We start from the raw sequence: 57671 nt of genomic DNA on the forward strand, positions 1-57671 counted from the left end.
GCCCTGAAGGCCGGCGAGGCCTTCTTCGAGGTCGCCAAGGATCCCGACCGCCCCTTCCTGGTGGTGGCGCGCGCCGGGGAGACGCGGGCCGTTGGAACCGCCTTCGCCGTCCGCGCCGATGGCGACGCGGTGCAGGTCACGGTCAGCGAGGGAATCGTCGAGGTGACGGCCGCGTCCGGCGAGCCGATGCGCCTGCTCGCCGGGCAGGGGGTGAGCTATGGCGGGGACGGCCGCGACCCGGCGTCCCGGCCCCACGCGGTGAACGAGGCGGCGGCGACGGCGTGGCGGCGCGGCAAGCTGATCTTCAACCAGCGCCCGCTGGTCGAGGTGGCGGCGGAGATGAGCCGCTACCGCTCCGGCCGCGTCATGGTCGCCAACCCGGATCTGGAGCGGCTGCCGGTGACCGGCGTCTTCGAACTGGACGACCAGGACGGCACGCTGCGCGCCATCGAGCAGGCCCTGCCGGTCAAGGTGCTGCACCTGCCGCTGCTGACCCTGCTGCGGTAGCGGCCCCGCGCTAGCCGCATTCCGGGGCCGCGTTCCGGGGCCGTCTTCCGTTCCCTCGAAAATTTCTCGAGTTTTTTGCGACGGGCGCTGTCGCCCGGCCATTCGTCATCCGTCCTTTGGTGGGGCGCGAATGATTTGCATTTGCTGATTGGGGGCGCCCCGCTTCGGAACGAGCGTCACCAAGGGGATTTCATATGGCCGTTCAGGCGGTTCGCATCGTCGGGCGAGGGTTTCGCCGGTTTCTGCTTCTGTCCACCGCCTGCGCCGCCGTGGCCGTCCTGCCGACGGCCCAAGCCGCCGCCACCGGCGCCGTCTCTGTCGCCCAGGCCGGTCCGGAGACGGCGGTGCGCTTCGCCGTGCCGCCGCAGTCGCTCGACAGCGCGCTGACCGCCTTCGCCGACCAGGCCGGCTTCCGCCTGCTCTTCTCGGCCCCGGCGGTGCAGGGCCTGCGCAGCCCCGGCCTGAACGTCACCGCCACCCCGGTCGACGCCCTCAACCAGCTGCTGTCGGGCAGCGGCTTCACCTGGCGCTTCACCGGCCCGAAGACCGTCACGCTGGAGAAGGTCGCCGCCACCGGCGCCGTCGTTCTCGATCCGGTGACGGTGCAGGGCGCCGGGCGCGAGAACGCCTATGGTCCGGTTCCGGGCTACGTCGCCAAGCGCGCGTCGGGCGCCACCAAGTCCGACACGCCGCTGGTCGAGACGCCGCAGAGCATCAGCGTCGTCGGCGCCGAGGAGCTGGAGGCGCGCGGCGCCCAGACGCTGGAGGACGCCATCAAATACACGCCGGGCGTCGTGCTGTCCTACGGCTCGGTCGGCGATTCGCGCAGCTCCTGGTACAAGGTGCGCGGCTTCCCGGTGACCACCACCTATTACCGCGACGGCCTGAAGGTCGGCGGCCAGAGCTGGCAGCGGATCGATCCCTCCCTGATCGAGCGCGTCGAGATCCTGCGCGGCCCGGCCTCGGTCATGTACGGGCAGAGCGTTCCCGGCGGCCTCATCAACATGGTGACCAAGCGTCCCCAGGACGTCCAGTCGGCCGAGGTCGCGGTGGAGTACGGATCCAACGACTGGAAGCGGGTGGAGGGCGACATCACCGGCCCGCTGAACCAGGACAGGGAACTGCTCTACCGGATCACCGCCGCCGTCCAGGACAGCAACGGCCTGAACGGCATCGACCACGACCGGGCCGACCGCAAGATGATCGCCCCCGCGCTGACCTGGAACCCGCAGCCGGGAACCAGCGTCACGCTCGCCGCCCTCTACCAGACCGACGACAGCCGGGGATGGACGCCGCGCCGGCGCTGGAGCACGGTGGCCGGCGGGACGACCAACCCCAAGACCTATCTCGGCGAGCCGGATCACGACCGCTACCAGCAGGAACAGACCCAGGTGACGCTGCTGGCCGAGCACGCGGTCAACGACAGCCTGAGGTTCATCGTCGGCGGCCGCTACGCCAAATACGACCTGGATTACCGGCAGGTCTGGCCCGGCAGCTTCCAGGCGAACGGCCTGACGCTGAACCGCGCCCAGTATGTCTACGGCCAGGACGCCGAGATCTGGTCGTTCGACGCCCGCGCCGAAGGGAAATTCTCCGTCCTGTCCACCGAGCACACGCTGGTCGGCGGCGTCGATTATTCGTACCAGGACATGAAGGACGGTTTCGGGTCGCGGGCGGTGGAGACCACCATCAACCCGTTCAACCCGGTCTACGGGCGCTACGGGTCCGAGCCGGCGATGGCGATCGACACCCTGAAATCCCGCATGCTGGGCCTTTACCTCCAGGACCAGATCGCGGTCACCGACAACCTGATCGTCATGCTGGGCGGGCGCCGGGACTTCCCCGGCCTGTCGAGCGGCCTCGCCTACCAGAACGCCTACACCGGCCGCTTCGGCGTCGCCTACAAGACCGACATCGGCGTCGTCCCCTACGCCAGCTACGCCGAATCCTTCGAGCCGCAGTCGGGCACCGGCTGGGGCGGCACCCGCTTCGTGCCGACCACCGGCCGCCAGTACGAGGTCGGCGTGAAGTACGAGCCGCCGGGCAGCAACCTGCTGGCGACCGTCGCCCTGTTCGACCTGCGCAAGCAGAACACCCTGACGCCGGATCCCGACATCACCCACCTGTGCAACGGCTCCCGATGCAGCGTGCAGACCGGCGAGGTCAAGTCGCAGGGCGTCGAGCTGGGCCTGACCATGGAGCTGGCCGAGGGGCTGAAGGGCGTCGCCGCCTACACCTACAACCCCATCAAGGTGAGCAGGAGCAACACCCCGAGCGAGATCGGCCGCCAGCAGTCCGACCAGCCGGTCCACACCGCCTCGCTGTGGCTGGATTACGGCGTCCAGGACGGCCCGCTCGCCGGCTTCGGGCTGGGCGGCGGTCTGCGCTTCGTCGGCAAGACCACCAACACCAGCAGCAACGTCACCACCGCCGCCTATGTGATGGACGAGATGATGGTCCGTTACAGCACCGAGGCGTGGCGCCTGTCGGTCAACGTGCGGAACCTGTTCGACCGCGAGGTCGAATATTCCTGCACCCGCAGCGCGACCCAGGAGATGTGCTATCTGAACGAACCGCTGACGGTCACCGCCCGCGTGTCGCGCAAGTTCTGAAAGCCGTCCGGTCCTTTCCAGGCCATCCCGGCCCATCATGCCCGAGGCCCGTCTCCCCACGTCGGGGGGACGGGCTTCCGGCCGTGTTTCCGGGCCGTGACGGTCCGGTCGCGACGTTTCAGGATTCGCTTCGGCGTTCGGGGGCGCCGGCCATTCCGGCGCGCCGCCGGGCGCGTTGCCGGGTCATCGCCCGGCGCTGGCCGGCCGCGGTCGCCTGCTGGTCGGCCTCCCGATCTTCCTCCGCCTTAGCGAACAGGCGGGCCTGCCGGGCGACGGTCTGGTGCTCGAAGAGGCGGATCACCGGGACGGGCTGGCCGAAACTCCGCGACAGCCGGCCGGCCAGCCGCGTCGCCAGCAGGGAATTGCCGCCCAGCGCGAAGAAGCTGCGGTCGGTCTCGACGACCGGGACGCCCAGCAGCTCCGACCACAGGGCGGCGATCCGCTCCTCCGGTTCCGACAAAGGACGCCGGGGGCCGGCCGCCGTCGCGGGCGGCGCGGCGCGGGCCCGTGCCTCCAGCGCCGCGCGGTCGATCTTGCCGTTCGCGGTCAGCGGCAGCGCGTCCAGCGCGTCGAGCGTCGTGGGCACCAGGGCCGGCGGCAGCACCTCCCGCAGCCGGTCGAGCGCCTCCCGTTCGGAGAAGCCGCCGCTGTCCGGCACCGCGACGAAGCCGGCCAGCCGGTCGCCCCGGCCGCCGGTCACGGGGTGGGACCCGCGCAGGGCGACGACCGCCGCCTGCCTGACGCCGGGCAGCCGGGCGAGCCCGGCCTCGATCTCCCCCAGCTCGACGCGCAGGCCGTTGATCTTCACCTGGGTGTCGCGCCGGCCGAGGAACTCGACATGGCCGTCGGGGTGCCAGCGCCCCCAGTCGCCGGTGCGGTAGAGGCGTTCCCCCGTCGCCGGATGGACGAGGAAACGGTCGGCCGTCCGCGCCGCGTCCCGCCAATAGCCGCGCGCCAGCCCGGCGCCGCCGATGTGGATCTCGCCGGCCACCCAGTCGGGGCAGGGCTCCAGCGCGGCGTCCAGGACATGGACGGTCTGGTTGGCGAGCGGCCGGCCGTAGGGAACGCTGCGCCAGTCCGGCGCGACGGCCTCGACCGGGTGGGCGATCGACCAGATGGCGGCCTCGGTTGCGCCGCCGAGCGCGACGAGGCGCTCCACCCCCGGCAGCGCGCGGAGGCGGCGGCACAGCGGCAGGGGCAGCCAGTCGCCGCTCAGCAGGATCGTCCTCAGCGCGTTCAGCTCCCCGGCCGCTCCGGCGTCGTCGAGATGGTCGTGGAACAGTTGCAGCAGCGCCGGCACGCTGTTCCACAGCGTCACGCCATGCTCGCGCACCAGCCGCCGCCACGCCGCCGGTTCCGGGGCGGGCGAGGAGGGCGGCACGACCAGGGTGCCGCCGGCCGCCAGCGTGCCGAAGATGTCGTAGACCGACAGGTCGAAGCCGAGCGACGAGACCATCAGGCAGACGTCGCCCGGCCCGATGCCGTGGCGGGCGTTGACGTCGAGGATGGTGTTGAGCGCCGCGCGATGCTCGATCATCACGCCCTTGGGCGTGCCGGTCGAACCGGAGGTGAAGATCACGTAGGCGAGATCGCCGGGACCGGCCGGGTCGCGGAAGGGGGCCGGAGGGCCGCCCGACAGCAGCTCCCCGCCGACGGGAAGAAGGGTCGGGCCGCTCCCGGCTGGCTCCTTCCCGTCCGATCCCTTCCCGTCCGCCGGGGGGACCAGAGCCAGCCGGGCGCCACCCTGTTCCAGCAGCGTGGCGATGCGGCCGGCGGGAAGCGCCGGGTCGATGGGGAGATAGGCGGCCCCCGCCTTCAGGATCGCCAGCACGGCGGCGACCTGTTCCCAGCCCCTGGGCAGCAGGACGGCGACCAGCTCGTCGGCGGCCACGCCCCGTTCGGCGATCCGGCCGGCGATCCGGCCGGCAAGGCGGTCGCTGGCGGCGTCGAGCTGCGCGTAGGTCAGGGCGCGCGCGCCGTCGCGCAGGGCGACGGCTTCCGGCCGCCGGCGCGCCTGATCGAGGAACGGGTCGTGCAGCCGCCGGAAGCCGCCGGGCGGCGTCCAGGCGGTGGCGTTGATCGCGGCGCGCCGTCGGACTTGCGCGGCGGGGAGGCGGTCATGCCGGCCGGTCCAGGCGGCGTCGCCGTCCGCCAGGGCGCGCAGGGTGGCGAGGTGGGTGTCGGCGATCAGCGCCACCAGCCCGTCCGGGAAGGCGTCCGCGACATGGTCCCAGTTCAGCACCAGATCCCCGCCGCATTCGAGCGCCTGATGATCGATCAGGGTCTGCGGGGTCTGCACCGCCGCCCGGACGATCCGGCCGAAGCGGGCCACGGCGTCGAGGTAGCTGCGGCCGGTCCCCAGCGCGCTGGTGAAGACGAAGGGCATCAGCGCCCTGTTGGGGGCGTTGCGGGCGGCGGCGACCTTCGCCAGCGCCTCCACCCCGCTGACGAGGCTGTGGTCGAGGTCGCGCCACAATTGCCGTTGCACCGCATGGGCCAACGCCTCGAAGGGCGCGCCGGGTGCCGCGTCGACCTCCAGCAGGACCAGCGACGTGAAGTCGCCGATGACCCGCTCCAGATCCAGCGTGGGGGAGGCGCGGTCGAACAGGGTGGTCGTCAGGGTGAAGCGGCGCTCGCTGCTCCAGCGCGCCAGGGTCGCGGCGTAGGCGGCCATCAGCAGCGCCGATCCGGTCAGGCCGCGGGCGTGGGCGCGCTCCCGCAGCCGTTGCCAGTCGCCGGCCGGCAGGACGGTCTGCACCCGCGCGAAGCGGGGAGGCGTCAGCGTTTCGACCGCGCGGGCGAGCGGAAGTTGCGGCCCGAGCGGCAGGGTGGCGGCCCGTTCCTCCCAATAGTGCCGTGCCCGTGCCGCCTGGGGGGAGGCGGCGAGCCGTTCGCGTTCCCGCACATAGGCCCGGAAGCCGGTGCCCTGCGGCGGCCCGTCCGTGGCCGTGCCGTCATACTGGCGCCACCACTGGTCGACCCAGATTTCCAGCGATTTCAGGTCGAAGAGCAGGATGTCGAAGCCGATGTGCAGGAGCCAGCCGGTGTCCGTCAGGCGGGTCAGGCGGATGTCGAACAGCGGCCAGCGGTCGGCCGGCAGGATCGCCTGCTCCATCCCCTCGCGCAGCGCGGCGATCCGCTCCGCGCGGGCCCCGTCCGGCAGGGCGCGCAGGTCGGCGCAGGGGATGGCGAGGCGGGGGACCGTCGCCAGCACGCGCTGTGTCCCGTCGGCGCCGATCACCGCGCGCAGCATCGGGTTGGCGCGGATGGTGGCGTTCAGCGCCTCCTCCAGCCGGCCGGGATCGAGCTCGGCCGCCTCGACCTCGATGTAGCCGTGGGCGGCGACGCCCCCCAGCTCGAAATGCGGGTCGCGGCCCAGCCAGTAGGCGCGCTGGATGTCGGTCAGCGGGAAGGGGGCGTGGGGGTCGCCGCCCGCGTCGGCGTCTTCCGCGCCGTCACCTCCCGCGCCGTCGCCGGGCGGGGCCGGAGCGGCGGCGGCCCGCCGGATCAGGGCGAACCAGCCGTCGACGCTGGGCGACGCCGCCAGGTCGCTGAAGGACACGTCGATCCCCTGCTGGGCGAGCAGGGCCGGGAGCTTGATGAGCGACAGCGAGTTCAGCCCCAGCTCGATCAGGTTCTCGCCGGTGCCGAACTCGTCGGGTCCGGCGCCCAGCTCGCGCGCGGCGAAGGCGCGCAGGGCCTCCACCGTCCAGGCGTCGGGGGAGGCGGGGAGAGCGGTCTGGTCGGGCATGGCGCTCACGCTCGGCTGGAGGGGGCGGGGGGCGCGTCGGGCAACGCGTCGGGCCGCGCGTCGGGTTGCGCGCCGGCCCGCGCGCGGGTCCAATGCGCGACCTGCTGCTGGATGAACCACTGGATGATCTGGCTGAACAGCGGCACGACGAAATCGGGGTTCAGCCCGTGCCGCTCGGCCCAGCGCCGCCGTTCCGGCAGCATGGCGGCGACGCGCTCGGGCGCCGGGATGCTCGCGGCGTCCGGCTTGAAGCGCGCGGCGGCCAGCACGTAGCCGAGCCGCAGGCCGAGCAGCCCGACGATGGTCTCGTCGATGCGGTCGATGGCCCGGCGCACGTCGCCCAGGTCGCGGCAGGCGTCGGGGCCGGCGGTGCCGAGGCCGAGCGTTTCGGGGGTGGGGATCGGCGCCGTGGGGAGCGGCTGGTCGGGCATCGGCTCAGCCCTCCGTTCCGGTGGCGGGGGAGGCCCGATGGGCCTGTTTCAGCATCTCGCGCAGGACCTTGCGGCTGACCTTGCCGACCCCGGTTTCCGGGAAGCGGTCGAGGAAGCGGAACTGGTCGGGAATCTTGAAGGCCGCCAGACCCTTCAGGCGCAGGTGGCGGGTCAGCGCCAGCGGCTTCAGCCCGGCGTCGCGGGGGATGACGAAGGCGCAGACGCGCTCGCCCAGCTCCGCGTCGGGCAGCCCGACCACGGCGGCGTCGTGGACCCCCTCATGGGCGAGCAGCAGATTCTCCACCTCCTCGGGCGACAGCTTCTCGCCGCCCCGGTTGATCTGGTCCTTGTCGCGCCCCGACAGGATCAGCGACCCGTCGCCCGTCACCCGCACGATGTCGCCGGTCCGGTAGAAGCCGTCCGGCGTGAAGGCGGCGGCGTCGTGCTCCGGGATGCGGTAATAGCCGCGGATCGTGTAGGGGCCACGGGTCAGGAGCTGTCCGGGCTCGCCGGGGGGCACGTCGTTTCCCGCCTCGTCGACGACGCGGATCTCGTCGGCCGGCGACATCGGGCGCCCCTGGGTGAGGGCGACGGTCTCGTCGTCGTCGTCGAGGCCGGTGCAGCAGATCAGCCCCTCCGCCATGCCGAACACCTGCTGGAGCCGGCAGCCGAGCGTGGGCCGGACGCGGCGGGCGGCCTCGCGGCCCAGCTTGGCGCCGCCGACCTGGAGCGTGCGCAGGCTCGACCGGTCGCGCCGCGACGCCGGGGCCTCCTGCATCCACAGCAGGGCCAGCGGCGGGACCAGCGAGGTGAGGGTCACGCGGTGCCGCTCGATCAGGGCGAAACCGGTCTCCGGTCCCGGATCGGGCGCCAGCACCGCCGTGCCGCCCGACAGCAGCGTTCCCATCACGCCGGGGCAGGCGAAGGGGAAGTTGTGGGCGATGGGCAGGGCGCAGAGATAGACGGTGCCGGCGTCCATCCCGCTGGCCCGCGCGGCGGTGGCGATGTTGTAGAGATACTCGTCGTGGCGCCGGGGGATCAGCTTGGGCACGCCGGTGGTGCCGCCGGAGATCTGGAAGACCGCGACGTCGCCGGGACGGGCGGCGTCCTCCGGGAACGGTCCGGCGGCGGCGCGGAGGCTGTCGAGCGGCGTGAACTCCTCCGCCGCGCCGTCGATCACGACATGCGTCAGACCGGGGGCCTCCGCTCGCAGCTCGCGCGCCAGGGCGCGGTGGTCGAAGCCGTTCAGCCGGTCGGTGGTGACGAACAGCCTGGCCCCCGCGAAGGCGCAGAAGCGGCCGATCTCCAGCCGCCGGTGCGAGGGCAGGGCGAGGACCGGGACGGTTCCCAGCCGGGTCAGCGCCAGCACGGTCTCGACGAAGGCGACGCTGTTGGGAAGCTGGACCACCGCGCGGTCGCCCCGGCCGAGGCCGAGCGCCGCGAAGCCGCCGGCCAGAACCTCCACCCGGCGGGCGAGGTCGGCGTAGGAGACGCGCGTGTCGCCCTCGATCAGCGCCGTCCTCGCGCCGTGCCGGGCGGCGGCGCCGGCCAGCATGCCGGCGAAGGTTTCGTCGCCCCAGTATCCGGCGGCGCGGTAGCGGGCGCGGTACGCCTCCGGCCAGCCGGGGCAGTCGGCGTTCAGCGCGGCGTGCTCGTCGATGTGCATGATGGTCCTGTGCGGGATGGAAACGGGGGTGGGGGCGTCAGAAGCCGAGCGCGGCCAGCATGGTCTTGAGCTTGGCCGCGGTCTCCTCCAGCTCCGCCTCGGGGTCGGAGCCGTGGACGATGCCGGCCCCGGCGAACAGCCGGGCGCGGCGGCCCCGGATCTCGGCGCAGCGCAGGGAGACGGCCCATTCGCCGTCGCCCCCGGCGTCGCACCAGCCGACCATGCCGGCGTAGAGGCCGCGGCCGACCCCCTCCAGCTCCGCGATGGCGGCGACGGCCGCGTCGGTCGGCGTGCCGCCGACGGCCGGGGTCGGGTGCAGGGCGAGCGCCAGCTCCAGCGCGCCGGCGTGGGGGGCGCGCAGCTCGCCGACGATGGGGGTGGAGAGGTGGATGACCGGGCCGGCGGCGACCACGCCGGGCGTGGCCGGAACCTCGATGGTCCGGCAGAAGGGGCGCAGCGTCTCGGCGACGGCGCGGGCGGCGAAGGCGTGCTCGTGCCGGTCCTTCTCCGAGGCGAGCAGCCGTTCGACGCGGCGCGCGTTCTCCGCCGGGTCGGGGCTGGCGGCGATGGTGCCGGCCAGCGGGGTGGCGTGGACCCGGCCGCCCACCCTGCGCACCAGCAGCTCCGGGCTGGCGCCGAGGAAGACGCCGGCGTCCCGCCCCGTCTCGGGCGGCAGCGGGACGGAATAGAGGAAGCTGGCCGGGTGGCGGCGGATCAGGGCGGCCAGGACGCGGCCGGGGTCGATGGGCTCGTCGGCCTCCAGATCCAGGCTGCGGGCGAGCACCAGCTTGGCGAGCCGCCCCTCCGCGATGCGGGCCAGCCCGCCCGCCACCGCCCGCCGGTAGCCGTCCGGGTCGGGCAGCGGATGGGCGCGCGGCGGCCGGGGTGGCGTGGCCGGGGTGGTGGCCGTGCCGGGCAGCCGCCGCAGCGCCGCCTGCCAGCCGGCCGGGGACAGCCGGTCCAGGTCGCGCGGAACGATCAGCCGGCTGGGCCCCGACACGTCGAAGGGGATGGCGCCCATGACGACCGGGGCGCGGCCGTCGCGCCGGGCGGCCTCGAACAGACGGGCGAGGCGGCGGGCCGGATCGCCGGCGCCCTTGTCCGGATCGCCATCCGAATCGCCGCCCGGATCGGCCGCGTGGGCGATCCCGTGCCCGACCATGCGGTTCGAGGGGGACAGGAAGACCACGGCGTCGGCGAGTCCGCCGGGCTCGACGAGCGGGGCGGCCGGGTCGCGGTCCGGCGGCGGTGCCACGGGCAGGGGGTGCGTCATCGCGCGGTGTCCGATGATGGGGAGGGGGGAGGCGGGCCGGGAAGGGGGGTGGGCGGCGGCAGCGTCCGGATGTGGGCCTCCAGCGCGGCCAACGAGGTGTGGACGAACAGGTCGGTGACGTGCAGGTCGATGCCCAGCTCGTTGCGGATGCGGGCGTGCGCCTCGACCAGCGTCAGCGAGGTGGCGCCCAGCTCGAAGAAGCCGGCGTCCGGCGGCAGCGTCCGCCCGCCGACGGCCTGGACCAGGATGTCGCGCAGCGCGGCGCGCGGCCCGCCCGGCAGGGATGTGGGCAGGGATGTGGGCGGTTCCGCCGCGCCGGTCCCCGCCCCGGCGGGATCGGGCGGGAGGTCAGCCAGCGCGCGCGGGTCGATCTTGCCGTTGGCCGACAGCGGCAGCGCCGCGTGGACGAGGATGCGGCGCGGCACCATGTAGGCCGGAAGCAGGGCGCGGCAGTGCGCCCGCAGCTCCGCCTCGGTCGGGGCGGCGCCGTCCGTGCGGGCGACGTGGGCGACCAGTCGCGCGGCGCCGCCGCGTGCGTCCGTTCCGCCCTGGACCAGGGCGGCGGCGCGCTCGACGGCCGGGTGGCGTTCGAGCGCGTGGGTGATCTCCCCCAACTCGATCCGGTGGCCGCCGAGCTTCACCTGCCCGTCCTCGCGTCCAAGGAACTCCAGCGTGCCGTCCGGCCAGAAGCGGCCGAGGTCGCCGGTGCGGTAGAGCCGCCCGCCGCCGTCCGGCGCCTCGACGAAGGCGGCGGCGGTCCGCTCCGGATCGCCCCAATAGCCGGACGCCAGCCCGAGCCCGCCGATGTGGAGCTGGCCGGGCACGAGGTCGGGGCGGTCGGCGCCGTGGCGGTCCAGAACCCGGTAGCGCTGGTGGCGCAGCGGCAAGCCGTAGGGGACGGAGATCCAATGGCCGGGCACCGCGTCCACCGCCTGCCAGTTCGACCAGATGGCGGCCTCGGTCGCGCCGCCGAGCGCCACCAGCCGGGCCGCCGGCGCCAACGCGCGCAGCCGGGCGCACAGGCCGAGCGGCACCCAGTCGCCGCTGACCAGGGCCAGCCGCAGGGTGACGGGCGGCGCGGCGTCCGATGGGGCGGGCGATGCGGCCCCGGCGCCGCCGCCGCCGCCGAGCCAAGCCAGCAGCATGTCGAGCAGCGTCGGCACCGAATTCCACACCGTCACGCCGTGGGCGGTCATCAGCCGGTGCCAATGCTCCGGGTTGCGCTCCTGCCCCGGATCGGGGATCACCAGCGCCGCCCCGGCGGCGAGCGGCGCGAACAGGTCGTAGACCGACAGGTCGAAGTTCAGCGCCGACAGGGCGAGGACGCGGTCGCCCGGCCCCATGCCGAAGCGGGCGGCCATGTCGTCCAGCGTGTTGCGCACCGCCCCGTGGGTCAGGGTGACGCCCTTGGGGATGCCGGTCGATCCCGAGGTGAAGATGACGTAGGCGACATCGCCGGGCGCGGTCGGCGCGCGTTGCGCCGCCAGTTCGGCCAGGGATGTGTCGGGCAGTGGGTCGGAGAGGGAGACGGGCAGCGCGGGGATGCCGTCCCCGGCGGGCCGGGCGCCGTCCGCCGCGACGATCCGCGCGGCGGGCCGCGCCTGCTCCAGCATCGCCGCGACGCGCGCCGCCGGCAGGTCGGGGGCGACCGGCACATAGGCGGCCCCGGCGTGCAGCGCGGCCAGCACGGCGACCGCCTGCAACGGCCCCTTGCCGAGCTGGACGGCGACCCGGTCGCCCGGCCGCACCCCGGCGTCGCGCAGCCGCCGCGCCAGCCCGGCGGCGTGGCGCGCCAACTCGCCGTGGGTCAGCCGCCCGCCGCTCCACAGCAGGGCGTCGGCACCGGCGGTGCGGGGAAGGTTATCCCAGAAGGCGTCGGCGAGCCCGCCGGGCGGCGGGGCGGCGGCGGGATCCGGCCGGTGGAGGGCGTCGCGCACCGCCATCTGCGCCGGCGGCGGACGGCGGTCCGGCGCCCGGTCCCACAGGGTTTCGTCGTCGGCCAGCGCCTCCAGTGCCTGCGTGTAGGCGGCGAAGGCGGCACCCACGGCGTCGAGGTCGAGCGCCGCCCCGGCGGCGTCCCAGTTGAAGCCGAGCCCGCCCCTTTCCTCGTAGAGCTGATGGTCGAGCGCCACCTGCGGGGTCTGGCTGACGCCGTGGACCTGGGTCCAGCCCAGCCCGCCGACCGCGTCGGCGTCGTCGCCGATCAGCAGGCTGGTGAAGACCACCGGCATCAGCGAGCCGCTGAAGTCCCCGCGCAGCCGCGCCAGCTCGCGCAGCAGATCGACGCCGGCGACGGCGCCGTGCTCCAGCCGCTCCAGCAGGGCGGTCTGGGTGCGCGCGGCCTGCTCGGCCAGCGGCCGGTCCATGCCGTCGAAGCCGAGCAGCGTGGTGTTGGTGAACTCGCCGAGCACCCGCGTGATGTCCGGGTGCAGCGGCGGGCGGTTGAACAGGGTGACGTTCAGCGCGACGTCCTCGTTGCGGCTCCAGCGCGACAGGACATTGGCGAAGACCGTCGCCAGCGCGCTGGTCGGCGTCACCCCCCGCGCGCGGCAGACGCGCTTCCAGGACTGCCAGCGCGCCTTGGGCAGATGGCCGTGGAAGCGGGTGAAGCGGCCCCGCCCGGCGTCGCCGCCCGTCCCCGGCCGGGGGGCCGGCAGGCGGGGCGCCGGGGGCAGCTTGGGAAGCGCGGCGTTCCAATAGGTCCAGGCCCGCGCCCGGCCGGCCTCCGCGCCGGCCCCCTGGGTGGCCATCACCACGTCGCGGAAGGTCAGGGCGGGCGGCGGCGGTTCGGGCCGGCCGTCGAGCAGGGCGAACCATTCGCGGAAGAAGAGCTGGCTGCTCCAGGCGTCGAGCGCGATCAGGTCGACACAGGAATGCAGCCGCACCCGGTCGCCGTCGCGCGTCCAGTGCAGGTCGAACAGCGGCCAGCGCTGCGGGTCGCGGATCCGTTCGCCGATCTCCCGCCGCAGGGCGGCGATCCGCGCGTCGCGCTCCGCCTCGGGCAGGCCGGTCAGGTCGGTGACGGGGATGCGGTAGGTCGGAACCGTCTCCAGCACCACCTGCCGTCCGCCGGGACGCAGCACCGTGCGCAGCATCGGGTGGCGGGCGATCACCCGGTTCAGGCAATCCTCGGCGCGGGCGACATCCACGCCCGCGCGCTCGAACTCGATGTAGCTGTTGGCGGCGACCCCGCCGAGGTCGAGCGCGTCGGAGCGGCCGACCAGATAGGCCTGCTGGATCGGCGTCTGCGGGAAGGGGGCGTGGCGGTTGTCCGGATCGGCGCGGAGGACCGGCGCCGCGGGCCCGTCGTCGGCCGCGAGCCGGTCGATCAGCGCCTGCCGGTGCGCCCGCACCCGCGCCTTGCGGTCGGCGGTCATCGCCCCGGCCGGCGCCTTGAAGCGGAGCTGGCCGTCCTCCAGCCACAGCCGGATGTTGTGGCGCTCCAGCTCGTCGAGCAATTGGGCGAGCAGTTGGGGGAGCGGTTGGGGAAGAGGCTGGGGGAGGCTCATAGCGTGCCCTCGGTCATGTCCTGCGGCGCGTGGGTCTTGGGGGCGGCGCGCCACGCGGCGGCGCGCTGCGGATCGACCAGCCCGCCGACCAGCCCGTGCAGGTAGAGCCGGTCCGGCGGCAGCGCGAACAGGCGCGACAACTCCTCCGGGGCGAGGTCGCCGAGCTGGCAGAGGCCGAGGTCGGGCAGCCCGGCGTCCGGCAGCCCGGCGGCGGCCTGCTCCAGAAGCTGGCACATGGCGCCGCACTCGATCAGCGCGAAGGGCAGGCTGGCTCCCTCGTAGAGCGGGACGATGCGGTCGAGCGCCACGACGAAGCCGATCAGGAAACGGCCCCGCCCGACCCAGTCGCGGTTGCCGGCGCTGAGCCGGCCGAGGTCGGGGAACGGCTCGGCGGGCGGCGCGCAGGCGGTCAGCCGGTGGTTCTCCGGGTCGTACCAGTAGCCGCCGGCCGCGACACCCTCGACGCGGCCCTCGGGGATCAGCAGATAGGTCTCCACCGGGTAGAGGCCGCCGGCCGAGGCGTACTGGAAGCGCTCCTCGCCGTCGGCGTGGTGGCGGCGCAGCGCGCCGAGCAGCCGGCCGAGCGAGTCCAGCGGCAGCACGCCGTCGCGGAAGCGGCGCCAGCTCCGCCGGTCGGCCTGGGCGATGGGGGCGCCGTCCCCGCCGAGCGCCACCGACGCGCCGGGGAAGACCGGCCGCGCCAGCCCGTTCTTGAACAGCCGCCGCGCCACCGGGTCGGCGATCGGGCGGCTGCGGGTCAGCCGGTCGCGCAGGCGGCGCTCGCCGGGCCAGATCGGCGCGTCGGGCAGGCTCGCCGTCAGGCCGCGCACCAGCGCCACCAGATCGGGCATCGCCACCGCGCGGGCCAGCTCGGTCAGGGCGGGGCGGCGGCCGCACTGGGACTCGATCCGGTTGGCCAGCGCGATCAGCTCCAGCGAGGTGGCGCCCAGCGCCACGAGGTTGTCGGTCATCGCGACGGCGGGCTGGTCCAGCACCCGCGCCACCATGTCGAGCACGGAGCGCTCCAGCGCGTCCCCCCGCGCGGCCGGGACGGCGGCGGTGGCGGCGGCCGGCTGGGCCGGCAGCCGGGCGGCCAGCGCCTTGCGGTCGAGCTTGCCGTTGGCGGTCAGCGGCCACGCCTCCACGAAGCTCCAATGGGCCGGCAGCATGTGGCTGGGCAGCAGGGCGGCGAGATGGTCCCGGAGCGCGGCCGGCGCGGCCGGCGCGGGCGGCGGCGCGGCGGCGCTCTTCACGAAGGCGGCCAGCCGGGGGTGGCGGCCGTCGCCGACGGCGAGGATCGCCGCGTCCTCGACCGCCGGGTGGGTCTTCAGGGCGCGGGCGATCTCGCCGGTCTCGACGCGGAAGCCGTTGATCTTGACCTGCCCGTCGGCGCGCCCCTGGAAGACGATGATTCCGTCCGCCCGGTAGCGGCCGAGGTCGCCGGTGCGGTAGAGCGGCAGGCCGCTGCGCGGGTGCGGGAAGAAATGGCGCCGCGTCTTCTCCAGGTCGCCGTGGTAGCCGGTGGCGAGCCCGTCGCCGGCGATGAACAGCTCGCCGGTCTTGCCGGGCGGGCAGAGCGCCAGCGCCTTGTCCAGCACGAAGACCTGCTGGCGGCCGAGCGCCCGCCCGTAGGGGATGCTGGCCCAGTCGGGATCGACGGTATCGATGGGGTGGGCGATCGACCAGATCGCCGCCTCGGTCGCCCCGCCCAGCCCGACGAAGCGCGCCGCCGGCCACAGCCGCCGCGCCCGGTCCGGCAGGTCGAGCGGGATCCAGTCGCCGCTGAGCAGGACGGTGCGCAGCGCCGGGGCCGGCGGAGCGCCGCCGGTCTCGTGGTAATCGACCAGCAGGGCGAAGAGGCCCGGCACGGTGTTCCACAGCGTCACCCCGGCCCCGGCGCACAGCCGGTGCCAGTGGGCCGGGTCGCGCTGCTGGTCGGGGTCGGGCAGCGCCAGCGCCCCGCCGCAGCCGAGCACGCCGAAGACATCGTGGACCGACAGGTCGAAATGCAGCTCCGACAGGCCGAGCACGCAGTCGTCGGCGCCGATGCCGAAGCGGCGGTTGACGTCGCGGATGGTGTTGACGGCGGCGGCGTGCGTCACCGTCACCCCCTTGGGCTGGCCGGTCGAGCCCGAGGTGTAGATGATGTAGGCGGGGTCCCGCGGGCCGGCGCCCTCCAGCGCCGCCAGCCCGGCGGGGTCGCCCTCGCCCGTGCCGTCGAGGTCGAGGGAGGGGCAGGAACCGCGCAGGCTCTCCGGCAGCGGGGCCTTGTGCAGCAGCAGGTCGGGGCGCAGGTCGGCGAGGATGCGGGCCTGCCGGGCGGCCGGCTGGTTGGCGTCCACCGGGACATAGACGGCGCCGAGCAGCGACACCGCGAGGCAGGCGGCGATCTGGTCGGGGGATTTCTCCAGCAGCAGGGCGGCGGTGGCGCCGCGCCCGAGGCCGCGCGCCCGCAGGGCGTCGGCGATGCCGGCGACCCGCCGGGCCAGCGCCGCGTGGGTCAGGGTGCGGTCGGCGGTGCGGATCGCCGGCCGGTCGCCGCAGGCCGGCAGGGCCCGCAGCCACGGATCGGCCAGCCGCGTGTCGCCGTCTCCCGGCCCCGGCGGGACGAGCGGCGGCTCGATCATCGCGGCGTCGGGATCGGGCATGGCGGCCGACGCGCGGTCGATGCGCGACGGGTCGTCGGCCAGTTCGCCGATCAGGCCGGTGAAGCGGTCGAACAGGTCGCGCGCCACCTCCGGCGCCAGCGCGTTGACCGCCACGTCCCAGTTGACCAGCAGCGCGCCCTCCCACTCCATCACTTGGTTGTCGAGGATGACCTGCGGGGTCTGCGACAGCGACAGCACCGGGCGGCCGGGCTGCGCCTGGGCGTCGGCGAACAGCCGGGCGTCGTTCTGGCTCAGTGTGCTGGTGAAGACCACCGGCATCAGCGGCCGGTCGAGGTGGCCGCGCGCGCGGGCCATCTCGCGCATCACCGCGACGCCGCCAAACGCGCTGTGCTCGATGTCGCGCCACAGCGCGTTCTGGAGCCGGGCGAACCGCTCCCGCCGGGGCATCGGCAGGCGCAGATCCATCTCGAACAGCAGGGTGGTGGTGAAGTCGCCGACGACGCGGTCGATGTCGGGATGGACCGGCGGCCGGTCGAACAGCGTCATGTTCAGGCAGAAGTGACGGGTCTCGCTCCACACCGCCAGCGCCTCGCCGAACAGGCCGAGCAGCACGCAGGACGGCGTGACGCCGAGTTCCGCCGCCAGGGCCTTCAGCCGGTTCCAGGGGGCGGGCTCGATCCGCTGCGACAGCCGCTCGTACACCGGGCGGCCGAGCCGTTCCAGCGGGCAGGGCATGGGAAGCTGCGGGGCGTCGGGCAGGTCGGCCGCCCGCGCGCGCCAGTAGCGGCGGGCGCGCTCGTCCCCGTCCGCCGCCCGGCTCTCGACGATCTGCTTGAAGGTGACGGCGGGCTCCGGCAGGTCCAGGCCGGGGTCGCGGTAGAAGCGCGCCACCTCGTCGAGGATGGTCAGGATGCTCTGCTGGTCGGTGATCAGCAGGTCGAAGCGCAGATGGATCCGCGCGCGGCCGGCCGGCCACAGGCTCAGCTCCACGTCGAACAGCGGCCAGCGCCCCCGCGCCGGCAGGTCGCGGGCGAGGCGGCGGCGCACGGCCGCCAGCGCCCGCCCGGCGCAGGACTCGGACGCGGCGCTCCAGTCGTGGACCGGGATGGCGAGGTCGGGAATGCCGTCGCGGACGCGCTGGCGGGTGGCGTCGAGGATCTCGGCGCGCAGCATCGGGTGGCGCCGGACGATGCGGGCCCAGGCGTCGCGGTAGCGCGGGATGTCCAGCGTCTCGCAGTCGATCTCGTAATAGAACTGGCAGGCGGCGCCGCCCAGCGGCAGGTCCGGGTCGCGGCCCAGCAGATAGCCGCGCTGGAGCTCGGTCAGCGGGAAGGGGGCCTGCGGGTCGGAGTCGCCGGCCGGCGGCGGCGCCGCCGCCTCGTCCAGGTCGAGAAGCCGGCTCAGCAGCGCCGGATCGAAGGGCGGCGCGGTCAGGGTGTCGGAGGGCATGATCGCGGGTCCTCGGGAATTCATGATGGGCCGGCGTGGCGGCGCAGCGATCGCCGGTCGTGCTCGGACAGGCTCTGGATGTGCAGGTAGGCGAGCGCGGTGGTCGCGGCGCCTGGGATCGCGTCGAGCCGCCGCGCCAGTTGGGCGGGGGTGCGGTTCGCCAGGAAGTCGGGCAGCGCGAACTCGGCCTGGAGGATCGCCCGCAGCCGCGACAGCAGCCGCACCGCCATGATCGAATCGCCGCCGAGCTGGAGGAAATCGTCGGTCGGCGCCAGCCTGTCGATCCCCAGCGTCCGCGCGAAGAGAAGCATGGTCAGCCGCTCCAGCGGGGGGCCGTCGGCGGGGAGCGCGGCGGCGCCCGGCGCCGGGTCCGGCGGTTCGGCGGTCCGCCCCTGGCGCGCCCTCGCGGCGTGGTCGACCTCCCGCAGGCGTTGCCCGATGTCGGTGGGGCTGACCAGCGCGTGGGCGTGGCTGCCGCGCAGGATCCGCCACAGGGCGGCGAAGCCGTCCTCGGCGGCGATGGCCCGTTCGTCGCGCCCCAGGAACAGCGTGCCGTCCCCGGATTCGGCGGTGGCCCGCCCGAGGGCGCCCAGCTTCTCCCAATTGTCCCAGCCGATGGTGACGACGGGGAAGGGGGCGGTGCCGGCTTCGGCCAGAAAACCGAGCGCGAGGTTGGCGGCCATGTAGTCGGCGTTGCCGTAGCCGGAGGTCTCCCCCGCCAGCGAGGAGAAGTTGACCAGGAAATCCGGCGCGTGGGGCGCGAAGGCCGCCAGCAGCGCCTGCGCGCCCAGCAGCTTGGCCCGGTGGTTGGTGTCGCGCTCGGCCAGCGTCCGATCCTGGAGGGTCTGCGGGACGTAGCGTCCGGCCAGATGGAAGATGCCGTTCGCCGGGTGCCCCTGGCGCAGCAGGTCGGCGGCGACGCCGTCGAGCAGGCTCCGGTCGTCGGCGGACCCGGCGACCAGCGTCAGCGTGGCGCCCTGGGCGAGGCACTCGGCAAGGACGGGGTGGCGTGACGGGTCGGCGCGGAGGGCGGCGTCGATGCTCCGGGCGATCGCCACGAGGTGGCAGCGCTGGCGGGCGAGCCGGCGCAGCAGCTCCAGCCCCAGCCCGCCGGTGCCGCCGGTGACGACATAGGTGCCGCCGGGGCGGATCGGGTGCGGGGCGTCCTCGTCCTCGGGCGGCAGGGACAGCGGCACGAGACGCCGCTCCCACAGGCGGCCGTTGCGCAGGGCCAGCGACAGCGCGTGCAGGGCCGGGTCGGCGCGGCGGCGGGCGTCGATCCGCGCCAGGGTGGCGGGGTCGGGAAGCCGGTCGGCGTCGAGCCAGCCCGCCTGGACGCCGGGCAATTCGAAGGGGATGGCGCGCAGCACGCCGAGCGCCAGCGCCTGCTCGCAGCGGGGCGTCTCGGTGCCGTCGATCACGGCGAGGCGGTCGGTCAGCAGCAGGAGATGGCCGACGATTCCGGCGGGCAGCAGGGTCTGGGCGAGCCGGACGAGGCTGTCGTGGCCGTTCGCCCTGTCGTCGGCGGCCCTGTCGTTGGCGGGAGAGCCGCCGTGCAGCCAGCCGAACAGGCAGAGGGCGTCGCGGATGGCGCGCTGCTCCAGCCTTGCGGCGAGGCGGCGGAAGTCGGCGGCGTCGCCGGGGCGCAGGTGGAAGGAGCCGTCCGGATTCTCGCGGTAGCCGGGGCCGGGGTGGACGCGGATCGCGTCGGCGTTCTGGGGGATGGGGAACGGATGATCGGGCAGGAACAGGAGCAGCGGACGCGCCTCCACCCCGACCCTCCCCCGCTGGGCGGGGGCGGGGGCCGGCGTTGCGAAGGGCGTGTGCGGCAGGGAGCGCCATTGCGGCACGAGGAAGCGTTCGTCGGGGGGAAGGACGCGGTCCGGCGAGGGGGCCGGCCGCTCCGGCAGCGGCGGCAGCAGGTGGCGGACGCGCTGGAACGGGTAGCCGGGCAGCGGCACCCGCCGCCACGCGCGGCCCAGCGTCGGCAGGGCGGGATCCATGTCGTGCCCGTCGACCCAGAGCTGGCCGAGCGCCGCGAGCAGATCCGTGGTCTGGCTGTCGCGCGTCACCATCGTCGGCAGGGCGGCGAGGCCGCCGTCGCGCCCGATCATCGCGGTGCAGCCGCTGCCCGGCCCCAGCTCCAGCGCGGTGGCGTCCGGCCAGCGGCGACGCAGGGTGTCCACGTTGTCGGCGAAGCGGACGGTTTGGCGCAGGTGGCGCACCCAATGGCCGGGCGTGGCGATGGCGTCGGGGTCGGCGAGGCCGCCGTCGGCGTTGCTCAGCACCGGGAGGCAGGGCCGGTCGAAGGCGACCGTCCGGCAGACCGCCGCGAAGGAGTCGAGGATCGGCTCCATCAGGTGGGAGTGGAAGCCGTGGGAGACCGCGAGCCGCCGGCTGGCGACCCCGTCGCGGCGCAGGCTCTCCGCCAGGGCGTCGAGGGCGTCCGGCGCCCCGGCGACGACGCAGCGGTCCGCGCGGTTGACGACGGCCAGCGACAGGGCGGCGGTCAGATGGGGCTCCAGCCGCGCCGGCCCGGCCTGGACCGCCAGCATCCCCGCCGGCGGCAGCCCGGCCATCAGGCGGCCCCGCGCGTGGACCAGCCGCAAGGCGTCCTCCAGCGAAAAGACGCCGGCCAGACAGGCGGCGACATATTCGCCGACGCTGTGTCCGAGCAGCGCCGCCGGCCGCAGCCCGGCGTCGGCCAGCGTTCCGGCCAGCGCGTATTCCGTGGCGAACAGCGCGAGCTGGCTGTGCAGCGTCGGGACCAGTGCCGCGTCGTCGTTCCCATACAGCAGGCCGCGCAGGTCGCGGCCGAGCAGCGGCTCCAGCAGGGTGGCGCAGCGGTCGATGCGGTCGCGGAAGCCGGGGAGGCCGCGGTGGAGGGGGGCCCCCATGCCGGCGAACTGCGCGCCCTGGCCGGGGAATAGGAAGACCAGCGGACCGGGACGCGCGCCGGGCTCCCCGCCCGCGCGGCGCGGGCGGATCAGCGCGCCGGCTTCGATCCGGCGGGCCGCCTCGCCCGCGTCGGCGGCGACGACGGCGTGGCGGTGGGCGAAGCGGCGGCGCCCGTGCAGCAGGGTGCCGGCGTCGTCCGCCAGCGGCCGGCCCGGCGCGGCGTCGCGGGCATCGGCGGCCCAGGCGTCGGCGAGCCGGCGGTCCAGCGCCGCGCGGTCGTCCCCGGTGCGCGCAGACCAGCCGAGCAGCACCGGGCTCCGGTCGTCCGCGCCGCTCCCGGCGGCCGGCGGCGGGCCGAGCAGGACATGCACATTGGTGCCGCCGAACCCGAAGGAGCTGACCGCCGCCAGCCGCCCTCCGTCCCCGGGCAGGGCGGTCGGCCGGTCGCAGACCGAAAAGCGCGTGCCGTCAAGGGCGAGCAGCGGGTTGACCCCCGCCAGATTCAGCGTCGGCGGCACGCGGCCGCCGCGGACCACCAGCACCGCCTTCAGCAGCCCGGCCAGCCCGGCCACCGTGTTCAGGTGCCCGACGTTGCCCTTGACCGAGCCGATCAGGCAGGGCGTGCGGCCAGGGCCATAGACCCGCTTGATCGCCTCGACCTCGATGGGGTCGCCGATCGGCGTGCCGGTGCCGTGCGCCTCGATGTAGGACACGGCGTCGGCGGACCGCCCGCTCAGCCCCAGCGCCTCGGCCAGCACGCGCGCCTGCCCGGCGACGCCGGGGGCGGTGAAGCTGGCGCGGTCGCGCCCGTCGTTGTTGGCCGCCGTCGCCTCGATGACGGCGTAGACGTGGTCGCGGTCGGCCAGCGCGTCGTCCAGCCGCTTCAGCACCAGCGCCGCGACGCCGTTGCCGCCGACGATGCCGTCGGCGGTGGCCGAGAAGGGGGCGATGGTGCCGGTCGGCGACATCGGCCCGCCGGGATCGGCGCGGTAGCCGTCCTCCAGATCCATCGACACCGACACCGCCCCGGCCAGCGCCATGGCGACCTCGCCCTGGAGCAGCGACTGCACCGCCTGGTGCACGCACAGCAGCCCGCTGGAGCAGGCGCTCTGCGCCACGCTGGCCGGGCCGGTGAGGTCGAGCAGATGGGCGGCGCGGCTGGCGAGGAAATCCTTGTCGTTGCCGATCAGCATGGCGAAGCGCTCCGCCGCCCCCTCGGCGTGGGAGCGCGGGCCGACATGCCGCAGGACGTAATCGTTGAAGCCGGCGGCGGCGAAGACCCCGGTGACGGGAAGGTCGCCGCCGCCGTAGCCGGCGTCCTCCATCGCGTGCCAGGCGGTCTCCAGGAACAGCCGGTGCTGCGGATCCATCAGCGCCGCCTCGGACGGGGCGAAGCCGAAGAAGGCGGCGTCGAAGCAATCCTTGTCCGCCAGCGCGAAGCAGGACCGGACCAGGCCGTGCGCGTCGGCGGGGCCGCGCGCCAGCCCGGACTCGCCGCGCTCCAGCATCCGCCAGAAGGCGGGCACGGAATCGGCGCCGGGGAAGCGGCCGGCGACGCCGATGATGGCGACCCGGTCGCCCTGGCTCGGGTCGGTCGGGGAGGGAGAGGGCAACGGCGAGTCCATGGCGGATCGGTCCTTGGCAGGGCCTTGCGGGGGGACGGGGCTCGGGCGCGGGACTCTCCGGCGGCGGTGCGGGCGCGGGTCGCGCGGGGCATCGCGGGGGCGGCGGGACTCTCCGGCGGGCGCGGCGGGCAATGGGCGGGCAACGGGCCTTCGTCGCGGAAGGCGTCCCGCTGCGTGTGACGCCCATCCTAGCCGGGCATCACACCCTTGTCCGGCCGGAGCGGGAGGTTTCACAGCCGGCGATGGACAAATCGCCGGCCGCAACATGGCGACTGCTCAGTCGGCGCGCTCCAGCGCCGCCGGGGTGGCGTTGACGAAGGCCTGCCAGCAGGCCGAGGAGTCCTGCGCCATCCGCAGGAAGCGCCGCATCTCCGCCTCGCCGTTGTCGCTGACGGCGGACAGCTCGACGCGGTTGTCCTGCAACTGCACCGCCGACTTGTCGAACAGGTTGAAGCAGCCCTTCATGTCGAGCCGGCAGCGCATCGTGGCGGAGAGCTGGCGCAGCGGCCGGCCCTCGCGCCGGCAGACCAGAACGAGCTGCTGGGCGAGGTCGGCGACCACCGCCGCCAGGATGTACTCCTGCGGGTTGGGCGCCTCGTTCAGCCCGGCGGCCGGCACCGGCTGGTCGACCGGGAAGCGCGCCGGCAGCGACCAGCGGTCCTGGCGCCAGCGGCGGTCGCGCAGGGTCACGTCGAACTGGGTGGCGTTGCGCCACGCCACGTCGACGCCGAGGTCGAGCGGGTCGCCGCCGCCCGCGTCGCCGCCTCCCTCGTCGACGGCCCCGCCGTCCGCGGTCCCGTCCGCCGTGGCGAACAGGCCGCCGCTGCGGAATCCGGAGGGCAGATGCCGGTAATCCAGCCCGATGGCGTTGGGCAGCGTCACCGTGATGTAGTTGGGCGAGAAGCGCGCCACGTTCATCATCATCTGCTTGTACTGCCACCAGCTTCCGTCGGCGGTCAGCGTCACCAGCGCCGACAGGTCGGCCAGCCGCGATCCCGCCCGCCGCGCCGCCGCCTCCACCCTCAGCCGGTCGATGGTGATGCCCTTGTAGGAGGCGCCCTGCACCAGGATGTTGGCGACGCAGGCGCCGAGCCCGGTCATGAAGTAGTCGGCCGGGGTCGGCGGCGCCTCCGGGCTCGGGTCGGCGTGGTGGCCGGCGCGGAAGGCGAAGTCGCGGCCCAGCCGCTTGCTGCCGAAGCGCAGCGGCAGGGTGCGGATCTCCATGGTCAGCCCGCCCAGCCACTCCAGCCCGACGCCGTAGAGGATCTCGTTCTCGCCGGGAACCTTGCGGATCTCGTGGACGAGCTCGCTGACGGCGGCGACGTTGATGCCGTTCTTCATTGGTTGATGTCCCCGATGGTGGCCAGAGCCTGGGTGAAGTCCGCCTTGAGGTCGGCGACGTCCTCGATCCCGACCGACAGGCGCATCAGGCCGGGGTTGATGCCGATGTCGCGGCGCTGCCGCTCGATCAGGCTGCTGTGGCTGGTGTTGAAGGGCATGCTGATCAGCGATTCCACCCCGCCCAGGCTGGTCGCCGCCTGGACGAGGGTAAGCGCGCCCATCAGTTTCAGTCCGGCGCGGTCGCCGCCCCTGACCTCGAAGGAGACCATGCCGCCGGCCCCCTTCCCCAGCAGCTCCGCCGCCCAGGGATAGGGGTAGCCGGGCAGGTCGGGGTGGTGGACGCGGGCGACCGCCGGGTGGGCGGCCAGCCAGTGGGCGAGGTCGCGCGCGCCCTCGCAATGCGCCCTCATGCGCAGCGACAGCGTCTTCATGCTGCGCTCCAGGATGGCGCAGTCCTGCGGGTTCAGGCTGCCGCCGAGCTTCAGCATCTGCGCCCACACCATGTCCATGTATTTGCGGCTCCCGGCGGCGCAGCCGGCGACGAGATCGCTGTGGCCGCCCAGATACTTGGTGCCGCTGTGGATGACGACGTGGGCGCCGAAATCCACCGGGGTCAGGCAGCAGGGCGACAGGAAGGTGTTGTCGAGCACCAGGAACAGGTTGTGCCGCGCCGCCATCTCCCCCAGCTCGCGCACCGGGGCCAGCTTCAGCAGCGGGTTGGTCAGCGTCTCGAAGAACAGCAGTTCGGTGTTGTCCTGGATCGCCGCCTCGATGCCCGCCGCGTCGGTCGGGTCGACGAAGCTGACGCTGCGGCCGAACTGGTGCATGTCCTCGCGCATCAGGTTGTAGCTGCCGCCGTAGATGTCGCGGGCGGTGACGATGTGGCCGCCCCGGTTGGTCAGCGCCAGCAGGGTCGAGCTGATCGCCGCCATGCCGGAGGCGAAGACGATGGCGCTCTCCGCGTGTTCCAGCGCCGCGATCTTCTCCTGCACCGCCCACTGGCTCGGGTTGCCGTAGCGGCTGTAGATCGGGTAGTCCCGGATCATGCCCTGGTCGAAGGCGTCGTAGCTTTCCGGCTGGAACAGGAAGGTCGTGCTGGCGAAGACCGGGGTGCCGACCGCCCCGGTGATCGGGTCGTTGTAGGTGCCGGCGTGGACCGCCAGCGTCCCCGCCCCGTGCGAACGCGGGTCGAGGGTCGTCTGGTTCTCCATGCGCGGGCCGGCGTTGCGCGAGCGCGTGAGCTGGTCGGCCCATTCGGTCTTGGCCGAGACGCCGGTCGCCTCGCTGCGGAAGCGCCCGGCCCACTCCTTAAAGATATTCTTTTTCAAGACATGCTCCAGCCGCGTGTTGAAGGGCGGACAGGGCGCGCGCGCACAGCGCGTCGCCGTCCGGCCCCTGGAAGATGTTGATGCCCACCGGCGCCCCCCGGTAGGAGGGCTCGCCGATGCCCGAGCCGTCGCGCCCGAAGCCCAGCCCGATCCCGAGCAGGCCGGGCAGCGTGCCGCCGTCCGCCGCGCGGAGCTGGCCGTCGCGGCCGACCTGGACGGCGCTGCCGTTGCGGCCGGCGGCGAGCGGGCGGTCCCGCACGTCCGTGAGCGGCGGCAGGTTGGGGCGGTAGCCGGTGGCGGCGATCACGGCGTCCGCGCCGCGCAGGGCGTCGGCGACCGCCGCCTCGTCGTCGCAGGCGCGCAGCGCGATGGCCGGGTGCTGGCCGGCGAGGATCTGCTCGTAGAGCAGGCGCGAGCGGGTGTAGAGCCCCTGGAAGCGGAAGATCCGGCCGCTGGCCGGGCACTGGTCGGTCGCCGGGTCGAAACGCTCGCCGGCCGCCCGCGCCAGGGCGGCGCCGCGGTGCATGCGGCGGATCGGTTGGGTGTGCAGCAGGGTCAGCCGCAGGTCGCCGCCGGCGTACAGCTCCAGCAGCTTGTGCAGGACCGAGAAGGCGCTGTGCGAGGCGCCGACGACGGCGATCGACCGCGCGCCGGCGGGCAGCAGCGCGGTGACGTCGCAGGGGCGCAGCACCGCGTCGGAATGGACCAGCGGGACGCCGGCCCCGGCGGCGGCGCGGCGCAGCCCGTCGGGCAGATGCGGGGCGCTGCCGGCGGCCAGCACGGCGAGAGGGCTCTCGACGCCGCGCCCCTGGGCGTCATGCAGCCGCCAGCCCCCGGCGGTGCGGCCGATCCGCGTCACCGGCGACCCGTAGGCGACGCGGCTGTTCGGGTGGCGGCGGATGGCTTCCAGGGCGAGGCGGCGGGTTTCCTCCACCAGAAGGGCGACGAGCTGGAGCGAGATGGCCCGGCCGCCGGCCATGCGGATCATGCGGGCGGCCGGCCCGTCGAGCAGCGGCCCGAACAGCCCGTCCGGCGCGATGCCGTCGAGGAAGTCGGCGGCGTCGGAGTTGGAGGGGATGTCGTAGTTGACGCCGATCGGCAGCAGGGCCTCGGCGCTTCCCTCGCGCTCGTGGATCAGCAGGCCGCGGCCGAGCAGCTCCGGCAGGATGCCCTGGCGGTCGGCGGCGATCAGGAAGCTGGTGCAGCCGGGGCCGAAGCCGACGATCTGGCAGACGGGGTTGGTCATGCGGGATGGGTCCTTTCGCTGAGGGGCGGCCGGTCAGGCCGGTTGCCTTTGGCGCGGGCGGGGAGGCAGCAGCGGGGTCAGCGCCGCGACGATGCGGTCGCGCAGCGCGTCGGCCTGGGCGGGGTGGTGCAGGAAGAAATGGTCGCCGGGCAGCAGCGCGACGTCGAAGGCGCCGCCCGCCACCAGCCGCCAGTGGCGCAGGGCGTCGCGCGGGACCTCCGGGTCGTCGGCGCCGCCGAAGACCAGCAGCGGGCAGGCCAGCGGCTCGGCCAGCGGGCGGGCCGAGACCGCCTCGCTGAGCCGGAAGTCGGCGCGGATGATCGGCAGCATCAGCCGCATCAGCTCGCGGTTCTCCAGCACCTCCGGCGGTGAGCCGTTGAGGCCGCGCACCTCGGCCAGCAGCGCGTCGTCGGGCAGATGGGCGCGGCGGCGGACGGGCACGGCGCCCGCCGGGCCGTGGCGGCCGGAGGGGAAGACGGCCAGCGGCGGGCGCCCCTCCCCCTGGAAGCGCAGGGCGATGCGGTAGCCGAGCGCCGCCCCCAGGCTGTGGCCGAACAGCGCCCAGGGGCGGCGGAGGTGCGGCGACAGTTCGGCGCACAGGCGGTCGACCAGGGCGTCGGGGTCGTGCTCCAGCGGCTCGGCCATGCGGGTGCCGCGGCCGGGAAGCTCGACCGGCCGCACCGCGATCCAGTCGGGGAAGCGCGCGTCCCAGCCCCGGAACACCGCGCTGCCGCCGCCGGCGTAGTGCAGGCAGACCAGATCGAGGCGGGCGTCCGGCTTCTTGTCCGGGAAGGGCAGGCAGGTCATGGGCTCTCCGGGGGGAGGGGGGTGTCCGGGCGGTTCGCACCCTGTTGCGGAAGGCGGTGCGCCGCCCGGGGGTCGTGGCGCCGCACCGCCTCCCACAGCGCTCCCGGCGTGGGCGCCTGGAAGATCGTGGCGAGGTCGAGCGGCACGCCGAAGCGCTCGCGGATGGCGGCGGCGAGATGCACCGCCAGCAGCGAGTTGCCGCCGGTCTCGAAGAAATTGTCGTCCGCCGAGGCGGGCGGGTGGCCGGTGATCCGGCCCCACAGCTCGGCCAGCGGCGGCAGGCCGGCGGCCTCGGCGGGGATGACCGCGCTGTCGGGTTCGCGCAGCCGGTCCTGTGCCAGTTGGGCCAGCGCCTTGCGGTCGCGCTTGCCGTTGGCGCCGAGCGGCAGCCGCTCGACGGCCAGGAAGCGGTCGGGGACCATGTAGCGCGGCAGCCGCTCCGCCAGCCAGGCGGCGAAGGGCACTTCGGGCGCGTCCGTCTCCGGCGGTCCGGCCGGGCGGTAGCAGGCGACGAGCTGCGGCCGGCCGGCCGCGTCGGGCACCGCCAGCACCTGGACCTCGGCGATTCCGGGATGCTCCGACAAATGATTCTCGACGTCGCCGGCCTCGATCCGGTGGCCACGGATCTTGAGCTGGAAGTCCTTGCGGCCGAGGAACTCGACGGCGCCGTCGCCGCGCAGCCGCCCGAGGTCGCCGGTGGCGTAGAGCCGCCGGCCGCTGCGGTGGGTGACGAAGGCGGCGGCGGTGCGCTCCGGGTCGTTCAGGTAGCCCTCGGCCAGCCCGCGCCCCTCGATGTGGATCTCGCCGCGCACCCAGGGCGGGCAGGGCGCGCCCTCGGCGTCGAGGACGTGGAGCTGCTGGCCGCCCAGCGCGAAGCCGTAGGGGATGGAGGTCCAGTCCGGCTCGACGCGCCCGACCGGGAACTGGTTCGACCAGATCGACGCCTCGGTGGCGCCGCCCAGCCCATGGAAGCGGACCCGCGGGTAGCGCCCGCGCACCAGCCGGGCGAGCGGCAGCGGGATCCAGTCGCCGCTCAGCATCAGCAGGCGCAGCGAGGCCAGCTCCGGGCAGGGGTGCCGCGCGGCGGTGGCGAACGCCATGTCGAGCAGGGCGGGAACCGAGTTCCACACCGTCACCCGCTCGGCGGCGCAGAGCGCCAGGGTGGCGGCCGGGTCGGGGTGCTCGCTGTCGGCCGGGACGACGATGGCGGCGCCGGCGGCCAGCGCCCCCCAGATGTCGTAGACGCTGAGGTCGAAGCTCGGCGCCGACAGGGCGAGCAGCCGGTCGTCGGCCGTCACGCCGAAGCGGGCGTTGAGGTCGAGGATGGTGTTGAGCGCGGCCCCGTGGGCGATGACCACGCCCTTGGGCTGCCCGGTCGAGCCGGAGGTGTAGATGACGTAGGCCGGGTCGCCCGCCCGCCGCTCGTGCGGCGGCGCCGTTCCGGGGGTTGGACCCGGATCGGCGGGGAGGCGCCGCACGCCGTCGGGCAGGGTGGCCGGACGGTCGGTGAGGATCCAGCGGCAGCCGCTGTGCGCCAGGATGGCGTCGCGCCGCCGCTCGGGCAGCCGGACGTCGAGCGGCAGCCAGACCAGCCCGGCCAGCGCCGCCGCGACGACGGCGACGACGGACCGGGCGCCCTTCTCCAGCTGGATGCCGATCAGGTCGCCGGGGACCGGGCCGGCGTTCCGCAGGGCGGCGGCCAGCGCGCCGGCCCGGTCGGCGAGCCGCCGGTAGGTCAGGCGGGTGCCGTCGGCGGCGGCCAGCGCCTCGCGGTCGGGCGTGCGCGCCGCCTGGGCGAGGAAGACGTCGCCAAGGCTGCGGTCGCCCACCTCGACGAGGAGGGGCGCCGGCGGCGGCAGCTCCGCCGGGGCGGCCTGCGCAGGGTCGGGACGGTCCCAGGCGGCGGGATCGCTCAACAGGGCGTGCAGCGCCCGCTCGTGGCGCGCGGCGATGGCCTCGGGGACGCCCTCCTCGAAGATGCCGGCGACGTAGTCCCAGAAGCAGAGCAGCCCCTCGTGGTTCTCGATCACCTGATGGTCGAGCCAGACCTGCGGGGTGCGCAGGTGGCTGCCGACCAGCGCGAAGCGGTCGGTGTGGCGGGGCGGCAGGGGAGGCGTGGCGCCGCTGATGCCGCTGGTGAAGACGAAGGGCATGGCCGGGCGGTCGCCGCCGCGTTCCTGCTGCAACCGGCGCAGCAGCGAGACGCCGGAGACGTCGGCGTGGCCCAGCCGCTCGGCGGTCAGCGCCTGGAGCCGCCGGGCCTGCTCCAGGAAGCTTCCCGCCGGGTCGCAGTCCACCAGGGTGGTGTTGCTGCAATTGCCGGCCAGCGCCGGCAGGTCGGGATGCTCGAAGGGGCGGTGGTTGGCCAGCACGTTCAGGGTGAAGCGGCGGTCCTGCGCCCAGGGCCGCAACGCCGCCGCGTAGAGCGCGAGCATCGCCGCGTTGGCGGTGACGCCGCGCCCGGCGGCCAGCGCCTTCAGCCGCTGCCAGCGCTGAGGGTCGAGCCGGCCGGGCAGGCGGCGGAACTCCGACCATGGGGGGGAGCGGCCAGTGACCGGCAGGTCGGGCGGTGGCGGCAGGGCGGGGAGGCGCTCGTCCCAATAGCGGCGGCTCGCCTCGGACGGGGGCGGCAGCGCCAGGACGTAGTCGCGGTAGCCGAGCGCCGGCGGGTCCTCCGGCGCGATGCCGTCGAACAGGTGGCGCAGCAGGTCGCGGAAGATCAGCGACAGCGACGGCCCGTCCACCACGATCAGCCGGATCGCCAGCAGCAGCCGGTCGTCGTCCCCGTCCAACCGGACCAGCGTCGCCGCCAGCGGCGGGCCACGGTCGAGCGGCGGCAGCGTGTCCGGATGGGCGGCGCAGAGCTGGGCGAGCCGCCGCTCCGCCTCGTCCGATTCGACGCCGCGCAGATCGACGACGGTCAGGGCGCAGGGCGCCTCGCCCGGCGGGGCGATGGCCTGCGTGCCGTCGGGTTGGAAGCGGCTGCGCAGCACCTCGTGCCGCCGCTGGACCCGGTGCAGGGCCTGTTGGAGACGGTCCGGGTCGAGGGCGCGGAAGCGGCAATGGTGGAAGAAGCAGGGGATCGCCGACTGGGCGTAGCCACCATGCTCGCCCACCCAATAGGCCGTCTGGAGGTCGGTCATCGGGAAGGGATCGAAGCGGCGGTCGGGCTGCGGCCGCAGGGCGGGCTTTTCGGCGGCGCGCGACAGGCCGGACAGCTCGGCCAGCAGGGCGTCGCGGTGGCGGGCGATGCCGGCGCGCATCGCCTCGGTCATGGCGCCGAGCGGGGCGTGGTAGCCGAGCCGGCCCTGCGTGACAGACAGCCGGATGCCGTCGCGCCGCAGCCGCTCCTTGACCTCGGCGAGGGTGGTGGGAGTGTCGTCGGTCCGCATCAGATCACCCCGCTCTCGAAGGCGTCCTCATGGATGCCGTCCCCGGCGCCCCCCTCGGCGGGGGCGGCGATCAGCAGGGTGGCGAGCAGGGCCGCCTGCTCCTTCAGGACCGGATTGCGCAGCAGGGTCGCCAGATCGGGCGCCGCCCCGAAGCCGTGCCGGACGCGGCTGGCGAGCCGCGTCATCAGCAGGGAATCGCCGCCCAGCGCGAAGAAGTTGGCGCTGGCCGAGGTCACGGGCTGGTCCAGCACCTCCGCCCACAGAGCGGCGAGGCGGTGCTGCGTGTCGCCCTCCAGCGCCTCGCCCTCCGGCTGGGCCGGCGGCGGCCGGTCGGCGAGGACGGCCTGGAGGCGCGCCCGGTCGATCTTGCCGTTGACGGTCAGCGGCAGGCGGGAAAGCTGGTGCCAGCGCCGCGGGACCATCGCGTCGGGCAGCCGCCCGCGCAGCCAGCCGTCGAGGCTGCCCGTGTCGAGCGTCGCCGCATGATCGGCGTTGCGGGCCAGGACGACGTGGTAGTTCATCGCCTCGACCGGGCTTCCCGGCCGGGGGATGGCGGCCTGCCGGGCGAAGCCGGCGGCACCCAGCACCGCCTGCCAGCGCCCGGCGTCCAGCATCGGCAGGCAGCTTTCCAGCCGCTCGTCCTCGTAATGGCTGAGCCCCTCGACGAAGCCGAGGCTGACGAGCTGGAAGCGCGGGTTCCGCGTGCCCTCGACCAGCAGCAGATGGCCGCCCGGCTTCAGCAGCGAGCGCAGCAGCCGGCCGCTGCGGTTCACGTCCGCCGCGTCGTGCAGCACGTTGGAGCCGACGATCAGGTCGTAGGAGCCGGGGTCGAACCCCTGGAGGGCCGGATCCTCGTTGATGTCGTAGAGGCCGAACCGGATCTGCGGCCACGCCGCGAAGGTGCCGCGCGCGTTGTCGAGGAAGTAGCGCGACAGGTCGGTGAAGTCGTAGGTGAAGCCCGCGCCGGGAACCGCCTTCAGGATGGCGTGGGTGACGCTGCCGATGCCGGCGCCGAACTCCAGGATGCGGATCGGGCCGGTGTCGTGGCGGGCCTCCAGCAGCCCCCGCGCCGTCTCCCCGGCGATGGCGTTGAAATGGGCGGAAACCGGATTCTCGCGGTACCAGCTTTCGGCGAAGTCGGTGCGCCCGCCCTCGAACATCAGCTCCAGCGGGTTCAGCGTGCCGTTCAGCAGGTCGGCCGGCCGGGCAATGCAACGCTCGTAGAGCGACCAGATGCGCTGTTCGTGGGGCGCCCCGGCGGTGGTCCGGCGGGCGATGCGGTCGTGCAGGGCGGCGCGGCCGTCGTCCGGGCAATCGGCCCCGGCGATGCGGTCGGTCGCGGCGTAGCGCCCGCCGCCGCCGTCGATCAGGATGCCGTCCCCGCACAGCACGCGCAGCCAGCTCCGGAACAGCTTGCCGTACAGCGGGGCGACGCCCAGCGCGGCGTGCAGGTCGTCCAGCGTCGCGCCGTCGCCCGCCTCCCGGAAGAAGCCGGCCGCGCGCAGCGTGTCGAGCATCACCCAGGTGCTCAGCCGTTCCATGTCGGCGAAATGCCGACGGTGGCGGTCGAGGTCGAAGCCCTCGGGCAGCCGGTCGCAGGCGTCGTGGCCGCGTTCCAGACCCTGTTCCCAATCCCGGTCGGGCAGGGCGGCGGCGGGCGGAAGCGCCGTTTCGGGCTTCACGGTGAAGAAGGCGTGGAGCTGCGGGCGCGGGGCGCCGCCGACCAGCACGGCGGCCTGCGCCACGCCGGGGTGGGTGCCCAGCGCCGCCTCGATCTCGCCGGGCTCGATGCGGGTGCCGTTCAGCTTGATCTGGTCGTCGATGCGCCCGAGGATCTCCAGCACCCCGTCGCGGCGGAGGCGGCCGAGGTCGCCGGTGTGGAACAGCCGCTCGCCGCCGCGCGGATGCGGGCGGTAGCGCTCGGCCGTCCGCGCCTCGTCGCGCCAGTAGCCGAGCGACAGGGCAAGGCCGCCGGTGCAGATCTCGCCGGCCACGCCGACCGGGCAGTCCTGCCCGGCCGGGTTCAGCAGGTGGCAGGTCTGGTTCTCCAGCGGGCGGCCGTAGGGGATGGTCGTCCGTTCCGGATCGAGCGTCCTGACCGGATGATAGGCCGAGACGATGGCCGTCTCGGTCGGGCCGCCGATGCTGTGGATTTGGCAGTCCGGCCACAGGGCGTTGAGGCGCCGCACGAGGTCCGGCGCGATCCAGTCGCCGCCCATCATGACGTGGCGGGGGGCGGGAAGGTCAGCGCCGGTCAGCGCCTGCGCGTCGAGCAGCATGGCGACGAAGGCCGGCACCGCGTTGAGGATGGTCGGGGCGTGGCGCTGCATCAGCTCCAGCCAGTGCAGCGCGTCCTTCGAGCGCTCGCGGTCGGGCAGGATCACGCCGCCGCCGCAGGCCAGCATGCCGAACACGTCGTAGACCGACATGTCGTGGTGGAAGGCGCAGAGCGACAGCGTGCGGTCGCCCGGCCCGGCGCCGAGCCGCCGGTTCAGCGCGCGCAGCGTGTTGATCGGCGCGCGGTGGTCGAGCACCGCCCCCTTCGGCTGGCCGGTGGTGCCGGAGGTGTGGATGATGTAGGCGGGGTCGCCCGCCTCCTGCCGGCGGGGCGGGGGGGCCGGCGGTTCGTCCGTCTCGTCGAGAGCCAGGGCGGCGAGGTCCAGGGCAGCGAGGTCGATGCGCCGGACGCTCTCGGGCAGTTCCGGCGCGGGGCCGGCGGTCAGCACGGCGAAGGGCTGGAGGCCGTGCAGGATGGCGGCCAGCCGCTCGCTTCCCTGCTCGGCGTCGAGCGGGGCGTAGCAGGCGCCCGCCGCCTGGATCGCCAGGGCGGCCAGCACCGCGTCGGGCTGTTTCGCCATCGCCACGGCGACCGGCTGCGAGGCGGGAACCCCCAGCGCCAGCAGATGGCGCGCCAGCCGGTCGGCCCGCCGCCGCAGGGTGCGGTAGCTCCAGTCGCCCTGCGGGCTCACGACCGCCACGGCGTCGGGTGCGTGCTCCGCCTGGGTCCGCAGCAGGTCGGGCATCCGCTCGTCCGACGGCGGCTCCCCCGGCACCGACAGGGTGGCGGCGACCGCCTTGTCGGCGTCGGTGCGCAGGTCGGGGACCGGCGCCTCCCACAGCGCGTCCTCCTCGGACAGCCGGGTCAGGAAGCCGGTGTAGGCGGCGAACATGCCGTCGATCAGCTCCGGGTCGAACAGGTCGTCGGCGATGAACCAGCGCGTCACCAGCGCGCCGCCATACTCGGTCGCCTGATAGTCGAGCCAGACCTGGGGCGTCTGGTTGATCTGGTAGACCTGCCGCTTGGTCAGTTCCCAGTCGGGGCGCGACGGGTCGTCGAAATCCATGCCGATCATGCTGGTGAAGACCACCGGCATGTCGATCCCGTCCGCCCCCGTGGCGCCGTTGCCGCCGCGATGGCGGCCCAGCTCGCGCATCACCCGGATGCCGTTGAAGTCGCGGTGGCTCAGCGCCCGCCACAGATCGTCCTGGGTGCGCCGCGCCGCCGCCAGGAAACGGTCGCCCTCCGCCGCCGACACCGGCAGCAGCATCAGCGAGGTGAAGTCGCCGCAGATGTCCATCACCTGCGGGTGGACGTTCCGACGGTTGAAATAGGTGATGTTCAGCGTGAAGTCCGGCGCCCGGCTGTAGGTGGCGAGCAGCTGCGTGAAGGCGGTCAGCAGCGCGCCGCTGGCGGTCAGGCCGAGCCCGGCGGCGCGCGCCTGGAAGCGCTGCCAGAGGGCGGCCGGCAGCCGGTGGTCGAGCGTGCGGAAGGTCGGGCGGTCGATGCCGCCCGGCGCCCGGCGCAGCGGCAGGTCGGGGGCCGGCGGAATGCGGTCGAGCCGCTCCAGCCAGTGGGCGCGCGCCGCCTGCCAAGCCGGGGTGCCCTGCTGCGCCTGCTCGGCCAGCGCGTAGTCGCGGAAGGACAGGGTCAGCGGCGGCAGCTCGGCGTCGGGATCGGCCAGCAGGCGGGCCAGCTCGCCGAAGACGACGCGGAAGCTCTGGATGTCGAAGACCAGCAGATCCATGTCGAGATGGACGCGCGCGATCCCGCCCGGCAGGCGGCTGACCGTCAGCTCGAACAGCGGCCAGCGCTGCGGGTCGAAGACCTGGTAGGACATCCGCTCGCGGATCGCCGCCAGGGTGGCGTCGCGCTCGGCGGCGGGCAGGCCGCGCAGGTCGCGCTCGGCGACGCGGTAGGGTTCGACGCTCTCCAGGATGCGCTGCTGGCCGAAGGGGGTGATGACGCAGCGCATCATCTCGTGGCGGGCGATCAGCCGGTTCCAGGCGCGCTCCAGCCGGCCGGTGTCGAGGCCCTCCAGCTCCAGCTCGATGTATTCGTGGCAGGAGACGCTGCCCAGCGTCATGCCCCGCTGCCGGCCGAGCCAGAAGGCCTGTTGCAGGTCGGTCAGCGGGAAGGGCTCGTGGCGCTCGCCGGGTCGCGCGGTGACGACCAGCCGCCCCTGGCCGAGCGGGCGGGAGAAGTCGATGTCGTCGCGCCCGATCAGGCCGCGGATGTGGGTGGCCAGCGCCGCGACGGTCTTGTGCTCGTAGCCGACGGTCGGCGGCAATTGAAGGTCGAAGCGCTGGTTGATGAGGTGGGCCAGCTCCAGGAAGATCAGGGAATCGACGCCCTGCTCGGTCAGCGGACGCTCCGGGTCGAGCGCGTCGCTGGCGAATTTCAGCCGCTCGCCGATGACGTGGCGCAGATAGGCGGCGAGCTTGGCCTCCTGCTCCTCCGGGGTCAGGCCGGCCAGCGACAGGTCGATCCGCTCCTCGGGTTGGCGCGACGCCGCGCGCTGTCCGGCCAGCAGCGGGCGCAGCGCGCCGCGCGTCGCCGGCAGCCCGCCGACCGCCGCCGCCAGCGCTTGCGGGTCGATGGCGATGGGCATGCGGCCGCAGGCGCCCTCGCCCCGCAGCGCCTGCTTCAGCAGGGCGTTGAGCACGGCGAAACCGGCCTCGGCGGGGATCGGCTTCAGGCTGGTCGTCTCCAGCCGCTCCAGCTTGGCGGCGCCGTCGCGGATCGTCGCGAGCTGGCCCCAGGCGATCGACAGGGCGGGCACGCCCCGGGTCCGCAGATGGGCGGCGAAGGCGTCCTGCCAGGCGTTGGCGGTGTTGTAGGCCGCTCCCGGCATCGCCAGCAGCGCGGCGGCCGAGCTGAACAGGCAGAACAGGTCGAGCGGCTGGCCGCGCAGCGCGTCGCGCAGCGCGAGGCTGCCGGCGACCTTGACCTCCACCGTGCGGGCGAAGGTCGCGGGATCCTGGTCGCGCAGCAGCGCGCTGAGGCCGGCGTGCGCGGTGTGGAACACCCGGCGCACCGGCTGGTCCAGCCCCTCCAGCGCCGCGCGCAGGGCGCCGGCGTCGCGCAGGTCGGCGTCGAGACGGTGAACGCGGGTGCCGGCGGCCTCCAGCTCGGCGATGACGGCCGCCTGCGCGTCGTCGGGGGCGCGGTGCAGCACGAGGGCGAGGTCGCGGCAGCCCTGGCCGGACAGCCACAGCGCCAGCCGCCGCCCGACCGCGCCGAAGCCGGCCAGCAGGGTGACGCCGGGCCAGGGCATCGGGTCGTGGTCCTGCCGGGCCGGAACCGACTCCACCACCGGCTCGTAAAGCTTGCCATCGCGCAGCAGCAGCGCCGGTCCCAGCGCGTGCAGGTCGGCGAGCGGGTCGAGCAGGGCGGCGGGGTCGGCGTCCCCGCCGCCCCCGCTGCCGCCGATATCGAGGCAGCCGAGCGCGAGGTCGGGGTGCTCGTTGCGCAGGCAGCGCCACAGGTTCATCACCGGCCAGAGCGGGCTCGCCGGCTGGCCGCTGGCGAGGTCGGAGGCGCCGTCGACCAGCAGGGCGACGCGGCAGCGCTTGTGCGCCAGGGCGTGGCGCAGCCAGCCGACGCTGCGCTCGGCCGCCGCGCACAGGGCATCCATGCCGAAGTCGGCCGGGCGCTCCAGAAGGCGGGCGTCGACGATCTGGTCGAAGGGCCGGGCGGGGGGGGCGCCGGCGGATTCGGTGTCGTGGGTCACGCGGTGGCCGGCCCGCCGCGCCGCCGCGACCAGCCCGGAGGCGAAGGAACCCCCGCCCAGCACCAGCCAGGATTCGGACGCGGCGGCATGGCCGACCTTCTGCTGGTAGAGCTTGGCCAGCTCCTGCCAGCGCCAGCTCCAGAGCTGGATCGCCGGGCCGTCGCAAGACTCCGGCGCGGCTTCCTCGGCGGCCACCGCCGGGCGGGGAGCCGGCTTGGCCGGCCAGCAGCGCGTCGGGGTGAGGCGCAGCGGCGGCAGCTCGGCCCAGGGGCCTTCGAACCCGCCGTAATGCTCCGCCAGCGGCGCGTCGCAGCCGGCGCGGTAGAGCTGGGCGACCCGCTCGGCCAGGGTGGTCTCGCGGTCGTGCAGGATTGCGCAGGAGGCCGGCAGGACGCCCATGCCGCGCAGCAGCCGGCCGAAGGTGCCGTCCGGGCCGATCTCGATCACCCGGTCGATCCCCAGCCCGGCCAGCCGCCGGCCGAGGGCGTGGAAGCACACCGGCCGGCGCGCCTGGGCAACCCAGTAATCGGCGTCGGGTTCGCCGGGCGCCAGCAGCTCCGCCGTCAGGCTGGACAGCATCGGGCAGCGCGGCTCGCCCGCCGGCGGCTCCGGGCAGGCCGCCCGGAGGGGCCGCTCGATGGCGTCCATCGTCGGCGAATGGAAGGCGCGGTTCACCGGCAGGATCCGGAAGGGGACGCCCAGCCCGGCCAGGGTGTCCTTCACCGGCTCCAGATCGGCGGTGGCGGCGCTCAGGGTGCAGCGCTCCGGCCCGTTGACGGCGGCGACGGCGACGCGCGGGTGTTCGGCCAGCAGGGGGCGCAGCCGGTCCTCGGGCAGCGGCACGGCGATCATCGCGCCCGGCTCGGTCCGGTGCTCCATCAGCAGGGCGCGCCGCGCCACGAGGGGGATGGCGCCGGACAGGTCGAGATGGCCGGCGGCGACGGCGGCGGCGAACTCGCCGATGGAATGGCCGAAGACGAGGTCGGGCCTCAGGCCCCAATGGCCCAGCAGGGCGGCGGTGGCGTGCTGCCACGCGAACAGCGCCGGCTGGGTGTGCAGCGTGCGGTCGAGATCCGCCGCGCGCTCCGGGTCGAACATCACCGGGCCGAGGTCGGGGATGCCGGCCTCGGCGAAGCCGGCGAGGCAGCGGTCGAGCGCGGCGCGGAAGACCGCGCTGTTGCGGTAGGCGTCGGCGCCCATGCCGGAGAACTGGCTGCCCTGGCCGCTGAACATCCAGGCGGTGCGGCCGGCGTCGCGGACGGTGGCGGGCGAGGCCGCGCGCAGCGCCCGCGCCAGTTCGCCGGCGTCGGCGCCGGTGACGGCGATCCGGTGGCGCCCATGCTCGCGCCGCAGCGCGGCGGTGGCGCATTGCGCGGCGAGGGAGCCGTCGCTCAGGCAATCGGCCAGCGCCGCCGCCTGGGCCGGCAGGTTGGCCGGATCGTGGTTGGCGCAGACCAGCACATGGCGGGCGGGCGCCTCGGCACGGCGCGGGGTGGAGGGGGGCGGCTGCTCGACGATCACATGGGCGTTGGTGCCGCCGATGCCGAAGGAGCTGACCGCCGCGATGCGCCGGCCGAAGCGCTCCGGCCAGCCGGCGGTCTCGGTCGCCAGCCGGAAGGGGCCGGCGGCGAAGTCGATGCGCGGGTTGGCCGGCTCGCCGTGCAGGCTGGCCGGGATGGTGCCGGTCCTCACCGCCAGCACCGCCTTGATCAGGCTGGCGATCCCGGCGGCGGTGTCGAGATGGCCGAGGTTGCCCTTGACCGAGCCGATGGCGCAGTTGCCGGCCGCCACCCCGTGGCTCCGGTAGATCTCGGCGATCGCCTGGACCTCGATCGGGTCGCCGAGCGGAGTGCCGGTGCCGTGCGCCTCCAGCAGGCCGATGGCGGCGGGATCGACACCGCTTTGCGCCAGGGCGGCGCGGATGGCGCGCTGCTGCCCGGCCTTGCCCGGCGCCGTGTAGCCCAGCTTGTCGCGCCCGTCGTTCGCCACCGCCGAGCCGCGGATGACGGCGTGGATCGTGTCGCCGTCGGCCAGCGCGTCCGCCAGCCGACGCAGCGCCACCAGCCCCAGCCCGTTGCCGGCGACGATGCCGGTCCCGGCGGCGGAGAAGGGCCGGCAATGGCCGTCTTCGGAAAAGATCATGCCGGGCTGGGCGAGATAGCCGATGCCCTGCGGGAAGGAGACCGCCACGCCGCCGGCCAGCGCCGCGTCGCACTCGCCGCGCCGCAGGCTCTCGCAGGCCATGTGCACGGCGACCAGCGAGCTGGAACAGGCGGTCTGCACCGTCACCGCCGGGCCGGTCAGGTCCAGCTTGTAGGCGGCGCGCGTCACCAGATAGTCCTTGTCGTTGCCCATGAGCTGCTGGAAGCTCTCGGGCCGGGTGATGCGCTCCGGCGCGATGGGGGCGAGCAAGGTCTGGTAGGTGCTCTGCCGGCAGCCGGCGAAGGCGCCGATGCGGAGGGAACGGCCGGTCAGGTTGGCGCCGTCGAGCAGCCGCCGGCATTCCTCCAGGAACAGGCGGTGCTGCGGGTCCATCAGCTCCGCCTCGCGCGGCGAACAGCCGAAATAGGCGAGGTCGAAGCGGTCCGCCTCCGCCACGCGGGTGCCGGCGTTGACGTAGCCGGGCTGCGCCGCGACCTCCGGGTCGATGCCCTCCTCCGCCATCTCCGCGGGCGACAGCGGCCGGACCGATTCCACCCCGCGCAGCAGATTGTCCCAGAAGGTCTCGACGTCCGGCGCGCCGGGAAAGCGGCCGGTCAGGCCGGTGACGGCGATGGAATCCTGGTGTGGCATGGCGTTTCCCGAAGGTCGGCGTCCACCGGCGCGCTGCGCGGCCGGGCGCTGGGGAATGAGGAATCGGAAAGCGTTAGACACCGGAGGCGTGTGTGGGAACCGCTCCGCACCGGAGCATCTTTGCCCGCAGCGGGAGTTTGCCCCGCCGCCGTCCGGCGGGCTTGCGGAGGCGGCGGCGCCCGACCCATAACAGGTGGTGCGTGTGGAAAGGACTAAACCGGAGATTTAGAAACACTCTGTTGCAAATGGCGGGGGCCGCTGCTAGCGTTCCCTCCCGCGTCCCGCATCGGCGGACGCCCGGTCGCGCCCGGCGGGTGCAGCGGACCGAAACCTCCAGATCGGAACCTGAGGATGGATCGGATGTCGGACGCGGCGGATCTTCCCGCCGGGGCGGAGCGCCGCCCGGATTACCTCGCCAGCTTCCGGCTGCTGCTCCGCCACGCGGCCGGGGCGCGGCCGCGGCTGGCGGGATCGGTGCTGCTCGCCACCCTCTCGGTGCTGTGCGAGCTGGTGCCGGTCTGGGTGGTGTGGCGGCTGACCGTCGCGGTGATCGACGGCACGGCGACGGCGGCGCTGTTCGCCCAGCAGGCGGCGCTGGCGCTGGCGGCGATCCTCGCCGGCTACGCGGCGCTGACGGCGGCGCTCGCCCAGTCGCACATCGTCGCCTTCCAGGTCATCCACGATCTGCGGATGGCGCTGGCCCGCCACCTCGCCCGCCTGCCGCTCGGCTGGTTCGCCGGGCGGCGCAGCGGCGCCGCCAAGGCGCTGGTGATCGACGAGCCGGAGAAGCTGGAGCTGATCGTCGCCCACGGCATTCCGGAGGGAACCAGCGCCGTCGCGACGTGGCTGGCCGTGTCGGCCTGGCTGTTCGCGGTGGACTGGCGGATGGCGCTGGCCTCGGTCCTGCTGACGCCGGTCTCCTTCGCGCTGATGGCGCGGGCGATGACGCGGACCGGCCGCTTCGTCGCCGACTACCAGCGGGCGGGGGAGCGGATGAACGGATCCATCGTCGAGTATCTCGCCGGCATGCCGGCGGTGAAGATCTTCAACCGCGGCGGCGAGAGCTTCGCCGGGACCGCCGACGCGGTGCGCGCCTACACCGACGTCGAGACGGCGATGGGGCGCGCCTACATCCCGCTGGGCAGCGGCTTTTCGGCGCTGGTGCTGTCGAACATCGTGGTCATCCTGCCGGCCGGGCTGTGGCTGCTGGCGGCGGGCGCCATCGATCTGCCGACGCTGCTGCTGTTCGTCATCCTCGGCGCCACCTACAGTCAGCCGTTGCTCAAGCTGTTCGGGCTGTTCCAGCAGCTCGCCCAGGTCTCCATCGCCTCGATGGCGGTGGCCGACGCGCTGGCCGCCCCGCCGCAGCCCGACAGCGGGCGGCGTGTCGATCTGCCCAACCATGACGTCGTCTTCGAGGGCGTGCGCTTCGGCTACGAGGACGGGCCGGACGTGCTGCACGGCATCGACGCCACGGCGCGGACCGGGACGGTGACGGCGCTGGTCGGCCCGTCGGGGTCGGGCAAGAGCAGCCTCGCGGCGCTGGTGCCGCGCTTCCACGACGTGCGCGCCGGCCGCGTCACGCTGGGCGGGGTGGACGTGCGCGACATCGGGCTCGACCAGCTGATGGAGGAGATCGCCTTCGTCTTCCAGGACAGCCTGCTGTTCTCCGGCACCATCGCCGAGAACATCCGCTTCGGCGATCCGGGCGCCACCGACGAGGCGGTGCGCGCCGCCGCCCGCGCCGCCCGCGCCGACGGCTTCATCACGGCGCTGCCCGACGGCTACGCGACGCGGCTGGGCGGGCGGGGCGGCGTGGCGCTGTCCGGCGGCGAGCGCCAGCGCATCGCCATCGCCCGCGCCATCCTGAAGGACGCGCCGGTCGTCCTGCTCGACGAGGCGACCGCCTTCGCCGACCCCGACAGCGAGGCGGCGATCCAGGAGGCCATCGGCGCGCTGGCGCGCGGCAAGACGCTGATCGTCGTCGCCCACCGGCTGAACACCATCGCCGACGCCGACCGGATCCTGGTGCTCGACCGCGGCCGCGTCGCCGAGTCCGGCCGGCAGGAGGAGCTGCTGGCCCGCGACGGGCTGTACGCCCGCCTCTGGGCCGATTACACGGAGGCGCGGGCGCTGGCCTTGCGCCCGGACCAGGACGCCCCGGATCGGAAACCCCGTGCCCGCAACGCCTGCATGGATGCCGCCGAATGACCGCCGTTCCGCACCCCCACACTCACGACCACGGGCACGACCACGGGCACGACCACGGCCACGGCTCCGGCGCCGCGCCGCGCTCCGACCTGGAGAGCCTGCGCCGCGTCTGGGCCATCGCCGGCCCGCTGCGCGGCAAGATCGCGCGCGGCATCGCCTTCCGCTTCCTGCAATCGATGGCGCTCGGCCTGTCCTTCGGGGTGGTGGTCTGGGTCGTCGCCGGGCTGGCCGACGGGCGGCCGATGACAACGGACTGGGCGTGGCGGGCGACCGGGCTGATGGCGCTCTCGCTGCTCGGCCAGCTCCTCTTCGCCTATCTCTCGACCTGCGAGGTGTGGATCGCCAGCTATCAGGTGGCCGGGGCGCTGCGGCTGTCGATGCTCGACCATCTGCGCCGGCTGCCGATGGGCTTCCATCTGGCCCGCCACAAGGGCGACACCGTGACCGTGCTGACCACCGACATGCAGATGGTCGAGGTCTTCTTCGCCGACGCGCTGCCGCGCATCGCCCAGGCGCTCGGGCTGCCGCTGGTGGTTTTCGCCGTCCTGCTGCTGCGCGACTGGGTGGTGGCGCTGGCCACCGCCTCGTCCGTCGTCGCGGCGGTGCCGGTCTTCCTGTGGTCGAGCCGCCGGCTCTCGCTGCTCGGCATCCGCCGCCAGGACGCCCAGGCCGAGGCCGGCGGGCGGATGATCGAGTTCGTCCAGGGCATCGCCGTGATCCGCGCCTTCAACCGCGTCGCCAGCGGGCAGGAGGGGTTCCGCGCCGCGCTGGAGGAGCTGCGCGACATCTCGGTCCGCATGGTGGTGACGCTGATCGTCCCCATCGTCGCCATCGCCGTCATCGTCATGCTGGGCGCGCCGCTGACCATCTGGGTCGCCGGCCAGCGCCATTTCGCCGGGGACCTGCCGGCGGGAACGCTGATCACCACGCTGGTGCTGCTGTTCTCGATGTACGCGCCGCTGCTGGCGCTGATCGGCGTCATGGAATCGACCCGCATCGCCGACGCCTCGCTGACCCGCATGGACCGGATCATGACGGCGAAGCCGCTTCCCGAACCGACCGCGCCCCACACCCCCTTCGGCTTCGCCGTGCGCTTCGACGGGGTGGGCTTCGGCTACGCGCCGGACAAGCCGGTGCTGCGCGACGTCTCCTTCACGGTGCCGGAGCGCTCGATGACCGCCATCGTCGGGCCGTCCGGCTCGGGCAAGAGCACGATCCTCAACCTGCTGCCGCGCTTCTGGGACGTGACCGCCGGCGCCGTCACCATCGGCGGGGTGGATCTGCGCAGGCTGAGCGGGGAGCGGCTGAACGCGCTGATCACCGTGGTCTTCCAGGACGTCACCCTGTTCGCCGGGACCATCTTCGACAACATCGCCTTCGGACGGCCCGGCGCCGACCTCGCGGCGGTGGAGGCGGCGGCCCGCGCCGCCCAGGCCCACGACTTCATCAGCGCGCTTCCCGACGGCTACCGCACCCGCGTCGGCGAGGGCGGGGCGGCCCTGTCCGGCGGCGAGCGCCAGCGCGTCTCCATCGCCCGCGCCATCCTGAAGGACGCCCCCATCGTGCTGCTCGACGAGGCGACCGCCGCCATCGACCCGACCAACGAGCGCGCCATCCAGGCGGCGCTGGCCCGCCTGGTCGCCGACAAGACGCTGATCGTGGTGGCGCACAAGCTCTCCACCATCCGCGCCGCCGACCAGATCCTGGTGCTGGAGGACGGCGCCATCGTCGAGCGCGGCCGCCACGAGGCGCTGCTGGAGGCCGGCGGCCTCTACGCCCGGCTGTGGAATCACCGGACGCGCGCCGCCGGCTGGCGGATCGCCGGGGAGCAACCCGTGGGAGAAACGGCATGACGGAACGCAAACCGCCGGAACGGAGGCCGCCGGAACCGCGCCCCGGCCGCCCGGCGCGCATCTCGCGGGAGGCCATCGCCGCCGCCGCGCTGGAGATCGGGCTGGCCGAGGTGACGCTGGCGGCCATCGCGGCGCGGCTCGGGGTGGACCATTCCTCGCTCTACCGCCACGCGAAGGGGCGCGACGACATCCTGCTCGCCGCCGCCGACCTCGCCATCGCGCGGCTCGACTGGCGGACCGAGACCGGCGACTGGCGGCTCTATCTGGAGCGTCTGGCCGAATCGCTGTGGGATCTCTACGAGCGCCACCCCGGCCTCGCCGACGTCCACCGCACGCTGGGCGACACGCCGGTGTCCGGCATCCGCGCCTTCGCCGAGGCGGTGGGGCGGTTGCGGGAACTGGGATTCGCGCTGGAGGACGCGGTGCTGGTCATCGACAGCGTGACCGACATGACCGCCGACGCCTTCGCCGGCTGGCAGGCGCTGGGCCGGCGCGGCGCCCAGGGAACGGCCGGGGAGGGGGCGACCATGGCCGAAAAGGTCCAGCGGGCCTGGACGCGGGCCGCCGCCGAGGATCCGGCCATCGCCGGCCCGGTCCAGGCGATGATGGAGGTGGTGCGCGGCACGCCGAAACGCTGGTGGGGCCGCAAGCTCGCCCTGCTGCTCGACGGGGCCGCCGCGCTGCGCGGAGCGGGGGCAAGGCCGTTGCCGGAAGGAGGATGAGGACCCGCTTCCCTCGGGGAGCGGGGGTCGCCGCCGGTCCGGGAGCGGAACCGCGATACAGGACTTTTTCGGTCCTGTATCTTGCCTGGAGCGGAAACTCGGCTTAAGATTGCGGCAGGTGCGAGCGAGAATCCAGGGTCCCGATCAACTCGGGCACGGTCAGCCAGCATGCCCGCCCCTCCGGGCGGGCCTTTCTGAATCCGTTCCTGACGATTGGCATTCGGGTGATGGCATGACCGGCTCTTCCCTCCAGGCATCGGCGCACCGCGCCGCGGTGTCCACCCAGGATTTCTGCAAGGCGTCGATGCTGTTCTGCGGCTACGCCCTTCTGCCGGCCGCTCCGTCCGCCGGCCGGGGGGGCGGGCGCGGCGAGGAGAAGCCGCTGTTCGCCGGAACGCTGGGGGCCTCGGCGCTGAAATCGGGGATCAACCTCGGCACCGCCCAGTTCACCGCGCTGCGCGACAGCGAGCATTCGGCCCTCTTCCCGCGCTCGCTCAGCTTCGTCCTGTCGCTGGAGGGGCGGTCGTCGGAGTTCGATCCGGGCGGCGGACGGTCGCGCATCGTGCTGAATCCGGGAGAGGCGGCGCTGTTCAGCTTCTCCGACGCGGTCGGCACCACCGGGCGCTATTGCCGGGGCCAGCGCAGCAAGTCGGTGCTGATCCAGCTCCGCTCCGACCGGATCGCCGACGAGGGGCTGGCCGACTTCGTCGACGCCCGCACCCGCGACAGCGGCATGCTCCCGCTCGGGACCTGCCCGCAGCTCGGCTTCCTGTGCGGGCAGCTCTTCGACCCGACGCTGTGCGGGACGGCCGGCTGCCTGCTGCTGGAGAGCCGGGTGCTGGAGATCGTCGCCCGCGCCATCCAGAAGCTGGAGCTGGACGCCGTGCGGCCGGTGGCGGCGTCGGGCGGTGGCGGGCGCGGCTCCGACGCGGCGAAGATGGCGCGGGTCCGCGACCGGCTGATGGCGGAGCCGGAGGGCGACCACAGCCTCGTGGCGCTGGCGCGCGAGGCCGGCGTCAGCGTGTCGGGGCTGAAGACCAAGTTCCGCGCGGTCTACGGCCAGACCGTCTTCGCCTTCCTGCACGAGCTGCGGATGGAGCGCGCGCGGACCGGGCTGGAGAGCGGCGGCTGGACGGTGACGCAGGCCGCGCATTTCACCGGCTACCGCCACGCCAGCAACTTCTCGACCGCCTTCCAGAAGCATTTCGGGCGCTCGCCCGGCCGTGGCGGCGGCCACCGGCCCTGTCCTCCCGCATAAGCATTCTGGCCTCCGGCATAAGCCCGGCCGGTGGCGGCGCCGCCGGCGGATCCACTATGGTTTTCCCGTAGTTTCCGCCATCCGGTGCCCTTCGGCGGCGGTGCTCGCGACCGTGGCATGCCCGTGCCGTCAGGCCCGCCGCCGCATTTGAAAGACCTTGGAGATTTGAATGCCGTTTGAAAGCCCGGCGCGACAGGCCGCGCGGTCTTCCCAGTTCTTGCCCGCTGGCGGGGTGTCTTTGAAGGATCGTGCCGTCATCCGTTCCGTCCTGCTGTCCGGCGCCGCCGCCGTGTCGCTGACCGTCTGCCTCGCCGCCGGAGCGCGGGAGGCGAGGGCCGGAGAGGCCGTGCCGCTTGCCCCGCAACTCGCGCAATCGCACGCCCAGGACGGCCCGATCACGCTGGAGGCGATCACCGTCGGCGCCCGCCGCCGGGCCGAGCAGGCGATCGACGTGCCGGTCAGCGTCACCGTGGTCGGCGAGGAGGAGCTGAAGGAACAGCGCGCCGACGATGTCGAGGATCTGGCGCGCAGGACCGTCGGCTGGCAGCAGCCGAATTACGGCGACGATCCCCGCACGGCGCAGCCGATCATCCGCGGCGTCGGCACCCTGTCGACCCTGCTGTCGCCCGACAACAGCACCGCCCCGACCCTGATCGACGGCGCGCCGCTGCCGGCCTTCGCCGCCTCGGGCCAGCTTCTCGACATCGGGCAGGTGGAGCTGCTGCGCGGACCCCAGGGCACGCTGTTCGGCCGCAACTCGACGGCCGGCGCGATCAGCCTGACCAGCGTCGCCCCCGGCCCCGAGACCGAGCGCCGCGTCACCGTCGAGATCGGCAGCGACGGCTACAGGAAGGGCGAGTTCCTGGTCGGCGGCGCCATCGGCCCGGACCTGTTCGGCCGCTTCGCCGTGCGGCTGCACCGGCAGAACGACTATCTGGACAACGACCACCCCGGCGAATCCGGCATCGGCGGCTACAGCGTCGGCGCCGCGAAATCCTCCTTCCTGTGGCAGGCGTCCGACCGCACCCAGGTGCAGCTGACCCTGGCCGGCGAGCGCGACCGCCGCGACACCGGCTACGCGCTGCGCCTGCCCGGCCGCAACGCCTACCAGGAGGAGCCGTCCTTCCGCCGCGACATGGCCTACGCGACGCTGAACGTCTCGCACGAGCTGGACGGCTTCGCCATCAAGTCGACCACGAATTTCACCCATTACAAATTCACCAACAGGGCCGACAACACCGACGGCCACCTGTTCAACGCCGCCTTCGGCCTGCCGGTCGGCTTCTTCGCCTACGACAACGAGATCGCCAAGTCGACCGGCAAGGAGAACCAGATCTACCAGGAGCTGCGGGCGCATTCGCTGAAGGGCGCGCCGCTGAACTGGGTGGTCGGCGGCGTCTTCGCCCACAACGACTACAAGGAGGACAGCGAGGGCACCTCCAACTTCTTCCCGACCATCGGCGGCCGGCGGCACGTCAACCTGACCTCGACGTCCTCGGCGGTCTACGGCGACGTCGCCTATCCCTTCGCCGAGCGCTTCGAGGTCGGCGGCGGCCTGCGCTACACCCACGACGTCAAGTCGATCGACCACCGCTACGCCGGCACCGGGGCGCCGGGCACCGTCTCCGCCTATTCCCAGGACAGCAGCCGCGACTTCGACATGCTGTCGGGCCGCTTCTCGCTGAGCTACAAGCCGACCGAGCACAGCCTCGTCTACGCCAGCGTGACGCGCGGCGCCAAGGCCGGCGGCTACCCGCGCTTCACCAACAACGCCACCACCGGCAACCCCGAGAACGGCTACGGCAAGACCGGCATCTGGGCCTACGAGGCGGGGGTGAAGGCCGATCTCGGATCCGCCACCACCCTGACGCTGGCCGGTTTCCGCAACGACGTGAAGGGCGAGGCGATCTTCGTCTACAACCCGGCCACCGGCACCTTCCCGATCGAGAGCTTCGACCTGAAGTCCTACGGGGCGGAGGCGGAACTCCGCAGCGAACTCGGCCACGGCTTCTCGGTGACGGCGCGGGCGGCGCTGACCAGGGCGGAGATCACCGGCGCCCCGGCGGCGATGTCGAGCCATGTCGGCAACACGGTGCCGAACGTCCCGACCTTCGACGGCGGCGTCGGGCTGGCCTACCGCACCCCGGCCGAGGGGCTGGGGCTGGGGAGCGAGTCCGAGCTGGCGGCGTCGGTCGCCTACCGCTTCGTCGGCAAGCGCGAGGCCGACACCGCCAACAACTTCACGCTCGACGCCCAGAACATCCTGGACGCCCGGCTCGGCGTCACCGTCCGCAACGTCACGCTCTACGCCTTCGGCGAGAATGTGCTGAAGGAGACGGTGGACCAGCAGGGCTCCAACATCGCGCCCGGCGTCAATTCGGTGGTGCCGTCGCGCGGCCGCACGGTCGGGCTCGGCCTGAGCGCGACCTTCTGATGTCCGATCGACCGAAACGCGGAGAGCCCGCCATGAGACCGGCGCATTGGGGGCTGATCGCCAGCCTCTACGTGACGCAGTTCCTGCCCGTCGCCTTCTTCTTCATGGGGCTCCCCGCGATCCTGCGCAAGGAGGGGATGGCGCTGGAGCGGCTCGGCGTCCTCTATCTGCTGGGCTTCGTCTGGGTCCTGAAGATCCTGTGGGCGCCGCTGGTCGACCGCGTCCGCTTCGGCCGGCTGGGGCACCATCGCGGCTGGCTGATCCTGACGCAGGGGGCGATGATCGGGATGCTGCTGCTGATCGGGCGGACCGACGGCATCGCCGATTTTCCCCTGCTGGTGGGCCTGAGCCTGGTGCTGACGGTCTTCTCGGCGACGCAGGACATCGCCACCGACGCGCTGACCTGCCGGCTGCTGCCGGCGGCGCAGCGCGGGCTGGGCAACAGCGTGCAGGTCGCCGGCGGGCTGGTCGGCATCCTGTTCGGCGGCGGCGCGCTGCTGGCGTTGTATCCGACGCTGGGCTGGGGCGGCTGCATGGCGCTGATGGCCGGGATCCTGGCGCTCACCCTCGTGCAGATCCTGCTGTTCCGCGAACCGCCGGCGGACGGGGCCGGCCCGGCGGCGCGTCCGGGCTATGGCCGGCTGTGGAGCTTCTGGCGGCAGCCGGGAACCGGCGGCTGGGTGTTGGTGATGGTGACGATGCCGGTCGGGATCGGCATGACCTTCGGCGTGCTGACGCCGATGCTGGTCGATGTCGGCTGGTCGCTGGAGCGGGTCGGCTTCGCGCTCAACATCGTCGGGTCGGTCGTCGGGCTCGCGGCGGTCTTCGCGGCGGGCTGGCTGCTCCAGCGCTTCGGGCGGCGGCGGGTGCTGGTCGCCGCCGCGCTGGCGCAGGCGCCGATCATCCTGTCGGTGCTGCCGCTGGCCGGCGGGGCGGGCAGCGGGCTGGTGGTGATGCCGTCGCTGGCGCTGGTGTTCCTCATCCACAACCCGCTGACCACCATCCTGGTCACCATCATGATGGACCGCGCCGGAAAGGGGACGGAGGGCACCGACTTCACCGCGCAGTACAGCCTCTACAGCTTCATGGGCTTCCTGTCGGGCGCCGTGGCGTTGCAGATCGCCGGGGCGGCCGGCTATCCGGCGATGATCCTGTGCGCGGCGCTGGTCGCCTTCGCCGCCTGGGGGCTGGCCTTCCGCCTCTACCGCGAGGCGGGGGGCGGGGGAGCGGATTTGAAGGAAGAGCCCCGGACCGGCAAGAACAGACATGGCGATTTTAAAATAAAAACCTGCGGACCACGCGGGGAAACTCCGATCGTGGCGATGGCAGAACCAGACGGGAGTGGTTTTCTCCATGATGAACGAGCATGAAGGAAGACAAGAAGGAAGGGCGGCGGACGGATCCGCCGACCCCGGTACGCTGACGACGCTGTCCTGCGGCAGCGCCTATCGGGCGAAGCGCCTGCGGATCGACGGCAGCATCGGCCTGTTCACCCTGTCGGGAACGATCGCGCGGGATTGCCGGATCTTCCTGCCGGCGATGGAGGACGGCGTCTCGCTGCTGTTCGTCCAGTCCGGCCGGGCGACCCTGATCGCCGAGGGGATGGAGGCGGCCGGCGGCAGCGAGGGCGGCGCCGGCCGGCTGGTCTACCAGCGGAGCTTCCGCGGCGCGCTGATGCTGCACGAGGCGGCCGAGCTGTCGCTGGTGGTCGTCAGCCTGCCCTTCGCGTTCCTGTGCCGCGCCTTCAACAACCGGCTTCCCGAGGCGCTGCGCCGTCATGTCGAGCCCGACCGTCCCGACGGCTTCCAGGACGAGATCCGGCTGACCGCCGCGATCCAGTCCGTCCTGCACCAGATCGCCAGCGTCCGGTTGAGCGGCGACCTGCAAACCATCTTCCTGACCAGCAAGACCTACGAGCTGATCGCGCTGGGGCTGGAGCAGTTCTGCCTGGGCCACTGCCCCTGCGGCCTGTCGGCGGCGGACATCGCCCGGCTGAAGAAGGCGCGCGACATCCTGGAGGAGAACCTGATCGACCCGCCCTCGATCCTGGAGCTGGCGCACCGCGTCGGCATCAACGACTGCAAGCTGAAGAAGGGCTTCAAGGCGCTGTTCGACACGACCCCCTTCGGCTACCTGAAGGAGCGGCGGATGATCGCGGCGCGCAGCGCGCTGCTGGAGGGGGACGTCTCGGTGACGGAGGTCGCCAACCAGGTCGGCTACACCAACCTCGGCCATTTCGCGGCCGCCTTCCGCAAGCAGTTCGGCACGCCGCCCAAGGGCTTCAAGAAGCTGTCCCAGGACAAGCTCCACGGCGCCAAGGCCCTGTATTAGCGGCGTCTCCGGCCGCAATTCCGTTGCGGGGGCGCGGAGCCGGGAGCATTCTGGACCGATCCGGTCCTCATCAGGAAGAAAGCCGTCCGCGATGCACACCAAGACGATCGACGCCTGGACCCACGACCACGGTTTCGGCCAGGATCGGGTCCGCCCGGCCGAGTTCCGCACGCTCCTGGTGGTGGTGCTGACCGCCGTGACCATGGTGGCGGAGGTGGGGGCGGGCATCGCCTTCGGATCGATCGCGCTGCTGACCGACGGGCTGCACATGGCCTCGCACGCGGCGGCGCTGGGCATCGCGCTGCTGGCCTACATCTTCGCCCGCCGCCACGCCCGCAACCGGGCCTTCAGCTTCGGCACCGGCAAGGTGAACGCGCTGGCCGGCTTCGCCAGCGCGCTGCTGCTGGTCTTCGTCACGCTGCTGATGCTGTGGGAAAGCCTGCACCGGCTGGTCGAGCCGGTGGCGATCGCCTTCGACCAGGCGCTGGTCGTCACGCTGGTCGGGCTGGCCGTCAACGTGGCGAGCGCCGCCATCCTGATGCACCGCCCGTCCGGCGCCGCCGCCGGCCACTCCCACGGGCACCACGATCACGATCACCATGAGCACGCCCATCGCGACCATGGCGATGCTCACGCGCATCATCGTCACGGCCCCGACCACGGCCCCGACCACGACCACGGGCACCACCATCACCACGGCCATGGCGGCCACGATCACCAGGACCACAATTTGCGGGGCGCCATCCTGCATGTGCTGGCCGACATCGCGACGTCGGTGCTGGCGGTTCTGGCGCTGCTGGGCGGCAAGCATCTCGGCGCCTCCTGGCTCGATCCCGCCATCGGCATCGTCGGCGCCGTGATGATCGCCCGCTGGTCCTGGGGGCTGCTGCGCGACACCGGCAAGGTGCTGCTCGACCAGGAGGCGCCGGACGCGGTGCGCGAGGCGGTGCGCGGCGCCATCGAGGCCGACGGCGACACCCGCATCGCCGACCTGCATGTCTGGTCGATCGGTCCGGGGCTGTTCACCACGGTGCTGTCGGTGGTCAGCCACGAGCCGCGCAGCCCGGACCATTACAAGGCGCTGCTGCCCGCCGGGCTGGGGCTGGTGCATCCGGTCGTCGAGGTGCGCCGCTGCCCCGGCGAGGCCGCCTGCTGACGGGCCGGGATGACAGGGTTGCGGCCGGTCACTCGCCGGTGAAGCTGGGCGGGCGCTTGGACAGCATGGCGTCGACCGCCTCGCGGTGGTCGGCGGTGGCGTGGGCCAGCGCCTGCATGGCCGCCGACATCTCCAGCAGCGTGTCGATGCGGACGTGCCGGCCCTCGCGCAGCAGGCGCTTGGTCATGCGCACGGCGTGCGGCGGGTTGACGGCGATCCGTCGGGCGAGCGCGCGGGCCGCCGGCAGCAGCTCCCCGGCCGGCACCACCTTGGAGACCAACCCGCAGGCCAGCGCCTCGGCGGCGTCGATCGGGTCGCCGGTGAAGGCCATCTCGCACGCCTTCGAGAAGCCGACGACGCGCGGCAGCAGCCACGCCCCGCCGTCGCCCGGCACGATGCCGACCTTGACGAAGCTTTCGGCGAAGCGGGCCGTCTGCGAGGCGATGCGCAGGTCGCACATGCAGGCGAGGTCGCAGCCGGCGCCGATCGCCGGGCCGTTGACCGCCGCGATCACCGGCACCTCCAGCCGCTCGAAGGCGAGCGGGATGCGCTGGATGCCGCGCTGGTAGTTGTGGCGGGTGCGCGCCGGCAGGGGATCGTTCAGCCCGCCGCCCTCGCGCATGGTGTGCAGGTTCCCGCCGGAGGAGAAGGCGCTGCCGGTGCCGGTCAGGATGGCGACGCGCACCGCCGGATCCCCGTTCAGCCGGTCGAGCGCGTCCACCACCGCCTCGACCATGTCGGGGTCGGAGATGGGGTTGCGCAGGTCCGGGCGGTTCAGCGTCAGGGTGACGATGCCGTCTTCCAGCTCGTACAGGACGGGGTCGCTCATCGGTCGTGTCCTCCGGGTCTTTTGGTTCAGCGCAGGCCGAGGCCGCGCGCGATGATGCCGCGCAGGATCTCCCGCGTGCCGCCGCGCAGCGAGAAGGCCGGGGCGTTCATCACCGTGTGGGCCAGCACGGCGGAGAATTCGCGGGTGGAGTCGAGGTCCGGCTCGGCCTCGACGAGTTGGCGGGCGATCTCCGGGATCTCCTGCTCGAACAGCGCGCCCAGATCCTTGACCAGCGAGGCCTGCAAGGTCGGGTTCTCGCCCTTGTCGAGCATCCCGGCGACCGAGCGCGACAGGCGGCGCAGCACGATCAGGTGGCCGACCAGCCGGCCGACCGCGATGGCGGCGTGGCCCGAGGGTTCCGGCCCCAGCGCCCGCACCAGCTCGGTCAGCAGCGCCATCGAGGACAGGAAGCGCTCCGGCCCGCTGCGCTCGAAGGCCAGCTCGCTCATCACCTGGTTCCAGCCGTCGCCGCGCCGGCCGATCAGCGCGTCGGCCGGCAGCACGACGTCCTCGAACACCACCTCGTTGAAATGGTGCGCGCCGGACAGGTCGAGGACCGGGCGGATGGTGATGCCGGGGGTGGAGAGATCGACCAGCAGCTGGCTGGTGCCGCCCTGGCGGTCCTCGGTCCCGCCGTCGGTGCGGCAGAACAGGATCATGTACTGGGCCTCGTGGGCGTAGGTCGTCCACAGCTTGGTGCCGTTGACCAGCCATCCCCCCTCCACCGGCACCGCGCGGGTGCGCACGGCGGCGAGGTCCGATCCCGAATCCGGCTCGCTCATGCCGATGCAGAAGGTGCAGTCGCCCGACGCGATGCGCGGCAGGATGGTCGCGCGCTGCTCCTCCGTGCCGTTCCTCAGCAGCAGCGGGCCGCTCTGGCGGTCGGCGATCCAGTGGGCGGCGACGGGGGCGCCGGCGGCCAGCATCTCCTCCAGCACGACGTAGCGCTCCAGCGCGCCGCGCTCGTGCCCGCCGTAGCGCTTGGGCCAGGTCATGGCGATCCAGCCGCGCGCGCCCATCCTGCGGCTGAAGTCGCGGTCGAAGCCGTTCCAGGAGTCGGCGCGCCGGCGCGGCGGTCGGTCGGCCAGCTCGGTCCTCAGGAAATCGCGGACCTCCGCGCGCAGCGCCTCGGTGGCGTCGCTGGCGGGTGGGGGCGGGAAGGCGATGCGGGGCATGGCGTATCTCTTTCGGACGGAGCGCGGGCGGGTCAGGCGGCGGTGACGAGCGGCCAGAGACCGTCGGCCCCGGCCGCCGCTGCCGCTTGGCCGAGCTGCCGCGCCCAGGACGCGTCGTTGCCGTACTCGTCGCGCCAGGACCACAGCCGGCGGGTCAGATGGTGGAGGACATGCTCGTGGGTGAAGCCGATGGCGCCGTGCATCTGGTGGGCGATGGAACAGGCGATCCCGGCGGCCTCGCCGCAGCGCATCTTGGCGGCGGCGATGGGCAGCGGGCCGGTGGGCAGTGGGCGGGCGCCGCCGGCCGCCAGTTCGGCGAAGGCTTCGGCCGCGCCATCGGCGGCGGCCCCGGCGGCGGCGGCCTGTCCGGCGAGCACCGCCAGATTCTGCTGCACCGCCTGGAACTTGCCGAGCGGCCGGCCGAACTGCACGCGCTCCCCGGCGTATTGCACCGTCAGGTCGAGCACGCGCTCGACGGCGCCGGCCATGGCGAGGCTGCGCAGGGTGGCGCCCATGGCGTGGAGGCTGTCGGCGTCGAGCCCAGTCGGCGCCGGGGCGACGCGGCCGGCGGGCAGGGCGAGGTCGAAGCGCAGGTCGTCGCGCGGCTCGCCGGCGATGTTGCGGCCCGCCTCGGCGACTCGCCACTCCCCGGCGTCGAGCCGGACGAGGTGGGACCGGCCATTCTGCTCGGCCACCAGGACGACGGCCGCCGCGTCGCGGCCCCAGGGAACCCGGCGGGCGGTCCCGGACAGGCGCCAGCCGTCGCCGTCGCGGGTCAGCGACGGCGCGTCGCTTCCGGCCGCCTTGGGCGGCGCCGCGGTCAGCGGTCCGGCCGGCACCTCCAGCCCGGCGCCAGCCAGCAGCCAGGCGGCCAGCATGCTGTCGGCCAGCGGCAGCGGGGCGGCGAAGGAGCCGGCGATGCGCACCAGCCCCAGCGCCTCGACCATGCCGAGGCCGAAGCCGCCGGCCTCCTCCGGCACCAGGGCGAGGGGGAGGCCCATCTCCTCGACGGCGGCCCACAGCTCGGCCGGCCAATGGCCCTCGTCGGCCAGCCGCAGCACGTCGGGCGTGACGCGGTCGGCGAGCAGGCGCCGGGCGGTGTCGGCCAGGATCCCGTCGGTCATGCTGTCGGTCATCGGCCGGATTCCTGCGTGTAAGTCTTGATGAGGTCGCGGGCGATGACGAGCTTCTGCACCTCCGAGGCGCCCTCGTAGATGCGCATCGGGCGGACCTCGCGGTACAGCTTCTCCACCACGCTGCCGCGCGCGACGCCGGCCCCGCCGAAGAGCTGGACGGCGGCGTCCACGACGCTGGCGGCGGCCTCGCTGCCGGTCAGCTTGGCCATCGAGACGTCGCGGGTGCAGCGCCCGCCGGTCGTGTCCTTGGCCCAGGCGGCGCGGTAGACGCAGAGCGCCGCCTGTTCCAGCGTGGTCGCCATCTCGGCCAGCCTGGTCTGCACGCCGTCCATCTCGGCCATCGCCTTGCCGAACAGGCGGCGGCCGGTGACGCGGCCGAGGCTCTCGTCGAGCGCCCGGCGCCCGGCGCCGATGCCGGCGGCCCCGACCGAGGCGCGGAAGACGTCGAAGGTCGCCATCGCCACCTTGAAGCCCTGGCCGGGCGCGCCGACCAGCCGGTCGGGAGTGACGCGCACGGCGTCGAGCCGCAGCGGGGCGGCGGGGTGGGGGGCCATGAAGTCGATGGGCGGGCCGGCGCTCAGGCCGGCTGAGTCGGCGTCGACCAGGAAGGCGGTCAGGCCGCGCGCGCCCGGCGCCTCGCCGGTGCGGGCGATGACGACGTAATGGTCGGCGAAACCGGCGTTGGAGATGAAGGTCTTCTCGCCGGTGATGCGCCAGCCGTCGCCGTCGCGCTCGGCCCTGGTCGTGATGTTGGCGACGTCGGAGCCGGTCTCCGGTTCGGTCAGCGCCAGCGCCGCGATGGCCTCGCCGCGCCGGGCGGGGGGAAGGTAGCGCCGGCACAGATCCGCCGAGCCGGTCTGCCAGAGGGCGGCGGTGCCGATGCCCTGCATGACGAAGACCGAATCCGCCAGATCGCCGAAGCGGTAGGCCAGCACCTCGCGCGCCAGGCAGACGCCGCGAAGGTCGATGCGAGCATCCCCCGCTTCCGCGCCCGGCGGCACGACGACATCGAGCAGCCCCTGGGCCCCCATGGCGCGGGCGAGGATGCGGCTGACGCCGCCGAGGTCGCGGCTGTCCTCGTCGATCTCCGGAAGCTCCAGGTCGAGCAGCGTCCGGGCGAAGGCGCGGTGGCGGTCCTCGAAGAAGGGGGTGTCCCAGAGCGGCCAGGGTTTCATGGGGGACTCCTGCATGGGAGACGGGGGCTCAGCCCAGCCGTTCGAGGATGGTGGCGGTGCCGAGGCCGCCGGCGCAGCACATGGTCTGGAGGCCGAAGGTCGCGTCGCGCCGCTCCAGCTCGTGCAGCAGCGTGGTCATCAGCCGCGCCCCCGACGCGCCCAGCGGGTGGCCCAGCGCGATGGCGCCGCCGTTGACGTTCAGCCGCTCCGGATCGGCGCCCAGCTCGCGCTGCCAGACCATCGGCACCGGGGCGAAGGCCTCGTTCACCTCGAACAGGTCGATGTCGCCGAGCGCCAACCCGGACCGCTCCAGCACGCGGCGGGTCGCCGGGATCGGGCCGGTCAGCATCAGCGTCGGGTCGGAGCCCAGAGTCGTCACCGCGCGGAAGCGCGCGCGGGGCGTCAGCCCGTGCGCCTTGGCGACCTCCGCCGCCATCAGCAGCAGCGCGGAGGCACCGTCGGCGATCTGCGACGAGTTGCCGGCGGTGATCCGCCCGTTCTCGCGGAAGCTGGTCTTCAGGGTGGACAGCTTCTCGCGGCTGGTGTCGCGGCGGATCGTCTCGTCCCTCGCCAGCGTCGCGCCGGTCTCCGGCAGGTCGCGCTCGCGCCAGTCGTCCACCGGCACCGGCACGATCTCGCGGTCGAAGAAACCGGCGTCGGCCGCCGCCGCCGCCTTGCGGTGGCTGGCGATGGCGTAGTCGTCGATGGCGTCGCGGGTCAGGCCCCAGGCGTCGGTGATGCGTTCCGCCGCCTCGCCCTGCGAGATCTGCGGGTGGGCCTCCAGCAGCTTCCAGCCGAAGGGCTTGCCGTGGACGTCGCGGTTGCCGCCCATCGGCACGCGGCTCATGCTTTCCACCCCGCCGGCCACCACCACGTCGTACTCGCCCGACGCGATGGAGCCGAGCGCGGCGTGGACCGCCGCCTCCGCCGAGCCGCATTTGCGGTCCACCGTCATGCCGGGGATCGTCGCCGGCCAGCCGGCGCTCAGCAGCGCGGTGCGCGCCGGGTTGGTGGACTGCTCGCCGACCTGGGTGACGCAGCCGAACACCACGTCGTCGACCAGCTCCGGCGCGATGCCGGTCCGGCGGACGATCTCGCGCAGGACCAGCGCGCCCAAATGGTCGGCCCGCACCGGGGCCAGCGCGCCGCGGAAGCGGCCGATCGGGGTGCGGACGGCCTCGACGATGACGACCTCACGCATGGTTCACTTGCTCCCCAGCAGGCCGGAACCGGGGACCTTCGTCCCGTTCTCGTACTTGTAGACGCCATGGCCGACCTTGCGGCCGGTGCGGCCCGACTTGACCATCTTGGCGATCAGCGGGCAGGGCCGGAACTTCTCGCCGAGCGACTGGTGGAGGTATTGCAGCACGGCCAGCCGCGTGTCCCAGCCGGTCATGTCGCCCAGCTCCAGCGGCCCCATCGGGTGGCCGAGACCGAGGCGCAGCGCGATGTCGATGTCCTCGGCGCTGGCGACGCCGGATTCCAGCATGTACATCGCCTCGTTGCCGAGCATCGCCGACATGCGGCTGGTGGTGAAGCCCGGCGCCTCGTTGACGACGATGGAGGTCTTGCCCAGCGCGTCCGACCACGCCCTCAGCCGGTCGACCACGCTGTCATCGGTCGCCAGCCCGCGGATGATCTCGACCAGCTTCATCTTGTGGACGGGGTTGAAGAAATGCATCCCGGCGACCCGCTCCGGCCGGGCCGAGGCGGCGGCGATCTCGGTGATGCTCAGCGCCGAGGTGTTGGTGGCGATGATCGCGCCGGCCGCCACCACCGGGTCGATGGCGCGGATGACGTCGATCTTGACGGCGAGCTGCTCCGACGCGGTCTCCACCACCAGATCGGCGCCGGTCGCGGCGGCGGCGAGGTCGCTGGCCGGGGTGATCAGCGACAGGGTGCGCGCCGCCGTCTCCTCCGTCAGCTTGCCGAGCCCGACCGCGTCGGCGACGATCTTGCGGATGTTGCCGAGCGCGTCGTCCAGCGCGGCGGCCTTCACGTCGAACAGCGTGGTGGCGTAGCCGCGCACCGCGAAGGCGTGGGCGATGCCACGGCCCATGATGCCGGCGCCGACGACCGTGACCTTGGCGTCGCCGGGAATGGTGGTGTTCGGGGTAGGGGCGTTCATCGGTCGGTTCACCTT

General features: G+C 73.8%; 29 protein-coding genes (1 of these 29 only partly in view). 10 read left to right on the forward strand and 19 right to left on the reverse strand.

Features of this window, described 5'->3' with window-relative positions:
• Both J2847_RS24630 and J2847_RS24635 read left to right on the forward strand, forming a co-directional pair.
• Nucleotides 1-507, forward strand: the 3' portion of a protein-coding gene (locus J2847_RS24630; RefSeq protein WP_209781431.1) for a FecR family protein. Its footprint begins 471 nt before the window's first position; the window shows 507 of its 978 coding nt (coding positions 472-978); its start codon lies beyond the left edge, outside the window; the stop codon is at nucleotides 505-507.
• 194 nt (nucleotides 508-701) lie between these two features.
• A complete protein-coding gene (locus J2847_RS24635) occupies nucleotides 702-3119 on the forward strand; it encodes a TonB-dependent siderophore receptor (RefSeq protein ID WP_209781432.1) in 2418 nt (805 codons plus the stop codon).
• A 118-nt stretch (nucleotides 3120-3237) separates the two neighbouring features.
• Here J2847_RS24635 and J2847_RS24640 read toward each other — a convergent pair whose 3' ends face one another.
• From J2847_RS24640 to J2847_RS24700, 13 genes are all read right to left on the reverse strand, one after another.
• On the reverse strand, nucleotides 3238-6870 hold the full coding sequence (locus tag J2847_RS24640) for a non-ribosomal peptide synthetase (protein WP_209781433.1): 3633 nt from the start codon (nucleotides 6868-6870) through the stop codon (nucleotides 3238-3240).
• A 5-nt stretch (nucleotides 6871-6875) separates the two neighbouring features.
• Nucleotides 6876-7301 (reverse strand): isochorismate lyase, encoded by a 426-nt coding sequence (locus J2847_RS34305; protein ID WP_209781434.1) that lies wholly within the window; start codon nucleotides 7299-7301, stop codon nucleotides 6876-6878.
• 4 nt (nucleotides 7302-7305) lie between these two features.
• Nucleotides 7306-8967: a (2,3-dihydroxybenzoyl)adenylate synthase gene (locus tag J2847_RS24650; protein WP_209781435.1), complete on the reverse strand. Its 1662-nt coding sequence runs from the start codon at nucleotides 8965-8967 to the stop codon at nucleotides 7306-7308.
• A gap of 37 nt (nucleotides 8968-9004) precedes the next feature.
• Nucleotides 9005-10240, reverse strand: coding sequence for an isochorismate synthase (locus J2847_RS24655; protein ID WP_209781436.1), 1236 nt, complete (start codon nucleotides 10238-10240; stop codon nucleotides 9005-9007).
• Nucleotides 10237-13749, reverse strand: coding sequence for a non-ribosomal peptide synthetase (locus tag J2847_RS24660; protein ID WP_209781437.1), 3513 nt, complete (start codon nucleotides 13747-13749; stop codon nucleotides 10237-10239). Before J2847_RS24660 ends, J2847_RS24655 begins: the two co-directional genes overlap by 4 nt.
• Nucleotides 13746-17807, reverse strand: a complete 4062-nt coding sequence (locus J2847_RS24665; protein WP_209781438.1) for a non-ribosomal peptide synthetase — start codon at nucleotides 17805-17807, stop codon at nucleotides 13746-13748. The genes J2847_RS24660 and J2847_RS24665 overlap by 4 nt, the downstream gene beginning before the upstream one ends.
• Nucleotides 17808-17827: 20 nt before the next feature.
• Nucleotides 17828-22330, reverse strand: a complete 4503-nt coding sequence (locus J2847_RS24670; protein WP_209781439.1) for a type I polyketide synthase — start codon at nucleotides 22328-22330, stop codon at nucleotides 17828-17830.
• A gap of 276 nt (nucleotides 22331-22606) precedes the next feature.
• The gene (locus J2847_RS24675) at nucleotides 22607-23671 is read right to left on the reverse strand and encodes an OsmC family protein (protein ID WP_209781440.1); all 1065 of its coding nucleotides are present in this window, start codon (nucleotides 23669-23671) and stop codon (nucleotides 22607-22609) included.
• Complete coding sequence (locus tag J2847_RS24680) at nucleotides 23668-24999, reverse strand: trans-sulfuration enzyme family protein (protein WP_209781441.1); 1332 nt, start codon at nucleotides 24997-24999, stop codon at nucleotides 23668-23670. The genes J2847_RS24675 and J2847_RS24680 overlap by 4 nt, the downstream gene beginning before the upstream one ends.
• Complete coding sequence (locus J2847_RS24685) at nucleotides 24980-26245, reverse strand: hypothetical protein (RefSeq protein WP_209781442.1); 1266 nt, start codon at nucleotides 26243-26245, stop codon at nucleotides 24980-24982. Before J2847_RS24685 ends, J2847_RS24680 begins: the two co-directional genes overlap by 20 nt.
• Nucleotides 26246-26278: 33 nt before the next feature.
• Nucleotides 26279-27052, reverse strand: a complete 774-nt coding sequence (locus J2847_RS24690) for a thioesterase II family protein (protein WP_209781443.1) — start codon at nucleotides 27050-27052, stop codon at nucleotides 26279-26281.
• The gene (locus J2847_RS24695; protein WP_209781444.1) at nucleotides 27049-30444 is read right to left on the reverse strand and encodes a non-ribosomal peptide synthetase; all 3396 of its coding nucleotides are present in this window, start codon (nucleotides 30442-30444) and stop codon (nucleotides 27049-27051) included. Before J2847_RS24695 ends, J2847_RS24690 begins: the two co-directional genes overlap by 4 nt.
• Complete coding sequence (locus tag J2847_RS24700) at nucleotides 30444-39248, reverse strand: non-ribosomal peptide synthetase/type I polyketide synthase (RefSeq protein WP_209781445.1); 8805 nt, start codon at nucleotides 39246-39248, stop codon at nucleotides 30444-30446. Before J2847_RS24700 ends, J2847_RS24695 begins: the two co-directional genes overlap by 1 nt.
• A 351-nt stretch (nucleotides 39249-39599) precedes the next feature.
• On the opposite strand from J2847_RS24700, the gene J2847_RS24705 reads away from it, so the two are divergent.
• The 8 genes from J2847_RS24705 to J2847_RS24740 all read left to right on the forward strand — a co-directional run bounded on the left by J2847_RS24705 (nucleotide 39600) and on the right by J2847_RS24740 (nucleotide 51213).
• Nucleotides 39600-41459 (forward strand): ABC transporter ATP-binding protein, encoded by a 1860-nt coding sequence (locus tag J2847_RS24705; RefSeq protein WP_209781446.1) that lies wholly within the window; start codon nucleotides 39600-39602, stop codon nucleotides 41457-41459.
• Nucleotides 41456-43312 carry an ABC transporter ATP-binding protein gene (locus J2847_RS24710; protein WP_209781447.1) on the forward strand — a complete coding sequence of 619 codons (1857 nt, stop codon included), beginning with the start codon at nucleotides 41456-41458 and terminating at the stop codon, nucleotides 43310-43312. The genes J2847_RS24705 and J2847_RS24710 overlap by 4 nt, the downstream gene beginning before the upstream one ends.
• Nucleotides 43309-44034: a TetR/AcrR family transcriptional regulator C-terminal domain-containing protein gene (locus J2847_RS24715; protein ID WP_209781448.1), complete on the forward strand. Its 726-nt coding sequence runs from the start codon at nucleotides 43309-43311 to the stop codon at nucleotides 44032-44034. The genes J2847_RS24710 and J2847_RS24715 overlap by 4 nt, the downstream gene beginning before the upstream one ends.
• 232 nt (nucleotides 44035-44266) lie before the next feature.
• Nucleotides 44267-45292: a helix-turn-helix transcriptional regulator gene (locus J2847_RS24720; protein ID WP_209781449.1), complete on the forward strand. Its 1026-nt coding sequence runs from the start codon at nucleotides 44267-44269 to the stop codon at nucleotides 45290-45292.
• A 238-nt stretch (nucleotides 45293-45530) separates the two neighbouring features.
• Nucleotides 45531-47726, forward strand: a complete 2196-nt coding sequence (locus J2847_RS24725) for a TonB-dependent receptor (RefSeq protein WP_209781450.1) — start codon at nucleotides 45531-45533, stop codon at nucleotides 47724-47726.
• 32 nt (nucleotides 47727-47758) lie between these two features.
• Nucleotides 47759-49096, forward strand: a complete 1338-nt coding sequence (locus J2847_RS24730; RefSeq protein WP_209781451.1) for an MFS transporter — start codon at nucleotides 47759-47761, stop codon at nucleotides 49094-49096.
• Nucleotides 49080-50057, forward strand: a complete 978-nt coding sequence (locus J2847_RS24735; protein ID WP_209781452.1) for a helix-turn-helix transcriptional regulator — start codon at nucleotides 49080-49082, stop codon at nucleotides 50055-50057. The genes J2847_RS24730 and J2847_RS24735 overlap by 17 nt, the downstream gene beginning before the upstream one ends.
• 91 nt (nucleotides 50058-50148) lie before the next feature.
• Nucleotides 50149-51213, forward strand: coding sequence for a cation diffusion facilitator family transporter (locus tag J2847_RS24740; RefSeq protein WP_209781453.1), 1065 nt, complete (start codon nucleotides 50149-50151; stop codon nucleotides 51211-51213).
• A gap of 28 nt (nucleotides 51214-51241) precedes the next feature.
• On the opposite strand, the gene J2847_RS24745 is transcribed toward J2847_RS24740, so the two are convergent.
• Genes J2847_RS24745 through J2847_RS24770 form a run of 6 tightly spaced genes read right to left on the reverse strand, consistent with a single transcriptional unit; the run spans nucleotide 51242 to nucleotide 57656 of the window.
• Nucleotides 51242-52042 carry a crotonase/enoyl-CoA hydratase family protein gene (locus tag J2847_RS24745; RefSeq protein WP_209781454.1) on the reverse strand — a complete coding sequence of 267 codons (801 nt, stop codon included), beginning with the start codon at nucleotides 52040-52042 and terminating at the stop codon, nucleotides 51242-51244.
• Between the two features lie 26 nt (nucleotides 52043-52068).
• On the reverse strand, nucleotides 52069-53217 hold the full coding sequence (locus J2847_RS24750) for an acyl-CoA dehydrogenase family protein (protein ID WP_209781455.1): 1149 nt from the start codon (nucleotides 53215-53217) through the stop codon (nucleotides 52069-52071).
• Nucleotides 53218-53249: 32 nt separating this feature from the next.
• Nucleotides 53250-54353: an acyl-CoA dehydrogenase family protein gene (locus J2847_RS24755; protein WP_233474758.1), complete on the reverse strand. Its 1104-nt coding sequence runs from the start codon at nucleotides 54351-54353 to the stop codon at nucleotides 53250-53252.
• Nucleotides 54350-55528 carry an acyl-CoA dehydrogenase family protein gene (locus J2847_RS24760; RefSeq protein ID WP_209781456.1) on the reverse strand — a complete coding sequence of 393 codons (1179 nt, stop codon included), beginning with the start codon at nucleotides 55526-55528 and terminating at the stop codon, nucleotides 54350-54352. Before J2847_RS24760 ends, J2847_RS24755 begins: the two co-directional genes overlap by 4 nt.
• 28 nt (nucleotides 55529-55556) lie before the next feature.
• Nucleotides 55557-56729 (reverse strand): thiolase family protein, encoded by a 1173-nt coding sequence (locus J2847_RS24765; protein WP_209781457.1) that lies wholly within the window; start codon nucleotides 56727-56729, stop codon nucleotides 55557-55559.
• A gap of 3 nt (nucleotides 56730-56732) precedes the next feature.
• Complete coding sequence (locus J2847_RS24770; RefSeq protein ID WP_209781458.1) at nucleotides 56733-57656, reverse strand: 3-hydroxyacyl-CoA dehydrogenase; 924 nt, start codon at nucleotides 57654-57656, stop codon at nucleotides 56733-56735.
• Between the last annotated feature and the right edge of the window lie 15 nt (nucleotides 57657-57671).

Source organism: Azospirillum agricola (assembly GCF_017876095.1).
Taxonomy (GTDB): domain Bacteria; phylum Pseudomonadota; class Alphaproteobacteria; order Azospirillales; family Azospirillaceae; genus Azospirillum; species Azospirillum agricola.

Excerpts from the sequence above, each read along its gene's own strand:
- J2847_RS24700 (WP_209781445.1), bottom strand. The coding sequence starts at position 39,248 with ATGCCACACCAGGATTCCATCGCCGTCACCGGCCTGACCGGCCGCTTT.
- J2847_RS24655 (WP_209781436.1), bottom strand. The coding sequence starts at position 10,240 with ATGACGCACCCCCTGCCCGTGGCACCGCCGCCGGACCGCGACCCGGCC.
- J2847_RS24670 (WP_209781439.1), bottom strand. The coding sequence starts at position 22,330 with ATGGACTCGCCGTTGCCCTCTCCCTCCCCGACCGACCCGAGCCAGGGC.
- J2847_RS24770 (WP_209781458.1), bottom strand. The coding sequence starts at position 57,656 with ATGAACGCCCCTACCCCGAACACCACCATTCCCGGCGACGCCAAGGTC.
- J2847_RS24765 (WP_209781457.1), bottom strand. The coding sequence starts at position 56,729 with ATGCGTGAGGTCGTCATCGTCGAGGCCGTCCGCACCCCGATCGGCCGC.
- J2847_RS24730 (WP_209781451.1), top strand. The coding sequence starts at position 47,759 with ATGAGACCGGCGCATTGGGGGCTGATCGCCAGCCTCTACGTGACGCAG.
- J2847_RS24720 (WP_209781449.1), top strand. The coding sequence starts at position 44,267 with ATGACCGGCTCTTCCCTCCAGGCATCGGCGCACCGCGCCGCGGTGTCC.
- J2847_RS24735 (WP_209781452.1), top strand. The coding sequence starts at position 49,080 with ATGATGAACGAGCATGAAGGAAGACAAGAAGGAAGGGCGGCGGACGGA.
- J2847_RS24675 (WP_209781440.1), bottom strand. The coding sequence starts at position 23,671 with ATGAAGAACGGCATCAACGTCGCCGCCGTCAGCGAGCTCGTCCACGAG.
- J2847_RS24705 (WP_209781446.1), top strand. The coding sequence starts at position 39,600 with ATGGATCGGATGTCGGACGCGGCGGATCTTCCCGCCGGGGCGGAGCGC.
- J2847_RS24635 (WP_209781432.1), top strand. The coding sequence starts at position 702 with ATGGCCGTTCAGGCGGTTCGCATCGTCGGGCGAGGGTTTCGCCGGTTT.
- J2847_RS24660 (WP_209781437.1), bottom strand. The coding sequence starts at position 13,749 with ATGAGCCTCCCCCAGCCTCTTCCCCAACCGCTCCCCCAACTGCTCGCC.
- J2847_RS24750 (WP_209781455.1), bottom strand. The coding sequence starts at position 53,217 with ATGCCCCGCATCGCCTTCCCGCCCCCACCCGCCAGCGACGCCACCGAG.
- J2847_RS24710 (WP_209781447.1), top strand. The coding sequence starts at position 41,456 with ATGACCGCCGTTCCGCACCCCCACACTCACGACCACGGGCACGACCAC.
- J2847_RS24760 (WP_209781456.1), bottom strand. The coding sequence starts at position 55,528 with ATGAAACCCTGGCCGCTCTGGGACACCCCCTTCTTCGAGGACCGCCAC.
- J2847_RS24690 (WP_209781443.1), bottom strand. The coding sequence starts at position 27,052 with ATGACCTGCCTGCCCTTCCCGGACAAGAAGCCGGACGCCCGCCTCGAT.
- J2847_RS24695 (WP_209781444.1), bottom strand. The coding sequence starts at position 30,444 with ATGCGGACCGACGACACTCCCACCACCCTCGCCGAGGTCAAGGAGCGG.
- J2847_RS24715 (WP_209781448.1), top strand. The coding sequence starts at position 43,309 with ATGACGGAACGCAAACCGCCGGAACGGAGGCCGCCGGAACCGCGCCCC.
- J2847_RS24640 (WP_209781433.1), bottom strand. The coding sequence starts at position 6,870 with ATGCCCGACCAGACCGCTCTCCCCGCCTCCCCCGACGCCTGGACGGTG.
- J2847_RS24755 (WP_233474758.1), bottom strand. The coding sequence starts at position 54,353 with ATGACCGACAGCATGACCGACGGGATCCTGGCCGACACCGCCCGGCGC.
- J2847_RS24745 (WP_209781454.1), bottom strand. The coding sequence starts at position 52,042 with ATGAGCGACCCCGTCCTGTACGAGCTGGAAGACGGCATCGTCACCCTG.
- J2847_RS24650 (WP_209781435.1), bottom strand. The coding sequence starts at position 8,967 with ATGCACATCGACGAGCACGCCGCGCTGAACGCCGACTGCCCCGGCTGG.
- J2847_RS24665 (WP_209781438.1), bottom strand. The coding sequence starts at position 17,807 with ATGCCCTCCGACACCCTGACCGCGCCGCCCTTCGATCCGGCGCTGCTG.
- J2847_RS24685 (WP_209781442.1), bottom strand. The coding sequence starts at position 26,245 with ATGACCAACCCCGTCTGCCAGATCGTCGGCTTCGGCCCCGGCTGCACC.
- J2847_RS24740 (WP_209781453.1), top strand. The coding sequence starts at position 50,149 with ATGCACACCAAGACGATCGACGCCTGGACCCACGACCACGGTTTCGGC.
- J2847_RS34305 (WP_209781434.1), bottom strand. The coding sequence starts at position 7,301 with ATGCCCGACCAGCCGCTCCCCACGGCGCCGATCCCCACCCCCGAAACG.